The organism is Pseudomonas sp. RA_5y_Pfl1_P24 (assembly GCF_963970945.1).
Taxonomy (GTDB): domain Bacteria; phylum Pseudomonadota; class Gammaproteobacteria; order Pseudomonadales; family Pseudomonadaceae; genus Aquipseudomonas; species Aquipseudomonas tritici.
In genome coordinates, this window is sequence record NZ_CAXAOJ010000007.1 from 173,015 (window position 1) to 230,685 (window position 57,671).

The 57,671-nt window shown below is 60.3% G+C and carries 50 protein-coding genes, 2 tRNA genes and 1 pseudogene (2 of these 53 running past the window's edge); 42 read left to right on the forward strand and 11 right to left on the reverse strand.

All coding sequences use genetic code 11. From position 1 onward, the window contains the following. A protein-coding gene (locus AACY30_RS13755; protein ID WP_339469301.1) for an RsiV family protein crosses the window boundary here: on the reverse strand, window positions 1-345 show its 5' end (the start). It extends 393 nt beyond the left edge of the window; only the first 345 of its 738 coding nucleotides appear in the window; it begins with the start codon at window positions 343-345; its stop codon lies beyond the left edge, outside the window. Window positions 346-593: 248 nt separating this feature from the next. Between AACY30_RS13755 and AACY30_RS13760 the strand changes: the two genes are divergently transcribed. The 8 genes from AACY30_RS13760 (at window position 594) to AACY30_RS13795 (ending at window position 9,546) form a co-directional block, all read left to right on the forward strand. Then, the gene (locus tag AACY30_RS13760; RefSeq protein WP_339540490.1) at window positions 594-1,211 is read left to right on the forward strand and encodes an NUDIX domain-containing protein; all 618 of its coding nucleotides are present in this window, start codon (window positions 594-596) and stop codon (window positions 1,209-1,211) included. Then, on the forward strand, window positions 1,202-1,651 hold the full coding sequence (locus AACY30_RS13765) for a DUF1249 domain-containing protein (RefSeq protein ID WP_339415632.1): 450 nt from the start codon (window positions 1,202-1,204) through the stop codon (window positions 1,649-1,651). Before AACY30_RS13760 ends, AACY30_RS13765 begins: the two co-directional genes overlap by 10 nt. Window positions 1,652-1,748: 97 nt before the next feature. Then, window positions 1,749-2,564, forward strand: a complete 816-nt coding sequence (cpdA, locus tag AACY30_RS13770) for a 3',5'-cyclic-AMP phosphodiesterase (RefSeq protein ID WP_339540491.1) — start codon at window positions 1,749-1,751, stop codon at window positions 2,562-2,564. A 204-nt stretch (window positions 2,565-2,768) separates the two neighbouring features. Then, window positions 2,769-3,377 carry a YqiA/YcfP family alpha/beta fold hydrolase gene (locus AACY30_RS13775; RefSeq protein ID WP_339415634.1) on the forward strand — a complete coding sequence of 203 codons (609 nt, stop codon included), beginning with the start codon at window positions 2,769-2,771 and terminating at the stop codon, window positions 3,375-3,377. Window positions 3,378-3,421: 44 nt separating this feature from the next. Further along, complete coding sequence (gene parE, locus AACY30_RS13780; protein ID WP_339469304.1) at window positions 3,422-5,326, forward strand: DNA topoisomerase IV subunit B; 1,905 nt, start codon at window positions 3,422-3,424, stop codon at window positions 5,324-5,326. After that, window positions 5,326-6,321 carry an esterase-like activity of phytase family protein gene (locus AACY30_RS13785; protein ID WP_339469305.1) on the forward strand — a complete coding sequence of 332 codons (996 nt, stop codon included), beginning with the start codon at window positions 5,326-5,328 and terminating at the stop codon, window positions 6,319-6,321. Before parE ends, AACY30_RS13785 begins: the two co-directional genes overlap by 1 nt. 73 nt (window positions 6,322-6,394) lie before the next feature. Next, window positions 6,395-8,659: a DNA topoisomerase IV subunit A gene (gene parC, locus AACY30_RS13790; RefSeq protein ID WP_339415637.1), complete on the forward strand. Its 2,265-nt coding sequence runs from the start codon at window positions 6,395-6,397 to the stop codon at window positions 8,657-8,659. Between the two features lie 176 nt (window positions 8,660-8,835). Next, entirely contained in the window at window positions 8,836-9,546 is a 711-nt protein-coding gene (locus tag AACY30_RS13795; protein ID WP_339435810.1) for a PqiC family protein, read from the forward strand. Between the two features lie 73 nt (window positions 9,547-9,619). Here AACY30_RS13795 and AACY30_RS13800 read toward each other — a convergent pair whose 3' ends face one another. Further along, a complete protein-coding gene (locus AACY30_RS13800) occupies window positions 9,620-11,125 on the reverse strand; it encodes an AhpA/YtjB family protein (RefSeq protein WP_339469307.1) in 1,506 nt (501 codons plus the stop codon). Window positions 11,126-11,258: 133 nt separating this feature from the next. On the opposite strand from AACY30_RS13800, the gene serB reads away from it, so the two are divergent. Beyond that, on the forward strand, window positions 11,259-12,473 hold the full coding sequence (serB, locus tag AACY30_RS13805) for a phosphoserine phosphatase SerB (protein WP_027604912.1): 1,215 nt from the start codon (window positions 11,259-11,261) through the stop codon (window positions 12,471-12,473). 57 nt (window positions 12,474-12,530) lie between these two features. On the opposite strand, the gene asd is transcribed toward serB, so the two are convergent. From asd to AACY30_RS13820, 3 genes are read right to left on the reverse strand one after another with little or no spacing between them, the layout of a single operon-like run. Beyond that, on the reverse strand, window positions 12,531-13,391 hold the full coding sequence (gene asd / locus AACY30_RS13810) for an archaetidylserine decarboxylase (RefSeq protein WP_339540492.1): 861 nt from the start codon (window positions 13,389-13,391) through the stop codon (window positions 12,531-12,533). A gap of 15 nt (window positions 13,392-13,406) precedes the next feature. Then, a complete protein-coding gene (locus AACY30_RS13815; protein ID WP_339471466.1) occupies window positions 13,407-14,222 on the reverse strand; it encodes a rhodanese-like domain-containing protein in 816 nt (271 codons plus the stop codon). 58 nt (window positions 14,223-14,280) lie between these two features. Continuing rightward, window positions 14,281-15,816, reverse strand: coding sequence for an HDOD domain-containing protein (locus tag AACY30_RS13820; protein ID WP_339471467.1), 1,536 nt, complete (start codon window positions 15,814-15,816; stop codon window positions 14,281-14,283). A 167-nt stretch (window positions 15,817-15,983) separates the two neighbouring features. Between AACY30_RS13820 and motA the strand changes: the two genes are divergently transcribed. Next, window positions 15,984-16,835, forward strand: a complete 852-nt coding sequence (gene motA / locus AACY30_RS13825; protein WP_339471468.1) for a flagellar motor stator protein MotA — start codon at window positions 15,984-15,986, stop codon at window positions 16,833-16,835. A 3-nt stretch (window positions 16,836-16,838) separates the two neighbouring features. Next, on the forward strand, window positions 16,839-17,858 hold the full coding sequence (motB, locus tag AACY30_RS13830; RefSeq protein ID WP_339540493.1) for a flagellar motor protein MotB: 1,020 nt from the start codon (window positions 16,839-16,841) through the stop codon (window positions 17,856-17,858). 63 nt (window positions 17,859-17,921) lie between these two features. Here motB and rsgA read toward each other — a convergent pair whose 3' ends face one another. Then, window positions 17,922-18,953: a small ribosomal subunit biogenesis GTPase RsgA gene (gene rsgA / locus AACY30_RS13835; RefSeq protein ID WP_339415645.1), complete on the reverse strand. Its 1,032-nt coding sequence runs from the start codon at window positions 18,951-18,953 to the stop codon at window positions 17,922-17,924. A 109-nt stretch (window positions 18,954-19,062) separates the two neighbouring features. Between rsgA and orn the strand changes: the two genes are divergently transcribed. Together orn and AACY30_RS13845 are read left to right on the forward strand one after the other, a co-directional pair. After that, on the forward strand, window positions 19,063-19,605 hold the full coding sequence (orn, locus tag AACY30_RS13840; protein WP_339471470.1) for an oligoribonuclease: 543 nt from the start codon (window positions 19,063-19,065) through the stop codon (window positions 19,603-19,605). Window positions 19,606-19,717: 112 nt separating this feature from the next. Further along, the gene (locus tag AACY30_RS13845) at window positions 19,718-20,332 is read left to right on the forward strand and encodes a trimeric intracellular cation channel family protein (protein ID WP_339540494.1); all 615 of its coding nucleotides are present in this window, start codon (window positions 19,718-19,720) and stop codon (window positions 20,330-20,332) included. Here AACY30_RS13845 and queG read toward each other — a convergent pair. After that, a complete protein-coding gene (queG, locus tag AACY30_RS13850; RefSeq protein WP_049710305.1) occupies window positions 20,329-21,393 on the reverse strand; it encodes a tRNA epoxyqueuosine(34) reductase QueG in 1,065 nt (354 codons plus the stop codon). The genes AACY30_RS13845 and queG overlap by 4 nt on opposite strands. A 63-nt stretch (window positions 21,394-21,456) precedes the next feature. On the opposite strand from queG, the gene AACY30_RS13855 reads away from it, so the two are divergent. From AACY30_RS13855 to AACY30_RS13910, 12 genes are all read left to right on the forward strand, one after another. After that, the gene (locus tag AACY30_RS13855) at window positions 21,457-22,317 is read left to right on the forward strand and encodes an NAD(P)H-hydrate dehydratase (protein WP_339435814.1); all 861 of its coding nucleotides are present in this window, start codon (window positions 21,457-21,459) and stop codon (window positions 22,315-22,317) included. Then, window positions 22,305-22,775 (forward strand): tRNA (adenosine(37)-N6)-threonylcarbamoyltransferase complex ATPase subunit type 1 TsaE, encoded by a 471-nt coding sequence (tsaE, locus tag AACY30_RS13860; protein WP_049710303.1) that lies wholly within the window; start codon window positions 22,305-22,307, stop codon window positions 22,773-22,775. Before AACY30_RS13855 ends, tsaE begins: the two co-directional genes overlap by 13 nt. Window positions 22,776-22,790: 15 nt before the next feature. Beyond that, window positions 22,791-24,212: an N-acetylmuramoyl-L-alanine amidase gene (locus tag AACY30_RS13865; protein WP_339471472.1), complete on the forward strand. Its 1,422-nt coding sequence runs from the start codon at window positions 22,791-22,793 to the stop codon at window positions 24,210-24,212. Beyond that, window positions 24,212-26,128: a DNA mismatch repair endonuclease MutL gene (gene mutL / locus AACY30_RS13870; RefSeq protein WP_370468023.1), complete on the forward strand. Its 1,917-nt coding sequence runs from the start codon at window positions 24,212-24,214 to the stop codon at window positions 26,126-26,128. The genes AACY30_RS13865 and mutL overlap by 1 nt, the downstream gene beginning before the upstream one ends. Further along, window positions 26,128-27,099, forward strand: coding sequence for a tRNA (adenosine(37)-N6)-dimethylallyltransferase MiaA (miaA, locus tag AACY30_RS13875; protein ID WP_339540495.1), 972 nt, complete (start codon window positions 26,128-26,130; stop codon window positions 27,097-27,099). The genes mutL and miaA overlap by 1 nt, the downstream gene beginning before the upstream one ends. A gap of 94 nt (window positions 27,100-27,193) precedes the next feature. After that, complete coding sequence (hfq, locus tag AACY30_RS13880) at window positions 27,194-27,454, forward strand: RNA chaperone Hfq (RefSeq protein ID WP_049710299.1); 261 nt, start codon at window positions 27,194-27,196, stop codon at window positions 27,452-27,454. A gap of 12 nt (window positions 27,455-27,466) precedes the next feature. Continuing rightward, entirely contained in the window at window positions 27,467-28,768 is a 1,302-nt protein-coding gene (hflX, locus tag AACY30_RS13885) for a ribosome rescue GTPase HflX (protein WP_339471474.1), read from the forward strand. Window positions 28,769-28,864: 96 nt separating this feature from the next. Next, complete coding sequence (gene hflK, locus AACY30_RS13890; protein ID WP_339415654.1) at window positions 28,865-30,040, forward strand: FtsH protease activity modulator HflK; 1,176 nt, start codon at window positions 28,865-28,867, stop codon at window positions 30,038-30,040. Then, window positions 30,040-30,906 carry a protease modulator HflC gene (gene hflC, locus AACY30_RS13895; protein ID WP_017849753.1) on the forward strand — a complete coding sequence of 289 codons (867 nt, stop codon included), beginning with the start codon at window positions 30,040-30,042 and terminating at the stop codon, window positions 30,904-30,906. The genes hflK and hflC overlap by 1 nt, the downstream gene beginning before the upstream one ends. 294 nt (window positions 30,907-31,200) lie before the next feature. Then, on the forward strand, window positions 31,201-32,388 hold the full coding sequence (locus AACY30_RS13900; RefSeq protein ID WP_339540496.1) for an ATP phosphoribosyltransferase regulatory subunit: 1,188 nt from the start codon (window positions 31,201-31,203) through the stop codon (window positions 32,386-32,388). Window positions 32,389-32,442: 54 nt separating this feature from the next. Then, entirely contained in the window at window positions 32,443-33,732 is a 1,290-nt protein-coding gene (locus AACY30_RS13905; RefSeq protein ID WP_339415659.1) for an adenylosuccinate synthase, read from the forward strand. A gap of 139 nt (window positions 33,733-33,871) precedes the next feature. Continuing rightward, complete coding sequence (locus AACY30_RS13910; RefSeq protein ID WP_339471477.1) at window positions 33,872-35,806, forward strand: methyl-accepting chemotaxis protein; 1,935 nt, start codon at window positions 33,872-33,874, stop codon at window positions 35,804-35,806. A 93-nt stretch (window positions 35,807-35,899) separates the two neighbouring features. On the opposite strand, the gene AACY30_RS13915 is transcribed toward AACY30_RS13910, so the two are convergent. The 4 genes from AACY30_RS13915 to AACY30_RS13930 all read right to left on the reverse strand — a co-directional run bounded on the left by AACY30_RS13915 (window position 35,900) and on the right by AACY30_RS13930 (window position 38,974). After that, entirely contained in the window at window positions 35,900-37,465 is a 1,566-nt protein-coding gene (locus AACY30_RS13915; protein WP_339540497.1) for an ABC transporter permease, read from the reverse strand. Next, on the reverse strand, window positions 37,465-38,490 hold the full coding sequence (locus tag AACY30_RS13920) for an extracellular solute-binding protein (protein ID WP_339540498.1): 1,026 nt from the start codon (window positions 38,488-38,490) through the stop codon (window positions 37,465-37,467). The genes AACY30_RS13915 and AACY30_RS13920 overlap by 1 nt, the downstream gene beginning before the upstream one ends. A 158-nt stretch (window positions 38,491-38,648) precedes the next feature. Continuing rightward, window positions 38,649-38,735, reverse strand: a tRNA-Leu gene (locus tag AACY30_RS13925). Between the two features lie 152 nt (window positions 38,736-38,887). Next, window positions 38,888-38,974 (reverse strand) — tRNA-Leu (locus tag AACY30_RS13930). A 224-nt stretch (window positions 38,975-39,198) separates the two neighbouring features. Between AACY30_RS13930 and rnr the strand changes: the two genes are divergently transcribed. The 17 genes and pseudogenes from rnr to AACY30_RS14010 all read left to right on the forward strand — a co-directional run. Next, on the forward strand, window positions 39,199-41,835 hold the full coding sequence (gene rnr, locus AACY30_RS13935) for a ribonuclease R (RefSeq protein ID WP_339540499.1): 2,637 nt from the start codon (window positions 39,199-39,201) through the stop codon (window positions 41,833-41,835). Beyond that, the gene (gene rlmB, locus AACY30_RS13940) at window positions 41,832-42,593 is read left to right on the forward strand and encodes a 23S rRNA (guanosine(2251)-2'-O)-methyltransferase RlmB (protein ID WP_065889097.1); all 762 of its coding nucleotides are present in this window, start codon (window positions 41,832-41,834) and stop codon (window positions 42,591-42,593) included. The genes rnr and rlmB overlap by 4 nt, the downstream gene beginning before the upstream one ends. A 263-nt stretch (window positions 42,594-42,856) precedes the next feature. Continuing rightward, window positions 42,857-43,279, forward strand: coding sequence for a 30S ribosomal protein S6 (gene rpsF / locus AACY30_RS13945; protein ID WP_003236224.1), 423 nt, complete (start codon window positions 42,857-42,859; stop codon window positions 43,277-43,279). Window positions 43,280-43,307: 28 nt separating this feature from the next. Then, window positions 43,308-43,538: a 30S ribosomal protein S18 gene (rpsR, locus tag AACY30_RS13950; RefSeq protein ID WP_002551829.1), complete on the forward strand. Its 231-nt coding sequence runs from the start codon at window positions 43,308-43,310 to the stop codon at window positions 43,536-43,538. Window positions 43,539-43,574: 36 nt separating this feature from the next. Beyond that, complete coding sequence (locus tag AACY30_RS13955; RefSeq protein WP_339540500.1) at window positions 43,575-44,468, forward strand: hypothetical protein; 894 nt, start codon at window positions 43,575-43,577, stop codon at window positions 44,466-44,468. Between the two features lie 18 nt (window positions 44,469-44,486). Next, window positions 44,487-44,933, forward strand: a complete 447-nt coding sequence (rplI, locus tag AACY30_RS13960) for a 50S ribosomal protein L9 (RefSeq protein ID WP_003171376.1) — start codon at window positions 44,487-44,489, stop codon at window positions 44,931-44,933. A gap of 110 nt (window positions 44,934-45,043) precedes the next feature. Continuing rightward, the gene (gene dnaB / locus AACY30_RS13965; RefSeq protein WP_049710289.1) at window positions 45,044-46,438 is read left to right on the forward strand and encodes a replicative DNA helicase; all 1,395 of its coding nucleotides are present in this window, start codon (window positions 45,044-45,046) and stop codon (window positions 46,436-46,438) included. A gap of 97 nt (window positions 46,439-46,535) precedes the next feature. Further along, window positions 46,536-48,839 (forward strand): YgiQ family radical SAM protein, encoded by a 2,304-nt coding sequence (locus AACY30_RS13970; protein WP_339415667.1) that lies wholly within the window; start codon window positions 46,536-46,538, stop codon window positions 48,837-48,839. A gap of 219 nt (window positions 48,840-49,058) precedes the next feature. Continuing rightward, a complete protein-coding gene (locus AACY30_RS13975; RefSeq protein ID WP_339471483.1) occupies window positions 49,059-49,976 on the forward strand; it encodes an NAD synthetase in 918 nt (305 codons plus the stop codon). Beyond that, window positions 49,976-50,419 (forward strand): hypothetical protein, encoded by a 444-nt coding sequence (locus AACY30_RS13980; protein ID WP_339415669.1) that lies wholly within the window; start codon window positions 49,976-49,978, stop codon window positions 50,417-50,419. Before AACY30_RS13975 ends, AACY30_RS13980 begins: the two co-directional genes overlap by 1 nt. Window positions 50,420-50,500: 81 nt before the next feature. Beyond that, window positions 50,501-50,605 (forward strand): annotated as a pseudogene (locus AACY30_RS27470) (hypothetical protein); the annotation flags it as partial. 236 nt (window positions 50,606-50,841) lie between these two features. Then, window positions 50,842-51,762, forward strand: coding sequence for an NAD synthetase (locus AACY30_RS13985; protein ID WP_339471484.1), 921 nt, complete (start codon window positions 50,842-50,844; stop codon window positions 51,760-51,762). Further along, the gene (locus AACY30_RS13990) at window positions 51,759-52,205 is read left to right on the forward strand and encodes a hypothetical protein (RefSeq protein ID WP_339427248.1); all 447 of its coding nucleotides are present in this window, start codon (window positions 51,759-51,761) and stop codon (window positions 52,203-52,205) included. Before AACY30_RS13985 ends, AACY30_RS13990 begins: the two co-directional genes overlap by 4 nt. 168 nt (window positions 52,206-52,373) lie before the next feature. Continuing rightward, a complete protein-coding gene (locus AACY30_RS13995; RefSeq protein WP_339471550.1) occupies window positions 52,374-53,297 on the forward strand; it encodes an NAD synthetase in 924 nt (307 codons plus the stop codon). Next, window positions 53,290-53,739, forward strand: coding sequence for a hypothetical protein (locus tag AACY30_RS14000; RefSeq protein WP_339471485.1), 450 nt, complete (start codon window positions 53,290-53,292; stop codon window positions 53,737-53,739). Before AACY30_RS13995 ends, AACY30_RS14000 begins: the two co-directional genes overlap by 8 nt. A 187-nt stretch (window positions 53,740-53,926) precedes the next feature. Further along, on the forward strand, window positions 53,927-57,217 hold the full coding sequence (locus AACY30_RS14005; RefSeq protein WP_339540501.1) for a transglutaminase family protein: 3,291 nt from the start codon (window positions 53,927-53,929) through the stop codon (window positions 57,215-57,217). 162 nt (window positions 57,218-57,379) lie between these two features. Beyond that, window positions 57,380-57,671, forward strand: the start of a protein-coding gene (locus tag AACY30_RS14010; protein ID WP_339540502.1) for a circularly permuted type 2 ATP-grasp protein. It continues 2,195 nt past the right edge of the window; only the first 292 of its 2,487 coding nucleotides appear in the window; its start codon is at window positions 57,380-57,382; its stop codon lies off the right edge, out of view.

The following is a 57,671-nucleotide window of genomic DNA, read 5'->3' on the forward strand; positions in this document are numbered from 1 at the left end:
GTCATGCTGCTCCCGTACCTTGGCCTGCAAATACATGCTATTGCGCGGTGCAGCGGTACGCAGGAACTGCTCGCTGTACGTCGCAAGGCTCGTCGGCAGCGGGTCGGTTTGGGTCATTTCCAGCAGGCGCTGTTCAATCAAAGCGTCCAGCTTGGGTTCCTTGGCAAAGTGCACGGTGTCGATATTCACCAGCGGGCAATCGGTGCTGGCGCAGCCCGGCTTGCTCTGCTCGGTAGCGTCGCGGGTGGCTTCCAGCGGTGTGCTAAAGCTCGGTTGGAACAGGCTTTGGCAGGCACCCAGGGTCAATGCGATGCAGGCCACGGAGGCGATTTTTAAAAGCGACATGGGTGTCCTTCGTCTAACGATAAGAGCGAAATTTGTGGAGCTTCGACTACCGGCAAGGCAGTCAGTTCGCCACTAAGCTAATCAGGGGGGCGTTCTCAATTAGTTTCCCCGCCGCGACGGGGAAACTAATTGAGAACGCTCCCCTGAGTTTGACGCTCGCCGTCTATCCCGGCAACTGGAAAGGGGCTGCACCAACCGGCGTGAGCGCGTTAGGATGGCGCGAATTGCACAGGCTAACGAGGAAGGATATGACGGACATTGCGAAATCGACGCCGAGCAAGATTGAAATTGTTCAGCGCGACAATGCTTTCAAGGGCTTCTACCAGCTCGACCGCCTGCAGCTGCGTCACGAGAAATTTGATGGTGGCATGAGCCGAGTGATCAATCGCGAGGTCTTTGTGCGCCATGATGCCGTGTGCGTATTGCCCTACGACCCGCAGCGCGACGAAGTGGTGTTGAACGAACAGTTTCGCGTCGGCGCCATGGGCCGTACCGGCAACCCCTGGCTGATCGAAATGGTCGCCGGCCTGATCGACAAGGACGAGCAACCGGAGGAGGTTGCACACCGCGAAGCCGAAGAGGAAGCTGGGCTGACGTTCTCTGCGTTGTGGCCGATCACCAAATATTTCCCTTCGCCCGGCGGCAGTACTGAATATGTGCACTTGTACCTGGGCCGTTGCGACAGCACCGGTGTAGGTGGCGTCCATGGATTGGAAGAAGAAGCTGAAGATATCCGCGTCACCGTATGGGCTTTCGAAGATGCCCTGCAAGCGGTGCGTGACGGCAAAATTTCCAACGCAGCCAGCATCATCGCCCTGCAATGGCTTGCGCTTAATCGCGCGGAAGTGAGGGGGTTATGGCAGTAAAGGCACGGGAACGTTATCGAGTCGACCTGATCGGGCTGCAAGCCGCCTGCGAGGCCAACTATGCGCGGCTGATGCGCTTGCTCCCCGACATGCGCCACGCCCCTGCGGCTCGGCGCATCGGCGTGACCCATGGCGACCAGATGCTTGGCGTGCTGGCCCTGGACGTCATCGTCAACTGCCCGTACACCACCACCCTGCGCGTGCGCCAGGAACACAGCCTGCCATGGCTGCCGGTGCCGCAGCTGGAAGTGCAGGTCTACCATGATGCGCGCATGGCCGAAGTGATCAGCGCCGAACATGCGCGACGCTTTCGCAGCATCTATCCTTACCCCAACGTGTTCATGCACCAGCCCGATGAGAAAGCACAGCTCAATGTGTTCCTCGGTGAATGGTTGAGCCACTGCCTGGCCCTGGGCCATGAGTTCGAAGCTGTGCGGTAGATGTGAACTGCGTCCGCTTCATGGGTTTCCTCTTTGTGTCCTGCCCCAGCATAATCACGCCAAACGTCCATTCCTGTGATTGCCTTGGGAGAGCGCCTTGCCGAGCGTATCCACTGTGAGTCCTGATGCGCCAGCCTTGCTGGTGCAACTGTCCGACAGCCATTTGTTTGCCGAGGCCGATGGCACGCTGCTGGGCATGAATACCCGTGAAAGCCTGCAACGGGTGATCGAGCTGGTGCAAACGCAGCAGCCCCGGATTGATTTGGTGTTGGCCACGGGGGATTTATCCCAGGACGGCACATTGCAGTCGTACCAGCAATTTCGCGACATGACCGCGCCCATCGGTGCCCCGGCCCGCTGGATTCCCGGTAATCACGACGAACCGCAGATCATGGCCGACGCCGCCATGCACAGCGACTTGCTGGAGCCGGTGGTCGATATCGGTAACTGGCGCGTTACCTTGCTGGATTCGGCGGTACCCGGTTCGGTACCGGGCTATCTGCAAGACCAGCAACTGCAATTGCTCGCCCAGGCCCTGAGCGAAGCGCCGAATCGGCATCATCTGGTGTGCTTTCACCATCATCCGGTGCCTATCGGTTGCGCCTGGATGGAGCCCATTGGCCTGCGCAATCCCGATGCTTTATTTGCCGTGCTCGACCGTTTTCCACAGGTACGGGCGGTGCTCTGGGGCCATGTGCACCAGGAGATCGACCGCGATCGCAACGGCGTGCGGCTGTTGGCGTCGCCGTCCACTTGCATCCAGTTCGCGCCGGGCAGCGAGGATTTCAAGGTCAGCGAGCAGGCGCCGGGGTATCGCTGGTTGCGCTTGCATGCCGACGGACGGTTGGAAACGGGGGTGGAGCGGGTCGAGGATTTTGCATTTACCGTGGATTACGGCAGCAACGGCTATTAAAAGCGGTAAACGCTGATCAAAATGTGGGAGCTGGCTTGCTCGCGAATGCGGTGTAACAGTCGACATCTGTATTTGCTGACCCAGCGCCTTCGCGAGCAAGCCCGCTCCCACATTGGTTCTGCAGCGGCTGGACGATAGGGGACTCACACACCACCCCGATCCCTGTAAACTGCGCCTCTTTGGCCACGTCACGGAGAGCCCGGCATGTCCGCTTCGATCCTGTATATCCACGGCTTCAACAGCGCGCCGGCGTCCAACAAGGCCAGCCAGTTGATCACCGTGATGGAGGCCATCGGCCTTTCCGGCCAGTTGCGGGTTCCGGCGCTGCATCACCATCCCCGTCAGGCGATTCCCCAGTTGGAAACCGCTATCGCTGAACTGGGGCGGCCACTGCTGGTCGGCAGCTCACTCGGCGGCTACTATGCAACCCATCTTGCCGAACGCCATGGCCTCAAGGCGCTGCTGGTGAACCCTGCGGTCAGCCCCCATCGGATGTTCGACGGTTATTTGGGCACCCAAAAGAACCTCTACACCGACGAAACCTGGGAACTGACCCACGACCACGTGACGGCGCTGGCGGAGCTGGAAGTCCCGGCGCCCCAGGACGCCGCGCGTTATCAGGTGTGGTTGCAGACCGGGGACGAAACCCTGGACTATCGCCTCGCCCAACAGTATTACCGGGCCTGTGCCTTGCGCATCCAGGCCGGTGGCGACCATGGTTACCAGGGGTTCGCCCAGCAATTACCGGCGCTGCTGAGCTTTGCCGGGATTGGCGCAGATCAGTATCAATCCTTCGACTTTGCAGCACTGTAAAGTCGCAGGTCATTTTTTAATCGAACGACTCACGACGAGACCCCATGGCCACTCCCAGCGCTAGCTCTTATAACGCCGACGCCATCGAAGTCCTCTCGGGCCTCGACCCGGTGCGCAAACGCCCCGGCATGTACACCGACACCAGTCGGCCGAACCACCTTGCCCAGGAAGTTATCGACAACAGCGTCGACGAAGCCTTGGCGGGGCACGCCAAGTCGGTGCACGTCATTCTCCACGCTGACCACTCCCTGGAAGTGTCCGACGATGGTCGCGGCATGCCGGTGGACATTCACCCTGAAGAAGGCGTGTCGGGCGTCGAGCTGATCCTCACCAAGCTGCATGCTGGCGGCAAGTTCTCCAACAAGAACTACCAATTCTCCGGTGGCCTGCACGGTGTGGGTATTTCGGTGGTCAACGCCCTGTCGAACCACGTCCGGGTCAAGGTCAAGCGCGACGGCAACGAGTACGAGATGACCTTCGCCGATGGCTACAAAGCCACCGACCTGCAGGTGATCGGCACCGTTGGCAAGCGCAACACCGGCACCAGCGTGTACTTCGCGCCGGACCCGAAATACTTTGATTCGCCGAAGTTCTCCATCAGCCGCCTCAAGCACGTACTTAAAGCCAAGGCTGTTCTGTGCCCAGGCCTGCTGGTGACCTTTGAAGACAAAGGCACCGGCGAGAAGGTCGAGTGGCACTACGAAGACGGCCTGCGCTCCTACTTGGAAGATTCCGTCAGCGATTTCGAGCGCCTGCCTAACGAGCCGTTCTGCGGCAGCCTGGCCGGTAATAAAGAAGCCGTCGACTGGGCGCTGCTGTGGCTGCCGGAAGGTGGCGACAGCGTGCAGGAAAGCTACGTCAACCTGATCCCGACGGCCCAGGGCGGTACCCACGTCAACGGTTTGCGCCAAGGCCTGCTGGATGCCATGCGCGAATTCTGCGAGTACCGCAGCCTGCTGCCACGCGGCGTGAAGCTGGCGCCGGAAGACGTGTGGGAGCGCATTGCGTTCGTACTGTCGATGAAGATGCAGGAGCCGCAATTCTCCGGCCAGACCAAAGAGCGTCTGTCATCCCGTGAGGCGGCAGCGTTTGTCTCCGGTGTGGTCAAGGATGCATTCAGCCTGTGGCTCAACGAGCACCCTGAGCTGGGCCTGGCCCTGGCGGAACTGGCGATCAACAACGCCGGCCGTCGTCTCAAGGCCAGTAAAAAGGTCGAGCGCAAGCGCGTCACGGCAGGCCCGGCACTGCCGGGCAAGCTGGCCGATTGCGCGGGGCAGGACCCGATGCGCTCCGAGCTGTTCCTGGTGGAAGGTGACTCCGCCGGTGGTTCCGCCAAGCAAGCGCGGGACAAGGAGTTCCAGGCGATCCTGCCGTTGCGCGGCAAGATCCTTAATACCTGGGAAGTCGATGGCAGCGAAGTCCTGGCCAGCCAGGAAGTGCATAACATCGCCGTGGCCATCGGTGTCGACCCGGGCGCGGCCGATATCAGCCAGCTGCGCTACGGCAAGATCTGCATCCTCGCCGACGCCGACTCCGACGGCTTGCACATCGCCACGTTGCTGTGCGCGCTGTTCGTCCAGCACTTCCGCCCGTTGGTGGATGCCGGCCACGTCTACGTCGCCATGCCGCCGCTGTACCGTATCGACTTGGGCAAGGAGATTTACTACGCCCTGGACGAAGCCGAGCGCGATGGCATCCTCGACCGCCTGGTGGCCGAGAAGAAGCGCGGCAAGCCGCAGGTCACGCGATTCAAAGGCCTGGGTGAAATGAACCCACCGCAACTGCGCGAAACCACCATGGACCCGAACACTCGGCGCCTGGTGCAGTTGACCCTGGAAGACTATGCCGCCACGTCCGAAATGATGGACATGCTGCTGGCGAAGAAGCGCGCGCCGGACCGCAAGTCCTGGCTGGAATCCAAAGGCAACCTGGCCGAGGTGCTGGGCTGATGCGCACAGGTTTCGCCCTGGCGATCCTGATGTTGAGCGGGCTGGCGGCCACCAAGGTGGTCGCCGCGCCCGTTGCAGAGCTCAAGCTTCTCTCCGAACACCCAGTGGACGGCATGCGCGGCGGTAACCTGTCGGGCCTGGCCATCTGCGGTCACGAGCTGTGGGCAGTTTCCGACCGCGATGACGACCAGATCTACCGCCTGGACATCAGCGCACCGACCTGGCAAGCCGAGGTTGTGAAGATCGACGTGCCACCGGTGCCGGAATCCGGGTTGCCGTGGGGGTTGCGTTCGCGCACCAAGGCCGCCTCGTTCATTCGTGGCGGCGACCTGGATTTTGAAGGCATTGCCTGCGATGCCGTGGGTAATCGTTACATTGTCAGTGAAGCCCATGCGGCGGTGCTGCAAGTGCCAGTGACGGGCGCGCCTGAGTGGTTGAAGATCGCGCCGGGCATGGTGCGTGAAGCGCGAGCCAGCGGCATGTTGTTGCACTTTAATGCGTTATTCGAGGGGTTGGCGATCAATCCCGAGGGCAATCAGGTTTGGCTGGCAGCCGAGCGTGAAAGACGCGGCCTGATTTCGATCAAGCGTCCGCAAAGCTTGTGGGACTGTGACGGCCCCTGTGTATTGTTGAGCCAGGCCGGCCAGGAAGTACAACCGGCGCAGTTCCCTAACGCCAAGGCGGTGTCCAAGGATTTCGCCGACCTGGCGCTGTTCAACGGCAAGCTGTTCACGCTGGAGCGCAATGCGTTCCAGATTTGCCGGCGTGATGCGGTCACGGCCAAGGTCGAGCGGTGCTGGTCGTTTGCCGACGAAACCCTGACGCCCGAGCGGCGTTATCCCCAGCCTTACGGCCTGGCTGAAGCCCTGGTGGTGGACGCAGAAGGTGCCTGGCTGGGCATCGACAACAATTTCGGCCCGCGTGCCGATGGTGAAAAGCGCCCCGTGGTCTATCGTTTCGCCGCCCCTGCCGGTGGTTGGAGCGCCCAGCCATGAACCGCTGTTTTTTTGAATTGACCCGGCGCAGCGGCAGTTCCGCTGCGCCTTACCCGACAATGATGAGGCCCGCATGAGTGACATCCTCGCAGACAGCTTAGATGGCGTAGAACGCCGGTCGCTGGCTGACTTCACCGAAAATGCCTACCTCAACTACTCCATGTACGTGATCATGGACCGTGCCTTGCCGCATATCGGCGACGGCCTGAAGCCCGTCCAACGGCGCATCATCTACGCCATGAGTGAGTTGGGCCTGGATGCCGATTCCAAGCACAAGAAGTCGGCGCGTACCGTCGGTGACGTGCTCGGTAAGTTCCACCCCCACGGCGATTCGGCGTGCTACGAAGCCATGGTGCTGATGGCCCAGCCGTTCAGCTACCGCTACACCCTGGTGGACGGCCAGGGTAACTGGGGTGCGCCGGATGATCCCAAGTCCTTTGCCGCCATGCGTTACACCGAGGCGCGCCTGTCGCGTTATTCGCAAGTGTTGCTCAGCGAGCTGGGCCAGGGCACTGCAGACTGGGGTCCGAACTTTGACGGTACCCTCGACGAACCGCTGGTGTTGCCGGCACGTTTGCCGAATATCCTGCTCAACGGCACCACCGGTATTGCGGTCGGCATGGCGACCGATGTGCCGCCGCACAACCTGCGCGAAGTTGCCACGGCCTGCGTGCGTTTGCTCGATGAGCCGAAAGCCACGGTCGAACAGCTCTGCGAGCATATCCAGGGCCCGGACTACCCGACCGAAGCGGAAATCATCACGCCGCGTGCCGACCTGCTGAAGATGTACGAAACCGGCAAAGGCTCGGTGCGCATGCGCGCCGTGTACCACATTGAAGACGGCGACATTATTGTCACCGCGCTGCCGCACCAGGTGTCGGGCGCCAAGGTGCTGGAGCAGATCGCCGCGTTGATGCAGGCGAAACCGTCGAAACTGCCGCAGGTTGCCGACCTGCGTGACGAGTCTGACCACGAAAACCCATGCCGCATCGTGATCATCCCGACCAATAGCCGGGTCGACCACGAAGTGCTGATGCAGCACCTGTTCGCCAGCACGGACCTGGAGTCGAGCTATCGGGTCAACGTCAACATCATTGGCCTGGATGGCAAGCCGCAGCTGAAAAACCTGCGCAATCTGCTGGTGGAATGGCTGGAATTCCGCGTCAACACTGTGCGCCGCCGCCTGCAATTCCGCCTGGATAAGGTCGAGCGCCGCCTGCACTTGTTGGACGGCTTGCTGATCGCCTACCTCAACCTGGATGAAGTGATCCACATCATCCGCACCGCCGAGCACCCGAAAGCCGAGTTGATCGCGCGTTTCGAGCTGAGCGAGATCCAGGCTGACTACATCCTCGACACCCGCTTGCGCCAGTTGGCGCGACTGGAAGAAATGAAGCTGCGCGACGAACAAGACGCGCTGCTCAAGGAACAAGCCAAGCTGCAAGCGCTGCTTGGCAGTGAAGCCAAGCTGAAGAAACTGGTGCGCAGCGAGCTGATCAAAGACGCCGAAACCTATGGCGACGACCGCCGTTCGCCGATCGTGCAACGCGCCGAAGCGAAGGCTCTGACAGAGACCGAGCTGCTGCCGAACGAGAAAATCACCGTCGTTCTGTCGGAAAAGGGTTGGGTTCGCTCTGCCAAGGGGCATGATATCGACGCCACTGGTTTGTCGTACAAGGCTGGCGACGGGTTCAAGACCGCTGCGGCCGGGCGTTCCAACCAGTTTGCGGTGTTTATCGATTCCACCGGGCGCAGTTATTCGGTGCCGGCCCACACCTTGCCATCCGCACGGGGGCAGGGCGAGCCGTTGACTGGGCGCCTTACACCGCCGCCTGGGGCGAATTTCGAGTGCGTGCTGCTGCCGGACGACGATGCGCTATACGTGATTGCGTCTGACGCGGGTTACGGTTTTGTGGTCAAGGGTGAAGACCTGCAGGCCAAGAACAAGGCGGGCAAGGCCCTGCTGAACCTGCCGAACAACGCCAAGGTGATCCTCCCGCGGCCGGTGGACGACCGCGAGAGCAACTGGCTGGCGTCGGTCACTACCGAAGGGCGCTTGCTGGTGTTCAAGATCAGCGACCTGCCGCAACTGGGTAAAGGCAAGGGCAACAAGATTATTGGTATCCCCGGCGAGCGGGTTGCCAGCCGCGAAGAGTACGTGACCGACATTGCTGTCATACCAGAAGGCTCCACGCTGGTGCTGCAAGCCGGTAAACGCACCCTGTCGCTGCGCCCTGACGACCTTGAACATTACAAGGGCGAGCGCGGTCGTCGTGGTAACAAATTGCCACGTGGCTTCCAGCGAGTGGATGCTTTATTGGTGGAAACGCCTGTTTAAGGCGGTTTAGAGCCCTCGATCTACGATTTAAAGCGTAGATCGACGCTTTGGCGCTGGAGTCATGGCGCATATTCACGGATGATATGGCCTTTCCAGCGCCGGCGTGGCCGAGCGTGTTTAGGTTATTTTTAGTATTACATTGTGGTTCGCCTTGTGGCAGCCACCTGGATGGGATGATGACTGCTCCACGCCTTCCTTTTATTTTCGTGCTCGCTGGCCTTTTGGGGTTGGCGGGTTGCAGCACACATCAGCCTGTGTCGCTGTACCAACTGGACAGCGGAAGTCCGGCTCAGCCAGCACAGAGCGCTGGCCTGGCCGTTTTGTTGGGGCCGGTGGTCGTAGCCGACTACCTGCAACGCGAAACACTGCTGCAACGTCAAAACGACGGCAGCCTGCGAGGTTCCACCGATGGTCGCTGGGCGGGCAGTTTGTCCTCCGACATCAGCCAATTGATGCTGCGCCAGGTGGCGGGGCATTTGGATAGCCAGCGTGTTGTACTCGCGCCTGCGCCCACCGGTTTTAGCCCGGATGTGCAGGTGTTGCTGACTATTACCCGGCTTGACTCTGGTACATCGCAACCGGCGATCCTCGATGCGCAATGGCGCTTGATCGACCGTCGTGGCCAGGTGCGCGATAACCGCATCGTGCATCTGCAGGAAGAACACGCCGGCACCACTGCGTCCCAGGTCCAGGCCCAGGGTGTGCTGCTGCAGCATCTGGCGCAGCAATTGTCGGTGGCGCTCAAGCCGTTGGCCAACCAGCCGCCGATCGCCGAGGCACCCCGCAAGCAAAGTGCCCCGGCACAGGCCAAACCGGCAGAGCCGCAGAAGCCGAAGATGCCGATGGCGGTGCCGATTCGTACAGATATGGAAGTGTTCAGGTTCTGATCTGAATCGCGCACAAACAAAAGGCCCGCTGACTCAGCGGGCCTTTTGTTTGTACACGATTTGACTGAGCGCGTTAGTTCTTGGTGCGGGTCTCGTGCATCCGCGCCAACTGCCGCTCCAGCATCGACGGATACGGCTCCATCAACCGCTCCACGCAGCTGGCGCCCTCTGGGCTGGCAATCGGGCGGATGCGTGCGCGTTGGCGGATCAGCGTGTCTTCGCTGATCTTGCGCTCCACCAGCAGCAAATTGCGGCTATGTTGCGATAAGGCCAAGGCGTCCTGGGCGATCTCGGTCAGCAACAGGTCGATCTGGCTCATGCCGAACAGGTCGTCGCCTACGGTCAGGCCCAGTTGCAATTGCAGGGTAATGCCGCTGTCAGCCACTTCGATTTGCAGGGCGTGGCCCAGGGCGCGCAGCAGTTCACCGCAGCAGATAGCGTTGGTCAGGTAGTCCTCGCCGCTGTCTTCGCTGTGGAACAACATCAGCGTGCTGCCATCGTTCAGGGTGTGCAGTTCGCTCTGGTACAGCGAAGCGGCCTGGTCGAGACAGTCACGGTAGCGTTCCAGCAATTCGGTCAGGCGCGCACGGGGCAGGCGACGCAGTTGGTCCTGCGCACCCAGTTGCACAGCCAGTACGGCGCTGTACTGGGGTTCCTTGCTCTTGATCGGGGCCGGTTTTGGCGCCATGGCCGGGGCGCTTGCCGAGGTGTCGCGCAGGTCGGCGAACGGGTCTTCGTCGTCCAGATCGTCTTCTTCAGCTTTGAACGCGCGGCGGGTGGCAGGCTTCAAGCCCGCTACCGGAGCGTCTTGCACTTCAAATTCGGGCTCGTCGTCGTAGTCCGTATCGTCGAACTCAGGCTCAGGTTCAACCTCACGCACTATCGGTTCCGGGGCGAAGCTGGCGTGCAGTTGGCGGGCCAGGTCGCCGATTTCATCCTGGCGATCAGTGGCCGGGGTGTTTTCATCGATGTCCCGCAGCCAGATGCGCAGTTGCATCAGCGGCGTAGAGATGTGCCGGCCCAGGCGCAGGCTCAACGCCAGGGCCAATGCCAGCAGGATCGCGCTGAGGATGCCCATGCTTTGCAGGCTGATGGTCATCGGCTGCTGGAATTGCTGCATGTCCAGGCTGATGCGCAGTTGGCCGGCCTTTACATCCTGAAACGTGATATTGCTCTGGTAGAGCCCTTCGGCTTCACCCAGCAGGCCGTTTTTCGGGCGTTGCCCCGCTTCGGCCATGATCCGGTTGTCCACGCTATAGATGGCCGCATGGGCCACCAGCGGGTTTTTGGTCAGGTTGTTGAGCAGCACGTTGAGGCTGAGGATGTCGTTGGACACCAGCAGCTCAGTCGCCGAGGTCGCGGTCTGGGTGGTCAGGCTCTCGCCCAGGGCGTCGGCTTGCTCGTGCATGGCCTGTTTGAACTGCAAACCCATCACGCAGGCGTAGATCACCAGGGCCAGGGCGACCAGGATCACGTTATGGCTGGCGATGCGTAATGCGATCGGTACACGGCGGTGGCGCAGTGCCCGGAAGATCAGCAGGAAGAAGTTATCGGGTTTTACTGGCGTGGGCCGGTTCACTTGCGCTCGGCTCTTGGTCCGTGAAGTTGACGCGCAGTATAGCGACAGCCCTAGGACCGGCAAAGCGCTGGCTGTGCCCGATGGTCACTGAAAGTGGGTAGAATGCGGTTTTTTTCCAGCCTGGGGGTGCGCCTTGCGCGAAATTGTCCTGATTAACATCACGGGGGAAGACCGCCCAGGTCTGACCGCAGCCATTACCGGTGTGCTGGCCCAGGGTGGTGTGAACATTCTCGACATCGGCCAAGCGGTCATCCACGACACCTTGTCGTTCGGCATTCTGGTTGAGATCCCGAGCACTGAACAGGCGTCATCGGTACTCAAGGACATCCTGTTTACGGCGTACAAGCTGGATCAACAGGTGCGTTTCACCCCAGTGTCCGAAGCCGATTACCAGCAGTGGGTGGCCGGCCAGGGCAAAAAGCGCCACATCGTGACCCTGTTGACCCGCAAGGTCACCGCTGAGCAATTGCAGCGTGTCAGCTCGATCACTGCGCAGTATGGTTTGAATATCGACCATATCGACCGTTTGTCGGGTCGCATGCCGCTGGACACGCCCGCTGACAAGGGCAAGGGCTGCATCGAGTTCTCCGTACGCGGTGAGCCAGCCGACCCGCAAGCTCTGCGCGCCGAGTTTCTCAGCGTGGCGCAGGAACTGAACGTGGATATCGCTTTCCAGGAAGACTCATTGTTCCGCCGCAACCGTCGCCTGGCGGTGTTCGACATGGATTCCACGCTGATCGAAGCCGAAGTTATCGACGAGTTGGCCAAGGCTGCTGGCGTCGGCGAGCAGGTGTCGGAAATTACCGAGCGCGCCATGGCCGGTGAACTCGACTTCCGCGCCAGCTTCAAGGAGCGCTTGGCGCTGCTCAAAGGTCTGGACGTCAGCGTGCTGGACTCCATCGGTGCGTCCCTGCGCCTGACCGAAGGCGCAGAAACCCTGTTCGCCGAACTCAAGCGCCTGGGCTACAAGACCGCCATCCTGTCGGGTGGCTTCACTTACTTCGCTAAGCAATTGCAGGCCAAGCTGGGCATCGACTACGTGTTCGCCAACGAGTTGGAAGTGGTGGATGGCAAGGTGACTGGCGTGGCCGTGGAGCCGATTGTCGACGCACAGCGCAAGGCAGATCTGCTGAAGGAGCTGGCTCACAAGGAAGGTTTGCGTCTGGAGCAGACCATTGCGGTGGGCGATGGGGCGAATGACTTGCCGATGCTGGCGATTGCCGGGTTAGGTGTGGCGTTCCGCGCCAAGCCGTTGGTGAAGCAGTCGGCGAAGCAGGCGATTTCGACCCTGGGGTTGGATGGGGTGTTGTATCTGCTGGGCTTCCGCGATCGCGACGGTCAGCTGTAACTGAATAAATGCGGTAGAAAATGTGGGAGCGGGTTTGCTCCCACATTGGGTTTTTTGTCAGACTTTAGGTGCAGCGATGCCTTGGCCCATCTGCACCGGCGTACCTGCCACCAGCTCTTGCGCCCACTTCACCTGATCCGGCCCAAACAGCACAATCGCCGTCGACCCCAGTTTGAAGCGGCCCAGCTCCGCACCTTTTTCCAGGTGGATCGGCGCGCGCGCAGCTTCGTCATAACGGAAGGTTTTCAGCTCACGCTTCGGCGGCGTCACTAAGCCGGCCCACACGGTTTCAATGGACGCCACAATCATCGCGCCCACCAGAACCACGGCCATCGGGCCGCGTTCGGTGTCGAAAATGCAGGCAACACGTTCGTTACGTGCAAACAGCTCTGGTACGTTTTCGGCGGTGGTCTGGTTCACCGAGAAGATACGGCCCGGGATGTAGACCATCTCGCGCAGGGTACCGGCCAGTGGCATGTGCACCCGGTGATAGTCCTTTGGCGACAGGTAGATGGTGGCGAAATCGCCGCCCATGAACGGCGCCGCTACAGCGGCATCGCCGCCCAGCAACTCCAGCACGCTGAAGCTGTGGCCCTTGGCCTGGAACACGCGGCCATGTTCGATCGGGCCGAGCTGGCTGACCGCGCCATCGGCTGGGCTCAACACCGCGCCTGGGGTTTGATCCAGTGGGCGCGCGCCGTCTTTCAGTGCGCGGGTGAAGAAGGCGTTGAAGTGCTCGTAGGCGGTCACGTCTTCAACCAGCGCCTGGGACATGTCCACTTGATAGCGCTTGGCGAACCAGGTGGTGAAGGCATTCTTGAACCAGCGCACGCGGCACTCGGCGATGCAGCCGGCCAGGCGCGATAGCAAGTGGTGTGGCAGCAAGTACTGGCTGAGGATAAACAACTGCTTTTTCATAACTGTCCTTAAACCTTAAATCTCGACGGGGGTGTCGGGGTGGTTACCCCATTCGCCCCAGGAACCGGCATAACCTTTGACTCGCGTATAACCGAGTGCCTTGGCCACCAGGTAGGTGAAGCCAGAGCGGTGGTGAGTCTGGCAGTGGGTGATGATTTCTTTATCTTTGGTCAGTCCGAGGCCTTCGAGGATCTGCGGCATGTCGCGGCGGATACGCAGATTGCGTGTCGGGTCCATGCCAGCAGTCCATTCAAAGTTCACGGCACCGGGGATGTGCCCGCCTTTGGCGGCGAGGACTTTTTCACCGGAATATTCCAGCGGGCCGCGTGCGTCCCATATGCCCAGGTCGGCAGCACCCAGGCGACTTTGCAGGTATTCACGGGTGGCGGTGGGGCCTTCGTGCAGCGTCAGGCTGACCGGGCCGTCGACCGGGGCGGGTACATCGGTGGAGACCGGGCGTTCCTCTTCCAGCCAGGCCAGAAGGCCACCATCCAGGTAGTGGTATTTCTGATGGCCGATCACGTCGAGCATCCAGATGAACCGCCCGGCCCAGCCGCCGCCTTCATCGTCGTAGACCACGTAGGTCGCGTCCGGGGTGTGGCCCAGTTCGCCGAACAGCTTCTCCAGGTCCGCCTTGTTGGGCAGCAGGCCGGGTGCCGGCGCCTGGCCCAATTGGGTACGCTTGGGGTCAACGAAATGCGCGCCGGGGATATGCCCTTCGGCGTAGCGGGCGGCACTGGTGAGGTCCACCAGAATCAGGTGTTCGGCATCCAGTTGACCGAGCAGGTCGCTGGGTTCGATCACCAGCGGCAAGCCAGAGAAGTCAGGCATGTGAGGTCTCCTGGGCACAAATGTAGGCGATATAAAGAGGGCGATTGTAGCGCAAGCATCAGGCGCTGCGGTTGGTAAAGCAGAGCAGGGCTTTCTCGATGCATTGGGCGGTTTTGCCGAAGGCCTGCACGGTGGTTTCCGAGAACGGTCCGCCGCCCTGGTCGGCCACCATCAGCATCACCACCTTGCCATTGCAGCTCAAGGAGCGCAGTAGCAGGTGTTCACCGGTAAACAGGCGGCGCAGGATCGGTGGCAGCAAGGCTGAGAACTGGGCGTGGTTTTCAGGGTTGAGACGCACCTGCGCGGACTTTTCCAGCAGGCGCTGCAGCAGTGTGCTGTTGACCACGTCCAGGCTCAGGTTAGCGGCGTCCTTTGGCAGGCCGTCGACCTGATGCACGCGCAAAGTACTCTGGGCGCGATCAGTCATCAGCAGCATGACCCGTTGCATGCCACTGGCCACCAGGGCCTCCTTGGCGCAGGTGGTCAGGTGCATCGCGTTGGCAAAACGGCTCGGCTCTACCAGCAGTTCTGTACAACGTTTACGCCAGACGGCCAGCGACTCGGCGGTAGGCGGCGGTGCCGGCAGCAGGCCGCGATGAATCTTCTGCACATGCCAGGGCCAGATCAGTGACAGCGCCGGGTGCCACAGGTCGGGCATCAGCGTGCTGCGGGCGCTGGTCACGGCTTGTTGATGGACGTGTTGCTGTAACTCGCCCAGGGGTTGCTGCAGGTATAGCGCAGTGAGGAGCTGCCAGCGCTCGGTGTGCGGGCAGGTCCAGGACTCTTGCGCCGACATCGCCAAGCCGTTGGCCAGCAACACGGTATTGGCCGGCTGGTTCAGCCAGCGGCGCAGGTTGGGTTCGGCGTCGAGCAATTGCTGATGGTGCAGCGGGTCATCTTCGCGGGCGATATGCAACGCCTTGACCAGCAAGCGCTGTTCGCTCAATAGCAGCTTGTAGCCTTGGGAGACCCAAATCGGCAGGTGCCAGGCTTCGGTCAGGCCGACGCACAGGTCCAGCAGGCGCACGCCGAACAATTCCTGCTCGACCTGACGGGCTGGCTGGCCTTTGTGGATAACCCGCAGCTCCCATTCTTCCAGGAGCTTGGGGTAGGCGACCGCCATCGGCCACAGCGGCGATAGAAACAGCAGGCTGCCCCAGTGAATGTCCTGCCACAGTCGTGCCAGGCGGCTGCCAAACAAGCCGTTGGCTTGCTGCGAAGCGTGCTGGCTTATCAACAACAGTTGGCGCAGCGCCACGGGAATCTCGTTGGCGGGCACCGAAGGCAGGCGCGCCAACAGTTCCTCGGCGCGCTTGAGGCCCAGGCGGTTGAGTGCCACTTCGAGGTTTTCCGCCGGTTCCGCCAGGCTGCCATGGGTGTGGCTGTTGGCTTCGCGCATCACGCTGAGCACGAGGGCCGGGCTGTCTTGCATCAGCTCGGCAATATCTCGTAATGAGCTGCGGCTGTCGCGGATGCCTTTGCACACGCGGTCGTGGCTGGCCTGGGGAACAGGCAGCAGCACATCGTCCAGGCGCTTGATCCAAGCGGCGAGAGAAGTAGGTTTTGCAGTTGGGACTGTCGTTTCATTAGCCATGATTGGGGCGCGATCATCACTTGCGGTCAACACGCCCGGAGCGGGCCGAACTGGCTTTTCGCCTTAACGGGCTATAGTCTGGCGCAGTTTTGCCGATAAGAGGAACAAGAGTTTTCAGTTCCCCCCCAATATGTCCATGAACCCGACGGCGCAAGTACTCATCTCCTATGGCTAAAATTATCGGCATCATCGTCGTCATCGCAAGTGTGCTAGGTGGCTACGTCCTGTCCCACGGTAAAATTGCTGCGCTGATCCAGCCCTTCGAAGTGCTGATCATCGGTGGTGCGGCGTTCGGCGCATTCTTGCAGGCGAACCCTGGCTACATGACCATGCACGTGGTCAAGAAATCCCTGAGCATGTTCGGTTCGCGCTTCACCCACACCTTCTACCTGGAGGTATTGGGGCTGGTCTACGAGATCCTCAACAAAAGCCGCCGCGAAGGCATGATGGCCATCGAGGCCGACATCGAAGACGCCTCGGCCAGTCCGATTTTCGCCAAGTACCCGGCCGTGCTCAAAGATGAGCGCATGACCGCCTACATCTGTGACTACCTGCGCATCATGTCCTCCGGCAACATGGCCCCCCATGAGTTGGAAGGCCTGTTCGACATGGAATTGTTCAGCCTTAAAGAAGAGCTGGAGCATCCCTCTCACGCGGTGACAGGCATCGCCGACGGCATGCCGGGTTTTGGTATTGTTGCGGCGGTACTCGGTATTGTTGTGACCATGGCCTCCCTGGGCGAAGGCGACCAGGCAGCCATCGGTATGCACGTGGGTGCGGCGCTGGTAGGTACCTTCTTCGGTATTCTCGCGGCCTACGGCTTCTTCGGCCCGCTGGCCACCTCGCTGGCCCATGACGCCAAGGAAGAAATCAACCTGTACGAATCGATCAAAGCCAGCCTGGTAGCCTCCGCTTCCGGCGTGCCGCCCTCGCTGGCGGTGGAGTTCGGTCGCAAGGTGCTGTACCCGAAACATCGCCCAAGCTTCGCCGAGCTGGAACAAGCGGTTCGCGGTCGCTAAGCCATGGAAAACAGCCAGCCGATAATCATCAAGCGCGTCAAGCGCTTCGCTGCGGGGCACCATGGCGGTGCCTGGAAAATCGCTTTCGCCGACTTTGCGACGGCGATGATGGCGTTCTTTCTGGTGCTGTGGCTGATGTCCACCGCCACCCCCGAACAAAAAATCGCCATCGCCGGCTACTTCAAAGACCCGATTGGTTTCTCGGAAAGCGGCACGCCTTTCGTGATCGACCTGGGCGGTTCCCCGCAGTTGGCGCCTGAGCGCACCATTAACCCAGAGGTCAAGACCGAAGCGCCGCAGGAAAAAATCCCGATCGAGCGCGACACTGTCGAATCCATGGCTGAGCAGGTCGAGCAGGAACGCCTTGGGCTGTTGCTTCAAGAGTTGCAGACCAAGGTTGAGGAAAACCCGCAACTGCTGAAATTCAAGGATCAGATTTCGTTCGAAATCACGCCTGAAGGCCTGCGCATCCAGATCATCGACGCGGCCAACCGGCCGATGTTCGACTCCGGCAGCGCGCGCCTGAAGCCGTACTTTGAAGACATCCTGCTGGCCATGGCCGACACCATCAAAACGGTGCCGAACAAGATCAGCATCAGCGGCCACACCGACGCCCAGCCGTATGCGGTCCAGGGCGACTTCGGCAACTGGGAACTCTCGGCCAATCGCGCCAACGCTGCACGCCGCGTGTTGGTGGCCGGCAGCTACCCGGACCCGCAAGTGGCACGCGTGGTGGGTTTTGCCTCCTCGCAGCTGTTTGATCATCAAGACCCGTTAAACCCGTCCAACCGCCGTATCGATATCGTGGTGCTGACCAAAAAGGCCCAGCGTGCGATTGAAGGTGATCAGCCGCCGGCGCCGCAACCCACCCCAGGCGCAGGTGCGCCGGGTGAAGTACCGGCCGACCCGAACGCCATACCGCCAGGGCAGGAGCCGTTGCCGGCGCATGAGCTGCGTCAGAAGCTGAATTTGTTTGATGATGGTGGCGTGAAGGATCCTACGGTGCCTGGTACGGGTTCGTAGATGTCCACATACAACAAGGCCGCGATGATCGCGGCCTTGTTGTATCTACCTTCGGGGAGCAGTTTAGTGAGTGCTCTGCGGCAGACTCGCAATAATCGACCGATAGCTGTTCATCCGCTGCTGCTGCACACGGCCATCTTCCAGCGCCTTGAGCAGCGCACAGCCTGGCTCGCGGTCGTGTTTGCAGTCGCGGAAGCGGCAGGTGCCGATCAGGTCATTGAATTCGATGAAGCCCGCTTCCACGTCGCTGCGGCTGACGTGGCCGAGGCCGAATTCACGGATGCCTGGGGAGTCGATCAGCTCACCGCCGCCGGGGAAGTGAAACAACCGCGCGGTGGTGGTGGTGTGGGTGCCCTGGCCGGACAGTTCCGACAGCGGGCCCACGCGGGTGTCGACTTCCGGCAACAGGCTGTTGACCAGCGAGGATTTACCCACGCCCGACTGGCCAACGAACACGCTGATGTGCCCGTCCAACTGCTGTTGCAGTTGTTCCATGCCGTTACCGTGATGCGCCGAGACTTCCAGCACCGGGTAACCCAGCGTGCGGTAGACCGCCAGCAGCGCATTTAGCGCCGGGGCATTCTGCTCGTCGATCAGGTCGAATTTGTTCAGCAGCAACAGCGGGCGAATGCCGGCATGTTCGGCTGCTACCAGATAGCGGTCGATCAGGTTGGCATGCGGCTCAGGTAACGGCGCGAACACGATCACGATCATATCGACGTTGGCCGCTACCGGCTTGAGTTGACCACGGCTGTCGGGGCGGCGCAGTTCGGTGTTGCGCGGCAACTGGGCGACGATCACGCCGATGCCCTGGTTGCCGGCACGCCAGACCACTTTGTCGCCGGTGACCAGCGCAGGCAGGTTGGCGCGCAGGTGGCAGCGGGAGACCGAGCCTGCGAGTTCGCCTTCCAGCGCCTCGACTTCGACCTGCACACCAAAGTGCGCGATCACCAGGCCCGTCTGTTCGGGCCCCAGGTCGCCGCCCTCGAGCGCTTCTACGGCGGAGGATTCACGTTTGGCGGCGCGTGCGGCGCGCTCACCTTGAATCTTTTCGATGCGCCAGTTTTGGCGTCGATTGAGCTGGCGTTTGGCCATTGGTGTTCCGTGTCGATAATGCAAAGGTTTAGGTGAAACGGTCGCGAGTCTAGCACGGCCCTGCCTGCTAAACTGCGCAGCTACGCCAAGGTGCCAAGAGAATCAAGCCATGCAAAACCCACAGAACCTGATTTGGATCGATCTGGAAATGACCGGTCTGAACCCCGACACTGACGTCATCATCGAGATGGCGACCATTGTCACCGACAGCAACCTCAACACCTTGGCCGAAGGTCCGGTGATCGCCATCCACCACAGCGATGCCGTATTGGCCACCATGGATGAGTGGAACACCCGCACTCACGGCAACTCTGGCCTGACCCAGCGCGTGCGCGACAGCCGCATCAGCATGGCCGAAGCCGAAGCTGAAACCATCGCCTTCCTGGAAAAATGGGTGCCGAAGGGCAAGTCGCCGATCTGCGGCAATAGCATCTGCCAGGATCGTCGCTTCCTCTACACGCACATGAAGGCGCTGGAGAGTTACTTCCACTACCGCAACCTGGATGTGTCGACGCTTAAAGAGCTGGCTGCGCGCTGGGCGCCGGAAGTCAAAGACAGCTTCCATAAAGGCAGCACCCACTTGGCGCTGGATGATATTCGCGAGTCGATTGCCGAGTTGCAGCATTACCGTCAGCATTTCATCAAGGCTTGAGTCTGTGGCGCCTGGTCCTGCGATAGGGTCGACTCGGTCTTTCGACTAGTGCCCCCTTTTGGTGCCACCACCAAATGATTAGACTGCCGGCCTAATCGCAAGGATCGCCACCATGCTGCTGATGCTCTACCTCATCGCCATCACCGCCGAAGCCATGACCGGTGCCCTGTCCGCCGGCCGGCGTGGCATGGATTGGTTTGGCGTGGTGCTGATCGCCTGTGTAACGGCGTTGGGCGGTGGCTCGGTGCGCGACGTGTTGCTAGGCCATTATCCGCTGACCTGGGTCAAGCACCCGGAATACCTGGTGCTGACCTCCATCGCGGCGTTAGTGACGATCTTTATTGCGCCGCTGATGCGCCACCTACGCTCGTTGTTCCTGGCGCTGGACGCCGTCGGCCTGGTGGCGTTCACGTTGATCGGTTGTATGACCGCCCTGGAAATGGGCCACGGCATGCTGGTCGCGTCGGTCAGCGGCGTGATTACAGGCGTGTTCGGTGGCATCCTGCGGGACATCTTCTGCAACGACATTCCGTTGATTTTCCGCCGCGAGTTGTACGCCAGCGTGTCGTTCCTCGCCGCCTGGTTTTACCTGCTGTGCCTTTATCTGGATCTGCCCAGCGAACAGGCAATACTCCTGACCCTGTTCAGCGGCTTTCTATTGCGCCTGCTGGCGATCCGTTTTCACTGGGAAATGCCCAAGTTCGTCTACAACGACGACGTGCACTAGCGGGTGGCGTGCTGGTTCAGCGCCCATTCCACATGCTCGCGCACCAGCTCCGACGGGTAGTCCCGCCGCGCCTTAAGGGCTTCCAGTACCGGAATGCTCGACGGCGCGTTGCCCAGGCCCACCGCGAGGTTGCGCAGCCAGCGCTCATAACCGGCGCGACGTAGCGGCGAGCCTTCGGTGCTGCTGAGGAATTTATCCTCGTCCCACATAAACAGCTCGGCCAGTTCTGCGTTATCCAGGTTGTGGCGTGGCTTGAAATCGCTTTCTGCGGTGGCGCGGGCGAAACGATTCCATGGGCAAACGATCTGACAGTCATCGCAGCCGAACACTCGGTTGCCGATCAATGGGCGCAAGTCTTCAGGAATGGCGCTTTTGAGCTCGATGGTCAGGTAGGAAATACAACGCCGCGCGTCCAGCACATAGGGGCCGACAAAGGCGTTGGTGGGGCAGATGTCCAGGCACGCGGTGCAGCGCCCGCAGTGTTCGGTGCTGTGAGGGGCGTCAACCGGTAGCGGCAGGTCGACAAACAGCTCACTCAGGAAGAAGTAGCTGCCGGCCTTGCGATTGAGCACCAGGGTGTTTTTGCCGATCCAGCCCAGGCCAGCTTGCTCGGCGATGGCTTTTTCCAGCACCGGCGCGCTGTCGACAAAGGCACGGAAACCGAAGGGGCCGATCTGCGCCTGGATGCGGTCAGCCAATTGCTGCACGCGCTTGCGAATCAGTTTGTGGTAGTCGCGGCCCAGGGCGTAGCGCGAGATGTAGGCTTTTTCTGGCTGGGCCAGCAGTTGAGCCATCTGCGTATCGCCTGGCAGGTAATCCATGCGCAGCGAGACGACGCGCAACGTGCCCGGCACCAACTCCTCGGGGTGGGAGCGTTTGCTGCCGTGGGCGCCCATGTATTCCATCTCGCCGTGGTAGCCCGCGTCGAGCCAGCGTTGCAGGTGCTGCTCATGCTCGGCCAGGTCCAGGCCGCTGATGCCGACTTGTTGAAAGCCCAGCTCGCGGCCCCAGTCTTTGATTGATTGGGCGAGGGCGGGCAGATCGGAGGTAATGGCGGGCATGAGACACGGGAAACCACAGGTTAGATAGGTATAATTCTGCCAGACATCGGAGCTTGAAGACGCATGCCGCAGACAAAACACGCAATAACCGACGTACAGACCCTGTTGCCCGGCCATTTGCCGCAACTGGCTGCGCGCTCCCCGGACGCCCATAAAGGTCAGTTCGGCCACCTGCTGGTCATTGGCGGTGACCGCGGCTTTGGCGGCGCTGCGCTGTTGAGCGCCGAAAGTGCCTTGCGCAGTGGCGCCGGCATGGTGTCCCTGGCAACGCGCCTGGAGCATGTGCCTGCTGCGTTGGCGCGTTTGCCGGAAGTCATGACCGTGGGGGTCAGCTCGGCTAATCAATTAATGGGCTTGCTGGAAAAGATCTCGGTCATCGTGATCGGGCCAGGGCTCGGAGACGCCTCCTGGGGCAAAAGCCTGCTTTCTGCTGCCGCAAACGCTAAGCAGCCGCAGGTCTGGGACGCCGACGCCTTGAATCAACTCGCCACCGGCACGGTGGCTCTGCCGGCCAACTGCGTGATCACCCCGCATCCAGGGGAGGCCGCGCGCTTGTTGGGCATTTCGACAGCCGAGGTCCAGGCCGATCGCCTTAAGGTGGCGCGCGCGTTGAGCCAGACATTCAACGCAGTGACTATCCTCAAGGGTGCTGGCAGTTTGATTGCCAGCCCAGACGGACGTGTTTCGCGATGTGATCAAGGCCACCCGGCGATGGCAACGGCAGGGCTCGGCGATGTGTTGGCCGGCCTGGTGGGCGCACTGCTGGCCCAGGGCATTCATGCCTATGAAGCAAGCTGCCTGGCCGTCTGGTTGCACGCCACGGCGGGGGACCGTCAGGGTACTTTTGGACGAGGGCTGGCTGCGAGCGATCTGATACCCGCCATTCGTCAATTGTTGGAGGAACAGTCGCCGTGCCTGAAGTAATTCTTTTCCTGGCCGATGAAGACGCCATGGTTGCCTTCGGTCAGCGCATCGCCCAGGTCACGGCCGGTGCCGGGCTGATCTTCCTTGAAGGTGACTTGGGGGCGGGCAAGACCACGTTGTCGCGGGGGATTATTCGCGGTTTGGGTCATGCGGGGGCGGTGAAGAGTCCGACGTTCACCCTGGTCGAGCCCTATGAGATCGGTGCAGTACGCGCCTTCCACTTCGACCTCTATCGCCTGGTAGACCCCGAAGAGCTGGAGTACATGGGCATCCGTGATTACTTCGATGAAGATGCGTTGTGCCTCATTGAGTGGCCAGATAAAGGCACAGGCTTTTTGCCAAAGCCGGACCTGACCATTACCATTACGCCGCATGAGCACGGACGTCAGTTGAAGTTGTTGCCCCAGAGCGCGCGCGGCCAGTCGTGGTGCGCCGCTTTGGCATTGGAATTCAAATAATTGGTGGGGTTAGGTATGCGCTTTCGCGCGTTGGTTGCTGTCGTGGGGGTGTTGCTTGCGGCAATGACTGTCAATGCTCTGGCTGCTTCACAGGTGAAAAGTGTTCGCCTGTGGCGAGCGCCGGATAACACGCGACTGGTGTTCGACCTGTCTGGCCCGGTCCAGCACAGCGTCTTTACTCTCACGTCTCCTGATCGCCTGGTGATCGACATCAACGGCGCGACCCTGGCCGCGCCGTTGAAGGTATCCACTGCCAACACCCCGATTACCTCTATACGCTCGGCCCAGCGCACGCCCACTGACCTGCGCGTGGTGATCGACCTGAAAAAGGTTGTAACGCCGAAAAGCTTCTCGCTGACGCCAAACGCCCAATATGGCAACCGGCTGGTGGTCGACCTGTTCGATAACGCCGCCGATGCCGCGCCGCCGCCGGCCCCAACGCCAAGCGTGGCAACGGTGCCGGCAGTCCCGGTGAGTCCGTCGCAACCCCAGGTCAAACTGCCACCGCCGCCACCGGCCCCGGCAGGCAAGCGCGACATTATTGTAGTGATCGACGCCGGCCACGGCGGTGAAGACCCAGGTGCTTCCGGTTCGCGCGGCCAGCACGAGAAAGACGTGGTATTGGCCATCGCCCGTGAGCTGCAGCGCCAGGTCAATGGCATGAAAGGCTACCGCGCCGAGCTGACCCGTACCGGCGACTACTTCATTCCGTTACGCGGCCGAACTGAAATCGCCCGTAAGAAAGGCGCCGACCTGTTTGTGTCGATTCACGCCGACGCCGCGCCCTCGAGCGCTGCATTCGGTGCTTCGGTGTTTGCCCTGTCGGATCGCGGCGCTACGTCCGAGACCGCGCGTTGGTTGGCCGACAGTGAAAACCGTTCCGACTTGATCGGCGGCGCCGGCAACGTGTCCCTCGATGACAAGGACAAAATGCTCGCGGGGGTGCTGCTCGACCTGTCGATGACGGCTTCGCTGACCTCCAGCTTGAACGTCGGCCAGAAGGTCTTGAGCAATATCGGTCGAGTCACTTCGCTGCACAAGCATCGTGTGGAGCAAGCAGGATTTATGGTGTTGAAGTCGCCGGACATCCCGTCGATCCTGGTAGAAACCGGGTTCATCTCCAATGCCAAGGAAGCCTCGAAGCTGGCCAGCGCCAGCCACCAGCAGGCCCTGTCGCGCTCCATCAGCGCCGGTATTCGCCAGTTCTTCCAGCAGAACCCACCGCCGGGCACTTACATCGCCTGGCTGCGTGACTCGGGGAAAATCGCCCAAGGCCCGCGTGACCATCGCGTGCAGCCGGGCGATACTCTGGCCATGCTGGCGGTGCGTTTTCAAGTGTCGGCCGCTACCTTGCGCAGTGCTAACAAACTGAAGACGGATGAGTTGAAAGTCGGCCAGGTGTTGACCATCCCTGGCACTGAATTGGCGGCGCAGTAATGAGTGAGTCCACCCTGAACAGCGGCTCGCGCATTGAGCTGCTGAGCCCGCGCCTTGCTAACCAGATCGCTGCGGGCGAGGTTGTTGAGCGCCCGGCGTCGGTGATCAAGGAGCTGCTGGAAAACAGTATCGACTCAGGTGCCAAGCGCATTGATGTCGATGTGGAGCAGGGCGGCGTCAAGCTGCTGCGCGTACGTGACGATGGCAGCGGCATCTCCTCCGATGACCTGCCGCTGGCCCTGGCCCGTCATGCCACCAGCAAGATTCGCGACCTGGAAGACCTTGAGCGCGTGATGAGCCTAGGCTTTCGCGGTGAGGCCCTGGCCTCGATCAGCTCCGTAGCGCGCCTGACCCTGACTTCGCGCACCCGTGACGCCGACCAAGCCTGGCAGGTGGAAACCGAAGGCCGCGACATGGCGCCTCGGGTTCAGCCGGCAGCCCATCCGGTCGGTACATCGGTAGAGGTGCGCGACCTGTTCTTCAATACCCCGGCGCGGCGCAAATTCCTCAAGGCCGAAAAAACCGAATTCGATCACCTGCAAGAAGTCATCAAGCGTCTGGCCCTGGCCCGTTTCGACGTGGCTTTCCACCTGCGCCACAACGGTAAGACCATCCTCAGCCTGCATGAAGCCCATGATGACGCCGCGCGCGCGCGCCGGGTGTCGGCGATTTGTGGCGCGGGTTTCCTGGAGCAGGCGCTGCCGATTGAAATCGAGCGTAATGGCCTGCGGCTTTGGGGCTGGGTCGGTTTGCCGACCTTCTCCCGCAGTCAGGCGGACTTGCAGTACTTCTTTGTGAACGGCCGCGCTGTGCGCGACAAGCTGGTGGCCCACGCGGTGCGTCAGGCTTACCGCGACGTGTTGTTCAATGGGCGGCACCCGACGTTCGTGCTGTTCTTCGAAGTCGACCCATCGGTGGTGGACGTCAATGTGCACCCGACCAAACACGAAGTGCGCTTCCGTGATGGGCGCATGGTGCATGACTTCCTCTACGGCACCTTGCACCGCACCTTGGGTGACGTGCGTCCGGATGATCAACTGTCGGCACCGATTGTGACGGCGATGGTCCGCCCGAGCGGCCCGGAAGCGGGTGAGTTCGGCCCTCAGGGCGAAATGAGCCTGGCGGCAAACCTGCTGCAATCGCCACAGCCGCAGCCGTCGTACACCACGCCGGGTTCTGGCTCGGGTGCGGGTTACCAGTACCAATACACGCCACGCCCGCAGTCGGCAGTGCCAGTGGCCGAGGCCCAGGCGGCATATCGCGAGTTTTTCGCGCCGCTGCCCGGGGCCGAGCCTGGCGCTGCTGTGGCCTTGCCGGAGGGTGGCGGTGATATTCCGCCGCTGGGTTATGCATTGGCGCAGCTCAAGGGCATCTACATTCTTTCGGAAAACGCCCACGGCCTGGTGCTGGTGGACATGCATGCCGCCCACGAGCGGATCATGTACGAGCGCCTGAAGATTGCCATGGCCAGCGAAGGCCTCAGCGGCCAGCCGTTGCTGGTGCCGGAATCCCTTGCGGTCAGCCAGCGTGAGGCAGATTGTGCCGAAGAGCACCATGCTGTGTTCCAGAAGCTTGGCTTTGAATTGCAACGACTGGGGCCGGAAACCCTGGCCATCCGCCAGATTCCCGCGTTACTCAAGCAGGCCGAGGCTAACCGTTTGGTCGCCGACGTACTGGCAGACCTGATGGAATACGGCACCAGCGACCGCATCCAGGCGCACATCAACGAACTGCTCGGCACCATGGCCTGCCACGGCGCCATCCGCGCCAACCGCCGCCTGGCCCTGCCGGAAATGAACGGCCTGCTGCGCGATATGGAGAACACCGAGCGCAGCGGTCAATGCAACCATGGCCGACCGACCTGGACCCAGATGGGACTGGACGATCTGGACAAACTGTTCTTGCGCGGCCGTTGATGAGTGCCTTGCCCCCCGCGATCTTCCTGATGGGCCCAACGGCCGCCGGCAAGACCGACCTGGCCATCGAGCTGACCAAGGTGCTGCCGTGCGAGCTGATCAGTGTCGACTCTGCCCTGGTTTACCGGGACATGGATATTGGCACCGCGAAGCCTTCCAAAGCGCTATTGGCTGAGTATCCGCATGGTTTGATCGATATCATTGATCCCTCCGAGAGCTACTCGGCGGCGGATTTCCGTACCGACGCCCTGGCGGCCATGGCCGAAATCACCGCACGCGGCAATATTCCGCTGCTGGTAGGTGGCACGATGCTCTATTACAAGGCTTTGCAGGAAGGCCTGGCGGACATGCCGCCCGCCGACGTCTTGGTGCGCGCCGAGCTTGAGGAAGAGGCTGTACGCCTTGGCTGGCAAGCCCTGCACGACCAGTTGGCGGTCGTGGACCCGGTATCTGCTGCACGCATCCACCCCAATGACCCCCAGCGCCTCACGCGTGCCTTGGAAGTCTGGCGTGTCAGCGGCCAGACCATGACTGAACATCGGCTGAAACAAAGTGCGCAAAGTGCTGACGCAGGCGCATCTGGACAGCCACAATTACCCTATACTGTGGCGAATCTGGCCATCGCTCCGGCAAATCGCCAGGTGCTGCATGATCGAATTGCACAAAGATTCACAATTATGTTGGAACAGGGGTTTGTCGACGAGGTCGTAGCACTGCGTTCCAGAGGTGACCTGCATCCAGGGTTGCCTTCGATACGTGCTGTGGGCTATCGCCAAGTCTGGGATCATCTGGATGGCAAGCTGACGTCAGCCGAAATGCAGGAGCGCGGCATCATTGCCACGCGCCAATTGGCGAAACGCCAGTTCACCTGGTTGCGCAGCTGGAGCGACTTGCACTGGCTGGACAGCCTGGACAGCGACAATCTGTCACGCGCCTTGAAATACTTGGGAACGGTCTCCATATTGAGCTGAGTCCTTGCAATAGCCGTCTATCCTTGGGGGTGTGACGGCCATAAGTTATCTATTTTCCGATTTTTTATTATTGATCCTTAAAGGAGTGCGGCACATGTCAAAAGGGCATTCGCTACAAGACCCTTACTTGAATACTTTACGTAAAGAGAAAGTGGGTGTTTCCATCTATCTGGTCAACGGTATCAAGCTTCAAGGCACGATCGAGTCGTTTGACCAGTTCGTGATCCTGCTGAAAAACACCGTCAGCCAGATGGTCTACAAGCACGCTATCTCGACAGTCGTCCCTGTTCGTCCAATCCGTCTGCCTAGCGCAGCAGGTGAAGATGCAGTTGACGCTGAGCCAGGTAACGCCTGATAGGAGTCTCCTTTGTTCTTTGAGCGCCACGGTGGTGGTGAGCGAGTAATCCTCGTTCACTTGGATGGACAGGACCCTGAGGCGCGCGAAGATCCGCAGGAGTTTCAGGAGTTGGCAAATTCGGCCGGCGCCGAGACCGTTGCGTTTTTTAACGTGCCGCGTCATCGGCCAACCGCCAAATACCTGATCGGCAGCGGCAAGGTCGAGGAGCTTCGCGACTTGGTCCACGCTGAAGAAGCTGATCTGGTGATCTTCAATCACGTCCTCACGCCCAGTCAGGAACGTAACCTCGAACGTGTTTTCGAGTGTCGCGTGATCGACCGTACCGGTCTGATTCTGGATATTTTCGCTCAGCGCGCCCGTACCCATGAAGGCAAGCTCCAGGTTGAACTGGCCCAGCTTGACCACATGAGTACCCGGCTGGTTCGCGGCTGGACTCACCTTGAGCGTCAAGGTGGCGGTATCGGCATGCGTGGCCCGGGTGAGACCCAGCTCGAAACCGACCGACGTCTGCTGCGGGTTCGCCTGCGCCAGATCAAGGGTCGCCTCGAGAAGGTGCGCAGCCAGCGCGAGCAATCGCGACGTGGCCGTTCCCGTGCGGATATCCCTACCGTGTCCCTGGTGGGCTATACCAACGCCGGCAAATCCACACTCTTCAATAACGTGACGAAATCGGACGTGTACGCGGCCGACCAACTGTTCGCGACCCTCGACCCGACCTTGCGCCGTCTGGATCTGGACGACCTGGGGCCGATTGTCCTGGCCGATACCGTGGGTTTCATTCGTCACCTGCCGCACAAGCTGGTCGAGGCATTTCGGTCTACGCTCGAAGAGTCGAGCAATTCCGACCTGCTGTTGCATGTGATTGATGCGGCTGAACCGGATCGCATGTTGCAGATTGAACAGGTGATGCTGGTGCTGGGCGAGATTGGTGCCCAGGACTTGCCGATCCTCGAGGTCTATAACAAACTCGATTTGCTTGAAGGGGTTGAGCCACAAATCCAGCGCGACGAGAACGGCAAGCCCCAGAGGGTCTGGCTATCGGCGCGTGATGGCAGTGGTCTTGAGTTGCTTGAACAAGCCATTGCCGAATTGCTCGGCGGCGATTTGTTCGTTGGCACCTTGCGCTTGCCGCAGCGTTTTGCTCGACTGCGTGCACAGTTTTTCGAATTGGGCGCGGTACAGAAAGAAGAACACGACGAAGAGGGGGTCAGCTTGCTGGCCGTTCGATTGCCGCGCTCGGAGCTGAATCGGCTGGTCAGCCGTGAAGGCGCTATACCGGCAGAGTTCATCGAACAACACACTTTGCAATAAAAGCCTCCCAAAGCGGTTGTGCCGCGGTGGCAGGCATTCTGTAGCATTGGTCGGCGCGCCGTGGGTGCGTCTTTGCTTTATCAGATGGAGAGCGCTATGGCTTGGAATGAGCCGGGTGGCAACTCGAATAATCAGGATCCTTGGGGTGGTAAACGCCGCAATAATGGCGACCGCAAAGGGCCACCAGATCTCGACGAGGCCTTCCGAAAGCTGCAGGAAAGCCTGAATGGGTTGTTCGGTGGTGGGAAAAAACGTGGTGGTGACGACGGCGGTCGCACAAGCAAGGGCGGTGGCTATGGCCTGCTTGGCCTGGGTCTTGTCGTGCTGGCGGCCGTATGGCTGTACAGCGCCGTTTACGTGGTGGACGAGCAGGAGCAAGCCGTGGTGCTGCGCTTCGGCAAGTACTACGAAACCGTCGGTCCGGGCCTGAACATCTACTTCCCGCCGATCGATAAGAAGTACATGGAGAATGTCACGCGTGAGCGTGCCTACACCAAGCAGGGCCAGATGCTGACCGAAGACGAGAACATCGTCGAAGTGCCGCTGACCGTGCAGTACAAGATCAGCAACCTGCAGGACTACGTGCTGAACGTTGACCAGCCGGAAATCAGCCTGCAACACGCAACTGAAAGCGCCCTGCGCCACGTGGTGGGTTCTACCGCCATGGACCAGGTGCTTACCGAAGGTCGTGAGTTGATGGCCAGCGAAATCAAGGAGCGCCTGCAACGGTTCCTCGATACCTATCGCACCGGTATTACCGTCACCCAGGTCAACGTACAGAACGCAGCCGCGCCGCGCGAAGTGCAGGAAGCCTTTGATGATGTGATCCGTGCCCGTGAAGACGAGCAGCGTTCGCGCAACCAGGCTGAAACCTACGCCAACGGCGTCGTGCCGGAAGCCCGTGGTCAGGCCCAGCGTATCCTTGAGGATGCCAATGGTTACCGCGACGAAGTGGTCTCCCGTGCCAAGGGTGAGGCGGATCGCTTTACCAAACTGGTCGCCGAGTACCGCAAGGCGCCGGAAGTTACGCGTGAGCGTCTGTACCTGGACACCATGCAGGAAGTCTTCAGCAACACCAGCAAGGTTCTCGTGACTGGCAGCAAAGGCGGGCAGAACAACCTGCTCTACCTGCCGCTGGACAAGATGATCGAAGGTGGTCGTAGCAGCACCGGCGCACCGTCCACCGGTTCCAATGCCGCTGCCAACGAAGCGAGCGCCCGTGCGGCCGCTGACTTGTCTCAACAGCAAACACGTACCAGGGAGAGTCGTTGATGAGCAATAAATCGCTGACCGCCCTGATTGTGGGCGTCGTCGTGGTCATCGCTGCCTGGAACTGCTTCTACATCGTGGCTCAGACCGAGCGTGCGGTGCTGCTGCAATTCGGTCGCGTGGTCCAGGCGGATGTCCAGCCGGGCTTGCATGTGAAAGTTCCCTACGTCAACCAGGTGCGTAAGTTTGACGCCCGCCTGATGACCCTGGATGCTCCGACACAGCGCTTCCTGACCCTGGAAAAGAAAGCCGTGATGGTTGACGCCTACGCCAAGTGGCGCGTCAAGGATGCCGAGCGCTTCTACACTGCGACCTCCGGCCTCAAGCAGATTGCTGACGAGCGTTTGTCGCGCCGTCTGGAGTCGGGCCTGCGTGACCAGTTTGGTAAGCGCACCCTGCACGAGGTGGTATCCGGTGAGCGTGATGCGCTGATGGCTGACATCACGCGTTCGCTGAACACGATGGCGGAAAAAGAGCTGGGCATCGAAGTGGTTGATGTTCGGGTCAAGGCTATCGACCTGCCGAAGGAAGTGAATCGCAGCGTGTTCGAGCGTATGAGCACCGAGCGTGAGCGTGAAGCCCGTGAGCACCGCGCCAAGGGTAACGAGTTGGCGGAAGGTATCCGTGCGGATGCCGATCGTCAGCGCCGTGTACTGTTGGCCGAAGCCTATCGCGAGTCTGAAGAGGCCCGTGGTGATGGTGATGCCCAAGCTGCTTCGATCTACGCCAAGGCCTACGGCCAGGACCAGGAGTTCTACGCGTTCTACCGTAGCCTGCGTGCCTACCGTGAAAGCTTCGCGAACAAAACCGACGTCATGGTGCTGGACCCAAGCAGCGACTTCTTCCGCTACCTGGAAAAGTCCAAGTAACCAGCCTGTGATTCTGTAGGTGTCACTCCCGTCGGGCGGCTAAAACGCCTGGCGGGGTGATCCTTTCAGAAAACGGGTGTATGATGCGGCAGCCGGGAAATTCCCGGCTTTTTTGCGTCTGCATGTTTGATTCGGCAGGCGTTACAGGTTTTTCGAGGAAAGTGCCCGACGAGGCCGGTGATAGGTCGTTCGTCACGTCGTTCTTGCGCGTGGTTTATGCAAGGGGCGGGTATTTTCTGCTCTACTCAAGGCTCGGCCGAGGGCTGGCCGCCCGGATCATAGGGGAATGGCGTAATGGCAACGGTAGACCGCTGGCTGCTGCCAGATGGCATCGAAGAAGTACTGCCACCGGAGGCTGCGCGCATTGAAGTAGCGCGTCGCCAGGTGTTGGATCTGTTCCAGAGCTGGGGTTACGAGTTTGTCGTGACCCCCCATATCGAGTACCTGGAATCCCTGCTGACCGGCGCGGGCCAGGACCTGGATCTGCGCACCTTCAAAGTCATCGACCCGCAATCGGGCCGGCAAATGGGCTTTCGTGCCGACATCACGCCGCAAGTGGCGCGCATTGATGCACACACCCTGCGTCGCGAAGGCCCTAGCCGCCTGTGCTATGCCGGCAGCGTGCTGCATGCGCAACCGCGTGCACTGTCGTCTTCGCGCAGCCCGATCCAATTGGGTGCCGAGTTGTACGGCGATGCCAGCCCGAGCAGCGACGTTGAGGTGATCAGCTTGATGCTGGCCATGCTGCAATTGGCTGAAGTACCTGATGTCCACATGGACTTGGGCCACGTGGGTATCTACCGTGGCCTGGCCCGCGCAGCCGGTTTGTCCGGTGAAGTGGAACAACAGTTGTTCGATGCCCTGCAACGCAAGGCCATCGATGAAGTGATTGCCCTGACCGCTGGCGTGCCTGCCGATCTGGCCGACATGCTGCGTGCGCTGGTGAACCTGTGCGGCGGCCGTGAAGTGCTGGTGGCTGCGCGTGAGCGCCTGGCCAATGCGCCGGCACCAGTACTGGCTGCGCTGGACGATGTGCTGGCGATTGCCGAGCAGTTGTCGGCACGGTTCCCGCAGCTGCCGCTGTATTTTGACCTGGGTGAGTTGCGCGGCTATCACTACCACACCGGTGTGGTGTTCGCGGTGTTTGTACCAGGCGTCGGCCAAGCCATCGCCCAAGGCGGTCGTTATGACGATATCGGCGCCGATTTTGGCCGTGCGCGTCCGGCCACCGGCTTTTCCACCGATTTGAAAACCCTGGTGACGCTGGGGCGTGCTGAGGTCGAGATGCCGTCTGGTGGCATCTGGATGCCCGACAGTACGGACGCAGCACTCTGGCAGCAGGTTTGCCAGTTGCGCAGTGAAGGTCAGCGCGTTGTCCAGGCCTTGCCTGGTCAGCCATTGGCCGCCGCCCGTGAAGCGGACTGCGACCGGCAATTGATTCTGCAGAACGGGCTTTGGCAAGTATCGCCACTGGCTTCTTGAGTTTTCCTGCCGGCCATCGCCGGCACCAAGTTTGCGCGAATGAGGACAAGTGTTATGGGTAAGAATGTCGTAGTCCTGGGCACCCAATGGGGTGATGAGGGCAAAGGCAAGATCGTTGATCTGCTGACCGAACATGCTGCCGCCGTAGTGCGCTACCAAGGTGGCCACAACGCTGGCCACACCCTGGTCATCGATGGCGAAAAAACCGTTTTGCACCTGATCCCGTCGGGAGTGCTGCGCGAAGGCGTGCAGTGCCTGATCGGCAACGGCGTGGTGGTTGCACCTGACGCCCTGTTGCGCGAGATCACCAAGCTGGAAGAGAAAGGCGTACCGGTGCGCGAGCGCCTGCGTATCAGCCCGTCCTGCCCGCTGATCCTGTCCTTCCACGTAGCGCTGGACCAGGCCCGTGAAAAGGCGCGTGGCGAGCTGAAGATCGGTACTACTGGTCGCGGCATCGGCCCTGCGTATGAAGACAAGGTGGCTCGTCGTGGCCTGCGTGTTGGCGACCTGCTGAACATGCCGCGCTTCGAAGACAAGCTGCGTGAACTGGTGGATTACCACAACTTCATGCTGGTGGGTTACTACAAAGAGGCGGCCATCGAGTTTGAAAAGACCTTGGCCGAGTGCAAGGAATACGCTGAGCTGCTCAAGCCGCTGATGCTGGACGTGACGGCTGAGTTGCACGACCTGCGTCGCGCTGGCAAGGACATCATGTTCGAAGGTGCCCAGGGTTCGTTGCTGGACATCGACCACGGTACCTACCCGTACGTGACCAGCTCCAACACCACCGCGGGCGGCGTTGCGACTGGCTCGGGCGTTGGTCCTATGTTCCTGGACTACATCCTGGGCATCACCAAGGCTTACACCACCCGTGTAGGCTCAGGTCCATTCCCGACTGAGTTGTTCGACGAAGTCGGTGCGCACCTGGCCAAACAAGGCCACGAGTTCGGCGCAACCACCGGCCGTGCTCGTCGGTGTGGCTGGTTCGACGCCGTTATCCTGCGTCGCGCTATCGATGTGAACAGCATCTCGGGGATCTGCCTGACCAAGCTGGACGTACTCGACGGCTTGGAAACCATCAATATCTGCATCGGCTATAAAGATGCAGAAGGCAAGGACGTTGCCCCGACTGACGCTGACAGCTACGTGGGCCTGCAGCCTGTGTACGAAGAAGTGCCGGGCTGGACCGAATCGACCGTGGGTGCCAAAACCCTGGAAGAGCTGCCAGCTAACGCTCGTGCCTACATCAAGCGTGTTGAAGAGCTGATCGGCGCACCCATCGACATTATTTCGACAGGTCCGGACCGCAACGAAACCATCGTTCTGCGTCACCCGTTCGCTTAATAAGCTGTTGATGTAAAAAGCAAAGGGCTCCTAATGGAGCCCTTTGTCGTTTCCGTCGCCTTAGCGGCACGACCTTTGCTTTGGTTCTCTCTTTCGCGGTGCTATCAAATTAATGGCACCCGTGGTCGAGGGATTCCCGATGTCTGCCGTTCTCTCATTGTTACAAAGCCGTCTGTTGCGGCCGGTGTTCGTTACCCTAGGTATCGCTCTTTTGGTGCAAGTGCTGGTAGCGGTTGCTCTCACACGCAGCACGGTCACGGCGCTGGAGGCTGATCTGGGCAATCGCCTGGGCATCGATAGCCAGAAACTGTCTGGCGAACTGGCGCAGGCTGGTAAAGAAGTCACGTCCAGTCTGGATAGCTTGTCTAGCAGCACCCGTCAGCGCCTGACAGCAGGGCTTTCGACCCGCCTGCAAGAAGAGCAGAAGCAGCTGCGTGCGACCCTGGAAAAAGACCTGCAAGACTCCGCCAATGACATGGCGCAACTACTGGCCTCTGTAGCGCCTCGCGCCATGTGGGACAGCGACGTGCCGACGTTGTCGGAGTTTGCGCGCCGTGCGCAGCGCAATCCCAACGTACTATTTGTAGTTTATGACGACGCCGCGGGTGAGCATTTGACCCGCTACCTGAATCGCGAGAATCCGATCAACCAGGCGCTGCTGGCCAAGGGAGTGGGTGATCGCGCATTGGATAAGGTGCTCGACGCGGCCAAGAACGACCCTTCCGTGTACTACGTCGAGGCGTCTATCAGCCCCAATGGGGTAGAAATTGGCAAAGTCCGTATGGGTGTTTCGACCGTGTCGGTTGAAGCCGACCTGCAGGCACTGGACAAGCGTTTCGCGGCGCTGATTGCCAGCGGCGATCAACTGGTCGGCGACAGCCTCAAAGGCGCGTCGGCTGATAGCGCGGCCGCCATGGGCGCCCGCCTGCAATCCGCGCAAGCCACGGCCACCCAGATGACCGCCAATACCACCAGCGCCGTTCAGGAGGCTGCTGGCACCTTACGCTGGCGCATCGGCATGGGGCTCGCGCTGGTCGGTTTTGGTGTATTGCTGCTGATCGCCATCGTGTTGGGGCGCCGTGTCGTCAACCGCTTGAAGCTGCTGATCGCAGCCATGGATGACCTGGCGGCGGGTGAGGGCGACCTCACCAAGCGTGTGCAGATCAGCAGCAAGGATGAAATCGGCGACATGGCCTCGGCGGTCAATCGCTTTGTGGATAAGTTGCAGCCTATCGTCCGCGAGGCGGGGGATGTGGCCCAGCGTACTGGCGTGGAAATCGGCGCCATGACCTTGCGCAATGCCGGTGCTGATGCGGCGGCGGGCTTGCAGCGTGATGAAGTGGCCGAGAGCTTGCGCGCGCTGTCGCAAATGGCAGACGAAGCGCAAGCCGAAAGCCATGCGATGCAGGCGGCGTTGCAGCAGGTGGTGGATATTCGCCAGGCCACGGATGAGAACTCGCGGACTTCGGCGCAGGTCGGCAGTTTGATCGAGGCGCTGGCGGGCCAGGTGCAGGCAGGCTCCCAAGTGATTGAGCGTCTGGCCCAGCAAAGCGAGCAGATCGAGGTGGTGCTGACCGTGATTCACGGCATCGCCGAGCAAACCAACCTGCTGGCGCTCAATGCGGCGATCGAAGCAGCCCGCGCGGGTGAGACCGGTCGCGGCTTTGCCGTGGTGGCAGACGAGGTGCGCGCGCTGGCGAGTAAAACCCAAAGCTCCACCGGTGATATCCAGGCGCATATCGTGGCGTTGCAGCAAGGCGCCCGTGAGGCGGTGGAAACCATCGGCAAGGCCGGACGCCAGGCCAATGAAGGTTTGCTGGTGCTGCGCGATAGCGTGCGCTTGCAGCAGACGATGCAGGCCTCGGTGGAGCAGGTGCATGCGGCGATTGGCTTGGCGACGCGCGCGGCTGAGCATCAGGCGCAGGGCGCGCATGCGGTGCGTGGTCGCGTTGAAGTGATCCATGCCCAGGCTGAGCGTGCTGCGCAGGCGGTGGTGGAGACGACGGCCAGTGGCAAGGTGCTGGATGGGTTGGCGGCGCAATTGAAGGCAAGCCTGGGACAGTTCCGGGCCTAGCGTCGCCTGTTCCGGCGTCATCGCGAGCAAGCCTGGCTCCCGCCTTGGAATGCATTCCAAATGTGGGTGTCGGGCTTGCCCGCGATAGCGGTCTCAGCGGCTCAGATACATCCGGGTCGTCAGCAGGTACACCGGCAACCCCGACACCAGAATCAACAACGCCGCATACGGCGCCGCCGCCGCAAACTCGACATTCGAAGTATGCGCCCACACCGCCGTCGCCAATGTATTCAACCCGGTCGGGCTCAGCAGCAACGTCGCCGTCAATTCCTTCATCGCATCCAGAAACACCAGCGCAAACGCTGCACCCAATGCCGGGAAAATAATGGGCAGCGTCACTCGGAAAAACGCACTGAACGACGACGCCCCCAGCGTACGTGCGGCCTCTTCCAGCTGCGGCGCGGCCTTGTTCAGTGCTGTACGAATCGGCGCCTGGGCCAGTGGCAAAAACAACAACGCATAAGCGATCAACAACAGTGCCGATGTCTGATACAGCGCCGGCACGTAATGCAGGGCGAAATACACCAGCGTCAGCGCAATCACCAGGCCGGGCAGGGCGTGCAGCAGATACGGCAGGCGCTCGGCCCAGATTGCCAGTTGGCCTTTGTAACGCACTACTAGCAGGCCCACTGGCACCGCCAATACTAAGCACAGCGCCGCACCGCCGAGAGAAAGTGCCAACGAAGACAACAACGCTTCACTGATCTTATCCACCGGGAATGCGGCGGAAGAGCCCACTGCCAACCAGTAACCTAGCATCCCCAGTGGTATGCCGCTGCCGATGATCGCCAGTACCAGGCAATACGCCTGGCCCAGCGGTGCCCACTTACCTAGTCGAACCTGCTCGGCGTGCCGCGCTGCGCCTTGGCCTATGCGCACATGTCGGCCCTTGCCGCGCACGCGCAACTCCAACCACAACAGCGTCAGGCACATCACCAGGAGCACTGCCGAGAGCATCGCGGCGTTGGCATTGCTGAATTCCAGTTCGAATTGCTGGTAGATCGCGGTGGTAAAGGTCTGCAGTCCGATAATCGACAGCGCGCCGAATTCCACCAGCATGTGCAGCGCGATCAACAGTGCCCCGGCCAGCAGCGATGGCCATAGCAAAGGCAATGTGACGCGCAAGAACACGCTCCAGCGATTCAGCCCCAGGGTGCGGGCCGACTCTTCCAGTGAGGGATCAAGGTTGCGCAGCGTCGCCGCCACTGGCAAAAACACCAGCGGGTATTTCGACAAGCTCATCACCAGGATCGCGCCGCCGAGCCCTTCGAAGTTGGCGCTCAGCGAGACCCAGGTAAAGCTGCTGACAAATGCCGGCACCGCAAACGGCAGGCATAAAATCACGCCCCATATGCGTCGCCCCGGCAGGTTGCTGCGCTCCAGCAGCCAGGCCAGCGACAGGCCGATCACGCCGCATGCCAGCGTCACGCCGACCATCAGCGCCAGGGTGTTGCGCAGCAGCCCGAACACGTACGGGCGCCACAGCAGGTGCACCGCTTCCGCCCAGCCGGCCTGCCAGGCCTTCAGCCCGACATACGCCAGCGGCAGCAGGCTCAGGCCAACCAGCAACAGCACGGGCAGTAACAGCCAGATAGAAGGGCGCTTGCGCTTTGGGCTGAACCCCCTGCGCGTGGCAGGGGCGGATAGCGATGGGTTCATCAGTTCAAGCCAACGTCACGTTCCAGTTCCAGGGCTTCTTCGGCGTTGCCCAAGTCGGCAGGGGTGACTTTCGGAGGTTGCAGCTCACTGAAAGGCTTGAGGCCGCGCTTGGATTCCATGCCTTTGCGCAGCGGGTACTCAGCCGAGGTGTTGGTGATCACGCGTTGGCCTTCTTCGCTGGCCATGAACGCCAACAGTTGCTGCGCTTCCTTGGGGTGCTTGCTGGATTTCAGCGCTGCAGCCGAAGACACGGTGATCAGGCCGCCGGCATCGCCATTGGTGAAGTAGTGCAACTGGGAGTCCAGGTTGGTTTTTTCTTTCTTCAGCGCGAACCAGTAGTAGTTGTTCACCAGCACAGTGGCCACTTCGCCGTTCTCCACGGCTTTGAGGGCGACCATATTATTGCTGTACACCTTGCCGAAGGCACGCAGGCCGGTCAGCCATTCTTCGGCGGCTTCGCGACCGTGCAACTTGATGATCGCCACGGCCTGCTCCTGGAATGCGCCACTGGTGGGCACGAAGCCAACCTTGCCTTGCCACTCGGGGCCGGCGAAATCCAACACCGATTTCGGCAGGTCTTTTTCAGCAATCAGTTTTGGGTTAAAGGCCACGACGCGGGTGCGTGCGGTCACGCCCATCCAGTCGCCATTGGCGCCGACATAATCCTTGGGCAATACGTCGAGGGTGCTCGCGTCGATTTTGGCCAGCAGGCCTTGTTCGCCGAGTTTGTTCAGTGGTGGCGATTCTTCGGTGTAGATCACGTCGGCAGGGGAGCGGTCACCCTCTTCGGCGACCTGGCTGGCCAGTTGGTTGCTGCTGCCTTTGCGTACGTTGACGTGAATGCCGGTCTTGGCTTCGAAGGCCTTGGCGAGTTCATCACCGACTTCTTTGTGCTGGCCGTTGTACAGGGTCAGGGAGACCTTGTCGGCGGAATAGGCAGTGGGCGCGAGCAGGGTCAGGCCGAGCAGAGTGATGGTCAGGCCACGCAGAAGGGATGTCTTGAGATGGGTATCGCGGATCATCATCCGGGTTGTTCCTCACTTGTATTCAACAAATACTTACAAGGATAAACGATAAAACTTCTCAAGTGCGGACGAGGGCGAAATCGCGGGGGAAGTTTCCACGCTAATGTTTTCAATCCCCGGAAACGAAAAAACCCGCTTTCGCGGGTTTGATCTGAATTTGGTGCCCAGGAGAAGACTCGAACTTCCACGACCTTGCGATCACCAGCACCTGAAGCTGGCGTGTCTACCAATTTCACCACCTGGGCATTATCAAGCAACGTTGCCGCTGTCGATGGGCGAACTATACGGCGGGGTTTTTGATCTGTAAACCCCTGATTCGAAAAAATAAATCGGGTTTTGCTTTAAAAATCAAAGACTTGAAACGAAAAAACCCGCTTTCGCGGGTTTGATCTGAATTTGGTGCCCAGGAGAAGACTCGAACTTCCACGACCTTGCGATCACCAGCACCTGAAGCTGGCGTGTCTACCAATTTCACCACCTGGGCAGCATCAACAACGTTGCCGTCGTCGATGGCGCGCACTATACGGAGTGGTATTTGTACTGTAAACCCCCGCTATCAAAAAAAACTGGAAAATATCACCGCCGGGCGTGCAAGCTGTATTTCGGAAGCTGTAAAGTGCTTTTAACGGCTTGTTCGTGCCTGAAATTTCCCGTTTCAATACGCGTATGCCAAACTAACCCGTATATAGACAAGGTGAAAACTCTCTAATGGCCGATTGGCAGTCCCTCGATCCCGAGGCCGCTCGTGAAGCGGAAAAATATGAAAACCCTATTCCTAGCCGTGAACTGATCCTGGCGCATCTCGCTGATCGGGGTTCGCCTGCTAGCCGTGAGCAACTGGTTGAAGAATTCGGTCTGACCACCGAAGACCAGCTCGAAGCCCTGCGCCGCCGTTTGCGTGCCATGGAGCGCGACGCTCAACTGATCTACACCCGCCGTGGCACCTACGCGCCTGTGGATAAGCTCGACCTGATCCTGGGTCGCATTGCCGGCCATCGTGACGGCTTCGGCTTCCTGATCCCGGACGACGGCAGTGACGACCTGTTCATGAGCCCGGCGCAAATGCGCCTGGTATTCGACGGCGACCGTGCCTTGGCCCGCGTTTCCGGCCTGGACCGTCGTGGTCGTCGTGAAGGTGTGATCGTTGAAGTGGTGTCCCGCGCCCACGAGTCCATTGTCGGTCGTTACTTCGAAGAAGGCGGTATCGGCTTTGTTGTGCCGGATAACCCGAAGGTCCAGCAAGAAGTGCTGATTACCCCGGGCCGCAATGGCGCTGCCAAGGTCGGTCAGTTCGTCGAGGTGAAAATCACCCACTGGCCAACTCCGCGCTTCCAGCCACAGGGCGATATCGTTGAAGTGGTCGGCAACTACATGGCGCCGGGCATGGAAATCGACGTTGCGCTGCGCACCTACGATATTCCTCACGTCTGGCCTGACGCTGTGCTGAAAGAAGCCGCCAAGCTCAAGCCGGTAGTTGAAGAAAAAGACAAAGAAAAACGCATCGACTTGCGTCATCTGCCGTTCGTCACCATCGACGGCGAAGATGCCCGCGACTTCGACGATGCGGTTTACTGCGAAGCCAAGCCTGGCAAGCTGCGCCTGTTCTCGGGTGGCTGGAAGCTGTTTGTCGCCATTGCCGACGTGTCCAGCTACGTGAAAATCGGTTCGGCCCTGGACAGCGAAGCCCAGGTGCGCGGCAACTCGGTGTACTTCCCTGAGCGCGTGATCCCGATGCTGCCTGAGCAGCTGTCCAACGGTCTGTGCTCCCTGAACCCGAAAGTCGACCGTTTGGCCATGGTGTGCGAGATGACCATCTCGAAAACCGGCGAAATGACCGACTACCAGTTCTATGAAGCGGTGATCCACTCCCAGGCGCGCCTGACCTACAACAAGGTCAGCACCATCCTGGAAACGCCGAAAACCAGCGAAGCCAAGGCCCTGCGTACCGAGTACGCCGGCGTGGTTCCGCACCTCAAGCAGCTCTATGCGCTGTACAAGGTGTTGCTGGGTGCCCGTCACGTACGTGGCGCGATCGATTTTGAAACGCAGGAAACCCGAATTGTCTTCGGTTCCGAGCGCAAGATCGCCGCGATCACCCCGACCACGCGTAACGATGCTCACAAACTGATCGAGGAATGCATGCTGGCGGCCAACGTGGCCACTGCTGAATTCCTGAAAAAGCACGAAATTCCTGCGCTCTACCGGGTGCACGACGGTCCGCCGCCGGAGCGTCTGGAGAAGTTGCGTGCATTCCTCGGTGAGTTGGGCCTGTCCCTGCACAAAGGCAAAGATGGCCCATCGCCGAAGGATTACCAGGCGCTGCTCGCGAGCATCAAGGACCGTCCGGATTACCACGTGATCCAGACCGTGATGCTGCGTTCCCTGAGTCAAGCGGTGTACAGCGCTGATAACCAAGGCCACTTCGGCCTGAATTACGAAGCCTATACCCACTTCACCTCGCCAATTCGCCGTTACCCGGACCTGCTCACTCACCGTGCGATCCGTAGCGTGATCCATTCCAAGCAAAACACCCCGCACGTCAAGCGTGCCGGTGCGATGACCATTCCGAAGGCGCGGATCTATCCGTACGACGAAGCGGCGCTGGAACAGTTGGGCGAGCAATGCTCCATGAGCGAGCGCCGTGCAGACGAAGCCACTCGCGACGTAGTGAACTGGCTCAAGTGCGAGTTCATGAAGGATCGCGTGGGTGAGTCGTTCCCGGGTGTGATCACAGCGGTGACTGGCTTTGGTCTGTTCGTTGAACTGACCGATATCTACGTCGAGGGTCTGGTGCATGTCACCGCCTTGCCGGGTGACTACTACCACTTTGACCCTGTGCATCACCGCCTCGCGGGCGAGCGCACCGGTCGTAGCTTCCGTTTGGGTGACACGGTTGAAGTGCAGGTCATGCGCGTCGACCTTGACGAGCGCAAGATCGACTTCGGTATGCCTGAGAAGCCTGCCGAGGCGCCGGGCAGCCGTAAAAAACGTGGCAGCGAACCTACTGCGCCAGCCGGCAAAGGCAGGGGCACTTCCGCGAAAGCGGCAGCCGCCGAGCCTGCGCCAGCCAAGGCGGGTCGTCGCTCGTCTACCAAGGAAAAGGCTCCTGAGGCCTACCGCCCAAGCGACGCAGCGGCGAAAAACGCCGAATTGCGCAAAAGCCGCGAGTTGAAGCAGCAGTTGCTCAACGAAGCCAAAAGCGGTGGTAAAGCGGTGTCTGGGGGAAAGTCTCGCGGGGACGAAAACCCGTCGAGCAAGCCAAGTAAGCACCGTAAAGGCCCGCCCAAAGCGGGTTCGACCCCCGCGAAAAGCGGTGGGTCGCGCAAACCTAAGGCCAAGTCATGAGTCTGGAAAAAATCTACGGCGTGCATGCCGTAGAAGCACTGCTGCGTCACCACCCTAAGCGCGTCAAGCAAGTGTGGCTGGCAGAAGGTCGCAGCGAGCCACGCGTGCAAGCGCTGGTCGAACTGGCCACCCAAAACAAGGTGGCTATCGGTCAGGCTGAGCGTCGGGAAATGGACGTGTGGGTTGAGGGCGTTCACCAAGGCGTGGTTGCAGACGTCAGTCCGAGTCAGGTCTGGGGTGAAGCCATGCTCGACGAGCTGCTTGACCGTACCGAAGGTGCCCCGCTGTTGCTGGTGCTGGACGGCGTGACCGACCCGCATAACCTCGGCGCTTGCCTGCGTTCGGCGGATGCTGCCGGCGCGCTGGCAGTGATTGTGCCTAAAGACAAGTCGGCCACCCTGACGCCAGTCGTGCGTAAAGTGGCCTGCGGCGCGGCGGAAGTGATTCCGCTGGTGGCTGTGACCAACCTGGCGCGCACCCTGGAGAAACTCCAGCAGCGTGGCCTGTGGATCGTGGGTACGGCAGGCGAGGCTGAGGTCAGCATTTATGACCAAGACCTCACCGGCCCGACCATTTTGATCATGGGTGCCGAGGGTAAGGGCATGCGTCGCCTGACCCGTGAGCACTGCGATTACCTGGTGCATTTGCCGATGGCGGGTAGTGTCAGCAGTCTGAACGTGTCGGTTGCTACCGGCGTGTGCCTGTTTGAAGCCCAGCGCCAGCGTGGCGCCAAGGCCAAAACCAAGCCTAAGAAATAACCAAGCCTAAGAAATAACCAAGTCTGGCGCAGGTCGAAAATATGGGAGCAAGCAAGCCCGCTCCCATATCTGTTTTAGGGTGTTTGGAGGATTGTTCAAATAATCACCAATCACCTTGCGCCGTTCCTCCCCCTTCTCTACAATTGCGCCCCTTGCCTTCCTGGCGGGCACCGATGTGCCTCCCTTTGGCAAGATCCATAAGTGTCATTCACTCCTTGTCTGACCGTTTTTGAGCGGCAGGCTACAACCCGTAAGGAGCATTCATGCGTCATTACGAAATCATCTTTTTGGTCCACCCGGATCAAAGCGAGCAAGTCGGCGGCATGGTAGAGCGTTACACCAAGCTGATCGAAGAAGACGGCGGCAAAATCCACCGTCTGGAAGATTGGGGCCGTCGTCAACTGGCCTATGCAATCAACAATGTTCACAAGGCTCACTACGTGATGCTGAACGTTGAATGCACTGGCAAGGCCCTGGCCGAGCTGGAAGACAACTTCCGCTACAACGATGCAGTGATCCGTAACCTGGTCATCCGTCGCGAAGAAGCCGTTACCGGCCAATCCGAGATGCTCAAGGCTGAAGAAAACCGCAGTGAGCGCCGTGAGCGTCGCGACCGTCCTGAGCACGAAGGCGCTGATAGCGCTGATAGTGATGACAGCGACAACAGCGATAACGCTGACGAGTAATCCACGGACCTTTTAAGGAGCCTATCAAATGGCACGTTTCTTCCGTCGTCGTAAATTCTGCCGCTTCACCGCTGAAGACGTGAAAGAGATCGATTACAAAGATCTCAACACTCTGAAAGCCTACGTATCCGAGACCGGCAAAATCGTTCCAAGCCGTATCACCGGTACCAAAGCACGTTATCAGCGTCAGCTGGCCACCGCTATCAAGCGCGCCCGCTTCCTGGCCCTGCTGGCCTACACCGACAGCCACGGCCGCTGAGACCGGGCAGTCGACAAGTAGTAAGGGATTGAATGCATGCGCGCCTTAGCTGAGTTCATCATGCGCGGTCGTGTGCAGGCCACTCTGGTAGTGGCTGGATGTGCAGCATTGCCGTTGTTGTATTGGTTGGGTGCTGCCGCTGGATGCCTTGTGCTCCTGCGGCGCGGTTTGCAGGGCGCCGTTGGCGTCCTGGCCCTGGGAGTGTTGGCCGCCTTGATCTGGTGGCTGCAACTGGGCGAACCCAAGGTACTTCTGGTACTGCTGGGGTCGTCGAGCCTTGCGTTGGTGTTGCGCGCAAGTGAGTCCTGGGTCCGCACGCTGCTGGTCAGCGTGGCATTGGGGTTGGTGTTTTCGGTGTTGATTGACGCGGCTTTCCGCCCGCAAATCGAGGCGCTGTCGCAAGAGATCGTCAAGATCCTGCCGATGGCCCTCGGGGAACTCTACCAGCAGTTGTCGGTAGATGAGCGAGCGCGACTGGCAACACTGATTACACCGGCCCTGATCGGCCTGATGGCGGTAATGATGCAGATCGTCAGCTTGTTGAGCCTGATGCTTGGGCGATATTGGCAGGCGTTGTTGTACAACCCGGGTGGTTTTGGTCGCGAGTTTCGCAGTATCAGAATTCCCGTGGGCTCAGCGATGTTGCTGCTTGCACTCATGGTTATCGGACCGAACCTCGGTTCGCAGATGGCCTTGATGGTGCTGTTTTGCAGCGTACCGCTGATGTTCGCCGGACTGGCCCTGATTCACGGGCTGGTCGCGCAGAAGCGCCTGGCCAAGTTTTGGCTGGTGGGGTTGTACGTAACGATGTTGCTGTTCATGCAGCTGATCTATCCGTTACTCGTGGTTCTGGCCATTGTCGACGGCCTGATTGATTTTCGCGGTCGTCTGGCGCCGAAAGACGCCGATGACGCGAACGGTGAAGGTTAAAAGTTAGAGGATTTTCACATGCAACTGATCCTTCTGGAAAAAGTCGCCAACCTGGGCAACCTGGGCGACAAAGTGAACGTTAAGGCCGGCTACGGTCGTAACTACCTGCTGCCATACGGCAAAGCCACCGCTGCAACCGCTGCCAACCTGGCTGCGTTTGAAGAGCGTCGTGCTGAGCTGGAAAAAGCAGCAGCAGACAAAAAAGCTTCGGCCGAAACTCGCGCTGCCCAACTGGCTGAGCTGGAAGTGACTATCACTGCCACCGCCGGTGACGAAGGCAAGCTGTTCGGTTCGATCGGCACCCACGACATCGCTGATGCACTGACCGCCTCCGGCGTTGAAGTGCAGAAGAGCGAAGTTCGTCTGCCGAACGGCACCATCCGCAACGTAGGCGAATTCGACGTAGCCGTGCACCTGCACGCCGAAGTTGAAGCCACCGTACGCGTTGTCGTGGTAGCTGCTTAAGCAAGACCCAACTGGCTGGCACCTTGCGTGACAGCCGGTTAACATCGGGCACGATCCTGTTTACAGGTCGTGCCTTTTGTTTTTTTACACACCCCTAATTCCAAGTGGCCATGAACGATATTTCAGCTCCCGAGCAATACGATCTGCAAACCGCTGCCCTGAAGGTGCCGCCGCACTCCATCGAGGCCGAACAGGCCGTGCTCGGTGGTTTGATGCTGGACAACAACGCCTGGGAGCGCGTGCTGGATCAAGTCTCGGACGGTGACTTCTATCGCCATGACCACCGCTTGATCTTCCGCGCCATCGCCAAGCTGGCCGATCAGAACTCCCCCATCGACGTCGTGACCCTTGCCGAGCAGTTGGACAAGGAAGGTCAGACCTCACAGGTGGGCGGTCTCGGCTACCTGGGTGAGCTCGCAAAAAACACCCCGTCGGTCGCCAACATCAAGGCCTATGCGCAGATCGTCCGCGCGCGGGCAACGTTGCGTCAATTGATCGGCATTGCCACTGAAATCGCCGACAGTGCCTTCAACCCGGAAGGGCGTACAGCCGAGGAAATCCTCGACGAAGCCGAGCGGCAGATCTTCCAGATCGCCGAAGCGCGGCCGAAGACGGGCGGCCCGGTCAGCGTCAACGACCTGTTGACCAAAGCCATCGACCGTATCGATACCCTGTTTAACACCGACAACGCGATCACCGGCCTGTCCACCGGCTACACCGACCTCGATGGCATGACCAGCGGCCTGCAACCGTCTGACTTGATCATCGTTGCGGGGCGTCCGTCGATGGGTAAAACCACGTTCGCGATGAATCTGGTGGAAAACGCCGTTCTGCGCAGTGACAAGGCGGTGCTGGTTTACTCCCTGGAGATGCCAGGTGAATCGCTGATCATGCGGATGCTTTCATCCCTGGGCCGCATCGACCAGACCAAAGTACGTGCTGGTCGCCTGGAAGACGATGACTGGCCGCGCCTGACCTCGGCGGTCAATCTGCTCAACGACCGCAAGCTGTTCATTGATGACACGGCCGGTATCAGCCCTTCGGAAATGCGCGCGCGCACCCGACGCCTGGTGCGTGAGCATGGCGACATTGCCCTGATCATGATCGACTACCTGCAGTTGATGCAGATCCCCGGCTCCAGCGGTGACAGCCGAACCAACGAGATTTCCGAGATTTCTCGCTCGTTGAAAGCCCTGGCCAAAGAATTCAACTGCCCAGTGGTGGCGCTGTCCCAGCTCAACCGTTCCCTGGAACAACGGCCCAACAAGCGCCCGATCAACTCCGACTTGCGGGAATCCGGAGCGATCGAGCAGGATGCTGACGTGATCATGTTCGTGTACCGCGACGAGGTGTATCACCCGGAAACCGAGCACAAGGGCATCGCCGAGATCATCATCGGCAAGCAGCGTAACGGCCCGATCGGCACCACGCGCCTGGCGTTTATCGGTAAATACACCCGGTTCGAAAACCTTGCGCCAGGCAGTTACAACTTCGAAGACGAGTAAATGAACGCCTCCAATTCCGACTGCAAAGGTCGGAATTGGTCAAATTTTGTGCTATATTCCGCGCCCGCGATTTTTCATCTCAACACCGGTCACCGTCATGCAAACAGCCAAGCCGTTATTTGACTATCCCAAGTACTGGGCCGAATGTTTCGGTCCTGCGCCATTCCTGCCAATGAGCAGGGAGGAGATGGATCAGCTTGGCTGGGATTCCTGCGACATCATCATCGTCACCGGTGATGCCTACGTTGATCATCCGTCGTTCGGCATGGCGATCATTGGCCGGCTGCTGGAGTCTCAGGGCTTCCGCGTCGGGATCATTGCGCAGCCGAACTGGCAGTCCAAAGACGACTTCATGAAGCTTGGCGAGCCGAATCTGTTCTTTGGCGTCGCGGCCGGCAACATGGACTCGATGATCAACCGTTACACCGCCGACAAGAAGATCCGCTCCGACGACGCCTACACCCCCGGCGGCATGGCCGGCAAACGCCCGGACCGCGCCAGCCTGGTGTACAGCCAGCGTTGCAAGGAAGCCTACAAGAACGTGCCGATCGTGCTCGGTGGCATCGAAGCCTCCCTGCGCCGCATCGCTCACTACGACTACTGGCAGGATCGCGTTCGTAACTCGATCCTGATCGACGCCGCCGCAGACATCCTGTTGTACGGCAACGCCGAGCGGGCCATCGTCGAAGTTGCCCAGCGCCTGTCGTGGGGCCACAAGATCGAAGACATCACCGACGTGCGTGGCACTGCGTTCATTCGCCGTGACACCCCGGCTGGCTGGTACGAAGTGGACTCCACGCGTATCGACCGTCCGGGCAAGATCGACAAAATCATCAACCCGTACGTGAACACCCAGGACACCCAGGCTTGCGCCATTGAGCAGGAAAAAGGTCCGGTTGATGATCCGGACGAAGCCAAGGTTGTGCAGATCCTGGCCAGCCCGCGCATGACCCGCGACAAAACCGTGATCCGCCTGCCGTCGGTGGAAAAAGTCCGTGGCGACGCAGTGCTCTACGCTCACGCCAACCGCGTGTTGCACCTGGAAACCAACCCAGGCAACGCCCGCGCGCTGGTGCAAAAACATGGTGAAGTGGATGTGTGGTTCAACCCGCCGCCCATTCCCATGACCACCGAAGAAATGGACTACGTGTTCGGCATGCCTTACGCACGTGTCCCGCACCCGGTGTACGGCAAGGAAAAGATTCCGGCCTACGACATGATCCGCTTCTCGGTGAACATCATGCGTGGCTGCTTTGGCGGCTGTACCTTCTGCTCGATCACCGAGCACGAAGGCCGCATCATCCAGAACCGTTCCGAGGAGTCGATCATTCGCGAGATCGAAGAGATCCGCGACAAGGTCCCGGGCTTTACCGGGGTGATCTCCGACCTCGGCGGCCCGACCGCGAACATGTACCGCATCGCCTGCAAGAGCCCGGAAATCGAATCCGCGTGCCGCAAGCCGTCGTGCGTATTCCCTGGTATTTGCCCGAACCTGAACACCGACCACTCGTCGTTGATCCAGCTGTACCGCAGCGCCCGTGCGTTGCCGGGTGTGAAGAAGATTCTGATCGCCTCCGGCCTGCGCTACGACCTCGCCGTCGAGTCGCCGGAGTACGTCAAGGAGCTGGTCACCCACCACGTCGGTGGCTACCTCAAGATCGCCCCGGAACACACCGAGGAAGGTCCGCTCAACCAGATGATGAAACCGGGCATTGGCAGCTATGACAAGTTCAAGCGCATGTTCGAGAAGTACACCAAGGAAGCCGGTAAAGAGCAGTACCTGATCCCGTACTTCATCGCTGCCCACCCCGGCACCACCGATGAAGACATGATGAACCTGGCCCTATGGCTCAAGGGCAACGGCTTCCGCGCCGATCAGGTGCAGGCGTTTTACCCGTCGCCGATGGCCACCGCCACCGCGATGTACCACTCGGGCAAGAACCCGCTGCGCAAGGTCACCTACAAGAGCGACGCGGTGACCATCGTCAAGAGCGAAGATCAGCGCCGTCTGCACAAGGCGTTCCTGCGCTACCACGACCCGAAAGGCTGGCCGATGCTACGTGAAGCGCTGACCCGCATGGGCCGCGCCGACCTGATCGGGCCGGGCAAGGAGCAACTGATCCCGCTGCATCAGCCGAGCACCGACAGCTACCAGAGCGCGCGTCGCAAGAACTCGACGCCGGCCGGCAGCCACAAGGTTGCGAAGGAAACCACCACCAAAATCCTCACCCAGCACACCGGGTTGCCACCGCGCGGCAGCGACGGCAGCAACCCGTGGGATAAACGTGAGCAAGCCAAGGCTGCGGCCATGGCGCGTAATAAGCAGGCGGCCAAAGAACGCACCGATGCGGCGAAGGGCAAAGGCAAGAAGCCTGCGCGCAAGCCGGTCGTGCCGCGTTGATCGCAGCCTGAATATGCAAAACGCCAGCCTCGTGCTGGCGTTTTGCTTTCTAGCGGGTGGGTAGGCTGTTTGTTAAGGTGGCGCGCATTAGATTGCTATCGCAGGCAAGTCACCTCCCACAGTGGACCGCCTTCCAATGTTGAAACCCGGTCAACTGTGTGCGGGCTTGCTCGCGAAGGCGTCAGTTCAGACACCACCTATTTCAAGGAAGATCACCCCATGGGGAACCCCCTGCTCGACATCGGCATGGACTTCAACCGCTCGCAATTCATGGCCCGCCAGCGCATTGAAAGCCAGATCAACCTGCCACGGCTGTTTGCGGCCATCGACGCTGACCCCGGCATCGTCGGCGCAGGTGTCGTGTATATCGACGCCGACTTCAATGTCGTGACCCTGCGCGAATTCAAGCCCATCTGCAGCATCAAGCCCAAGCGCATCATTCTTCGTGAAGCGCAGAAGTACATAGCCCCCGCACAGTTTGCCGATCAGGTGACCAATAATCCGCGTGAGTCTCGACTCGTGGGGGAGGCCGTCAATACGACCTTGTCTTGTGCCGGTGCGATTCTGGGCTGGATTGTGGTGTTCAGCGGCACTGTCGCCGTACCGTTCACGGGTGGCGCGAGCCTGGTAGTGGCGGGCCTCGGCGCCACCGCTGCGGCGGCCAGTACCGCGCAGTGCGTGGTTGGAGGCATGAGAACGTTCAACGAACTCAACGACCCGACCGCCAACGACGATATGGACAACGAGGAATGGTATCGCTATGCAATGCCGGTATTGGACGCGGCTTCGCTGTTGGGCGTCGGCGCCTCTTCCCTGACAACTGTTCGACTGTTGCAGGCTCGAAAAGCAACGACGGGTAGAAGCTGGTACGAGTTGTCCAAGGGCTTGACCCGGCAGCAACGTAAGGCGCTCACCAACGAGTTGCTAAGCCTGAAAGACCCACGCCTGAGCAATAAGCTGTTGAAGTTGCGCCAGCGCTCCGGTGAGTTGGTGAAGCGCTATTCGGCGACGCAGATCAATCACGCTACCGTTACGCAGATCAGGGATTCCCTCGGTGCCGCCATTGGTTTCACCGGGAGTGCCTTGTCCGGCAACATTCGAACCATTGCAGTAGGGTTATACGAGGAGCTTGAGTGATGGTGCGCCAAGTCTCGTTAAAAGCTTTTTTGGCTGAGTACTTCCCTGCGTTTATTTGCGCATTTTTCCTTGCCTGTTTTTCCCTATCCGCTGCCATTTCATTGGCATCGAGCACCTTTTTTCGCGGTGAACCAGAGCGAGCGCGTTATTCCTTTGTGGCGGCGGTTGTCTTGGGGCTGCTCTTGGCGTTCAGCCACTTCGTCATGATCAGGGGGAGAACCTGGGGCGTTTGGGCCATCGTCGCCTTCTACGTGGTGTGCTTTTTGATCGTATTACCGACCTATGGCTATCGGCCGCATATGGCTGCCTATGTCATAGGGTTACTGTTCCCAATGCTTGGACTGTTGTTGCTGAACAGTAAACGCCATCGGGAAATGCGCCGTCAGCTGCTGGAAATCCGCCACCTGCGCGAAGCCATGATCGCCAAGCACAAAGCCCGCTGACGGGGTAGATTCACCACCTAGACTCATACGCACGCCACACATCAGCGCATGCACCTTTGCACTGACGACGGCGCCGTTTAGAACTCGACGCCAGCCGGCAGCCACAAGGTCGCCAAGGAAACCACCACCCAGATCCTCACTCAGCACACCGGCCTGCCGCCACGTGGCAGCGACGGCCGCAACCCGGTCATGCCGCGTTGATCGCGGCCTGAACAAGCAAAACGCCAGCCTCGTGCTGGCGTTTTGCTTTCTAGCGGGTGGGTAGGCTGTTTGTTAAGGTGGCTCGCATTAGATTGCTATCGCAGGCAAGCCCGCTCCCACAATGGACCGCATTCCAATGTTGAAACCCGGTCAACTGTGTGAGCGGGCTTGCTCGCGAAGGCGTCAGTTCAGACACCACCTATTTCAAGGAAGATCACCCCTTGGGCAACCCCCTGCTCAGCATCGGCATGGACTCCAACCGCTCGCAATTCATGGCGCGCCAGCGCATCGAGAGCCAGATCAACCTGCCGCGCCTGTTTGCGGCCATCGACGCCGACCCAGGTATCGTTGGCGCCGGCGTCGTATACATCGACGCCGACTTCAACGTCATTACCCTGCGCGAATTCAGGCCCATCTGCAGCATCAAGCCCAAGCGCATCATTTTGCGTGAAGCGCAGAAGTACATTGCGCCAACGCAGTTTGCTCAACATGTCGTGAGCAATCCTCGAGAATCGAGACTGATTGGCGAAGCCGTGAATACCGGACTTTCCTGCTTGGGGGCGGTCATCAGTTGGGCTGCGATCGCCAGTGGAACCATTCTGGTGCCTTTCAGCGCTGGCGCCAGTTCCGTCATCGTTGTAGTGGGGTATGCGGCTGCCGGCGCGAGTACGCTTCAGTGCTTTAACGGCATTGCCCGAACAGCGCTGGAAGTCGCCAAACCTGAGGTCAAGGATTCGCTCGACAGTGAAGGCTGGTACCAGAATTCGTCCATCGTGCTGGACGCCGTATCACTGGCAGGCGTGGGCGCTTCGGCCCTGACGACGGTCAAGCTGGTCAGGGCCGCCAAAGCATCGACGGGCAAGAGCCTGCGTGATGTGCTTCGCGGTTTGAATCGCCAGGAAAGAGCCAAGCTGACGAAAGAGCTGCTGAGCATCAACCATCCCAGCTTGACCGCGAAGATGATCAAATTGAGGCAGGCGTCGGGCGAACTCACCAAGCGTTTCACCCCTACGCAGCTCAAGCACAGCACCACTACCCAGATCAAAGACGTCCTGGGCGCAAGCGTTGGGTTTGGCGGGAGTGCCTACTCCGGAAACGTCAACACCATCGCGATTGGACTCTACGAGGAGGTAAGCGAATGAGCGAATTGATGACGCTACGCGACTTTTTCAGGCAATACTTTCTGACGTTTATGGGCGGCGTATTTGCTGCGTGTTTTTCTTTGGCGTTGGCTGTGGCGCTGGCGTTCATCACCTATTTTCGTGATGCGCCCATTGCTCAAGTGGGGCTCAAGATCATGTCTGCCGGGGCGCTGCTCATTCTGTTGACGGTCCATAGCAACTTTATGATTTTGCGGGGCCGACCCTCCTGGGTGTGGGTAATGGTCGGTATCTACATCGCCTGTCTACTGTTTGTAGTTCCGATGGTTCAATTCCAGCCTCACAAAGTCCTTTATGGGTTGGCGCTGTTATTCCCATTGCTCGGATTATTGACACTTAACAGCAAGGTTCAACGAGAGATGCGCACGAAACTCGTGGGAATCCGTCGCATTCGGCAGGCGGTCCGATCAAGTAGTCGCATGTGAAGGAGTCGCCTTCGACAAATGGTTTCCTCGCCCGCTGTTTTCCCGTTCATAGGGACGATCAGATGGCGATCTTTTCCGATTCTCGCTTGGACTATGATGTGGTCGCCATCGCTGGCTTGCCTGCGATGAGGCCCGTTTGACCACCCTAACTTTCAAGGAAGAACACACATTCGCAACCCCCTGGCCGGCATCGGCATGGACTCCAATCGCTCCCAATTCATGGAGCGCCAGCGCATTGAAAGCCAGATCAACCTGCCGCGCCTGTTTGCGGCCATCGACGCCGACCCAGGTATCGTTGGCGCAGGCGTCGTGTATATTGACGCCGATTTCAACGTGATCACCCTGCGCGAGTTTCAGCCGATCTGCAGCATTGCCCCCAAGCGCATTATTTTGCGTGAGGCAAAGAAATACATCGCCCCGGCACAGTTTGCGCAACAGGTCCAGGACAACCCCCGCGAATCGCGCCTGGTGAGGGAGGCGATCAACACCTCTTTATCCTGTGCGGGCGCGATCATCGGTTGGATCGTCGTGCTCAGCGGCACCGTCGCTGTGCCTTTCACGGCGGGCGCCAGCAGTGTGATTACGGCCATCGGTTATACCGCTGCTACGGCTAGCACGCTCCAGTGTTTTGCCAGTGGCTATCGCGTCAGCAATGAGATCAGTGACCCCTCCAAAAATGACAAACTTGATAGCTCGCAGTGGTACCAGTACACAATGATCGCGCTGGATGCGGCGTCGTTGATCGGGGTCGGTGCATCGACGTTGACCACAATAAAACTGGTGCGGTTGAACCAGGCGACCACCGGCAAAAGTGTGCGGGACGTGTTGCGAGGATTAACCCGGCAAGAGCGCGCCAAGCTTACGAAAGAGCTGCTCAGCATCCAGGACCCGCGCATGAGCGCCAAACTACTCAAGTTGAAGCAACTGTCCCGCGAGGCGACCAAGCGTTTCACGCCCGCCCAGGTCAAGCATGCGACGGTGACCCAGATACAGGATGCATTGGGCGCTGCCATCGGTTTTACCGGCAGCGCAATTTCGGGCAATGTGCGCACCATTGCCGTTGGTCTGTATGAGGAAATGAGCGATGAATGAGCTACCGGGCATTCGTAGTTTTCTGACGCAGTATTTTCCGGTCTTCATGGGCGCGATTTTCGCGGCGGTGTTCAGCCTTGTGTTTGCGGTACCGCTGATTTTCGATAGTTATTTCCCACGCTTGCCGATGGACGACAACCTCAAGTATTCCTTCCTGGGCGGCCTCGCGCTGACGTGGTGCATCGTGCACTGCAATTTCATGATCGCACGCGGGCGACCGCAGTGGGTATGGCCGCTGGTGTCGCTGCTCGCACTTTGTGTGGTGGCGGTACTGCCCACTATCGCCTTTGGTCCGCATCCGCTGTCCTATGGATTAAGCCTGCTCTTCCCTCTGCTGGGGCTACTGCTACTCAACAGCAAACGCCACCGCGAAATGCGCCAGAAGCTGGTCGAAGTCCGCCGCCTTCGCCAGGCCATAATTGCCCAACACAAACACCGATGACTGGGTATATTCACCACCCATCCTCATGCACGCGCCACAAATATGTGCGTCACTTGCACCACGGTACCCCCACTGGCGCCGTTTTGGTGCTGTACTGCACCGGGTCCCACGATAAAGCGCAATGACGGCCGCTCTGGCATAAGTCTTGCGCGCTTTGTTTCCATGCCCTGGCTCGCAGGAGGCCGCCGTGTCGATTCATGTCGCGTTGCACCACGTTACGCATTACCGCTACGACCGCGCGGTCGAACTCGGCCCGCAGATTGTGCGTTTGCGCCCGGCGGCCCATAGCCGCACGCGGATTTTGTCCTACGCGCTGAAAGTGCTGCCCGAGCAGCATTTCATCAACTGGCAGCAAGACCCCCAGGGCAATTACCTGGCGCGGTTGGTGTTTCCGGAAAAGACCGATGAACTGCGCATCGAAGTCGACCTGGTCGCCGAGATGGCGGTGTTCAACCCGTTCGACTTTTTCCTTGAGCCTTACGCCGAAAAAATCCCTTTCAGCTACGCCGCCGATGAGCAGCGCGAGCTGGCGCCGTACCTGGAAACGCTGCCGCTGACGCCGAAGTTTGCCGCCTACCTGGCCGGCATCGACCGCACACCGTTGCCTGCCGTGGATTTTCTGGTCGGCCTCAACCAGCGTCTGGCGGCCGATATCGGCTACCTGATCCGCATGGAACCAGGCGTGCAAACGCCGGAATTCACCCTGGAAAACGCCTCCGGCTCCTGTCGCGATTCAGCGTGGCTGCTGGTGCAGTTGCTGCGCAACCTCGGCTTGGCAGCGCGGTTTGTGTCCGGCTATTTGATCCAGCTGACCGCCGACGTCAAAGCCCTCGATGGCCCGTCCGGTACTGAGGTGGACTTCACCGACCTGCATGCCTGGTGCGAAGTGTATTTGCCCGGCGCCGGTTGGATCGGCCTGGATGCCACCTCCGGGTTGTTTGCTGGTGAAGGTCACATACCGTTGGCCTGTAGTCCCGATCCCTCTTCAGCGGCACCGATCAGTGGTCTGGTGGAACCATGCGAGTGCGAATTCACCCACGAAATGTCCGTAGAGCGGATTTGGGAAGCCCCGCGCGTTACCAAGCCCTACACCGAAGAACAATGGCTGGCGATCCAGGCGCTTGGCCGGCAGATCGACGGCGACCTGCTCAAAGACGATGTACGCCTGACCATGGGCGGCGAGCCGACCTTCGTCTCGATCGACGACCCCGACGGCGCTGAGTGGAACACCGCCGCGCTCGGGCCGGACAAGCGTCGCCTGTCCGCCGAGCTGTTTCAGCGTATGCGCAAACACTACGCGCCCAAGGGGCTGGTGCACTTCGGGCAGGGTAAGTGGTACCCCGGCGAACAACTGCCGCGCTGGTCACTCAACTGCTACTGGCGCCGCGACGGCGTGCCGATCTGGCACAACAGCGCGTTGATTGCCGATGAACAAGAAGATTACGGCGCGGACGGCGTCATGGCCGGGCGCTTCCTGGCCAGTGTCGCCGAGCGCCTGAAGCTGCCGGCGCGCTTTGTGTTCTCGGCCTTCGAAGACAATTTCTATTACCTGTGGCGCGAAGGCGCGCTGCCGCAAAACGTCACCGCCCAAGACCCACGCCTGAGCGACGACCTGGAGCGCGAACGCCTGCGCAAAGTGTTCAGTCAGGGCCTGGATAAAGTCATCGGCCAAGTGCTGCCGCTGGCGCGTACGGCAGCGAATGATCGCTGGCAGAGTGGTCGTTGGTACCTGCGCGATAACCATTGCCGCCTGGTGCCGGGGGATTCGCCGCTGGGCTATCGCCTGCCGTTGGCCTCGCAGCCTTGGGTCACGGCGGCGGAATATCCGTTTGTGCATCCAACCGACCCCAACCAGGATCAGCCGACGCTGCCGACCACCACCCAGCTGCAAAGCCACGGCGAACCCGCCCCCAGCGATGAGCGCGTGCCAAAGGTCGACGAGTCTGCCGATTGGCTGACCCGAACCGCCCTGTGCGCTGAGGCTAGGGACGGGCGCCTTTATCTGTTCATGCCGCCGTTGGAGCGCGCCGAGGACTACCTGGAACTGGTGGCCGCCATCGAGGCGACCGCCGAAGAGCTGCATTGCCCGGTATTGCTGGAAGGCTACGAGCCGCCGGCTGATACACGCTTGAGCAACTTCCGCGTCACGCCGGACCCAGGTGTGATTGAGGTTAATGTGCAGCCGTCCGCCACGTGGGATGAGCTGGTAGAGCGCACCGAATTTCTCTACGAGGAAGCGCGGCAAACCCGCCTCACCACCGAGAAATTCATGATCGACGGGCGCCACACCGGCACCGGCGGCGGTAACCACTTTGTGCTCGGTGGCGCGACGCCCAAGGACTCACCCTTCCTGCGCCGGCCCGACCTGCTGCGCAGTCTGATCAGCTACTGGCATAACCATCCCTCCTTGTCCTACCTGTTTTCCGGGCTGTTTATCGGCCCGACCTCCCAGGCGCCACGGGTGGACGAGGCGCGCAACGACGCACTGTACGAACTGGAAATCGCCTTCGCGCAAATGCCGGAGCCCGGCGAAGAGTGCCCACCATGGTTGGTGGACCGCCTGCTGCGCAACCTGCTGATCGATGTGACGGGCAACACCCACCGCGCCGAATTCTGCATCGATAAACTCTACTCGCCGGATGGCGCCACCGGCCGCCTGGGCCTGCTGGAATTGCGTGCATTTGAGATGCCGCCCCATGCGCGCATGAGCCTGACCCAACAACTGCTGCTGCGCGCTTTGGTCGCGCGTTTCTGGCGTGAACCCTATGCCCCGCCGAAACTGGCGCGCTGGGGCACCGAGCTGCACGACCGTTTCCTGTTACCGCACTTCATCGAGCAAGACTTTGCCGACGTGATCGTCGAACTTAACGCCGCCGGTTACCCGCTGCGCGCCGAATGGTTTGCGGCGCATCTGGGGTTCCGTTTCCCCAAAGTCGGCGACTATGCCGTCAGCGGTATCGAACTGGAGCTGCGCCAGGCCCTGGAACCCTGGCATGTGCTGGGCGAGGAGGGCGCCGTGGGCGGCACGGTGCGTTATGTCGATTCGTCCCTTGAGCGCCTTCAGGTGAAATTGACCGGGCTGCCGCCGCAGCGCTACCTGCTCACTTGCAACGGCATTCCGGTGCCCTTGCAACCCACCGGGCGAGTCGGCGAGTTTGTGGCGGGCGTGCGTTACCGTGCCTGGCAACCGGCCAACTGCCTGCAACCGACCATCGCGGTGCATGCGCCGTTGGTGTTCGATTTGCTGGATACCTGGATGCAACGCTCGCTGGGTGGCTGCCAGTACCATGTCGCCCATCCGGGCGGGCGCAATTACGACAGCTTGCCGGTGAATGCCAATGAAGCGGAGAGCCGGCGCATGGCGAGGTTTTTCCGGTTGGGGCATAGCCCTGGGAAGCTTCCGGTGCCGGCAGTCGTCATTAACGATGAGTTGCCGATGACCTTGGACTTACGGCGTTTCCCCAATAAAAATGACTAAACGCCGGTCCTAATGTGGGAGCGGGCTTGCTCGCGAATGCGGTAGATCAGCCGATACAGGTATTGACTGACCCACCGCATTCGTGAGCAAACCCGCTCCCGCGAGGGGATTTGCAGTGTTTGTTGAGTTAATCTGAGCCCCCTTGCCTCTGCCGAGCGTTCCATGTCCGATTTGCTCGACCGTTACCCGCTGACCGCGGGCACCTATCATGAACTGCTGGACGACAGCGGCGCGGTGCGTGCCCATTGGCAGCGCCTGCTCGACCACCTGAAACGCAGCACACCCGCGCAACTGGCCCAACGCCAGGCGCTGCTGACCCGGCAGATCCAGGAAAACGGCGTGACCTACAACGTCTACGCCGACCCCAAGGGCGCCGACCGCCCATGGGAACTTGACCTGTTGCCCCACGTGCTCGCAGCCGATGAGTGGCAGCACCTGTCGGCCGGTATTGCCC

Excerpts from the sequence above, each read along its gene's own strand:
- AACY30_RS13760 (WP_339540490.1), top strand. The coding sequence starts at position 594 with ATGACGGACATTGCGAAATCGACGCCGAGCAAGATTGAAATTGTTCAG.
- AACY30_RS13765 (WP_339415632.1), top strand. The coding sequence starts at position 1,202 with ATGGCAGTAAAGGCACGGGAACGTTATCGAGTCGACCTGATCGGGCTG.
- AACY30_RS13775 (WP_339415634.1), top strand. The coding sequence starts at position 2,769 with ATGTCCGCTTCGATCCTGTATATCCACGGCTTCAACAGCGCGCCGGCG.
- parE (WP_339469304.1), top strand. The coding sequence starts at position 3,422 with ATGGCCACTCCCAGCGCTAGCTCTTATAACGCCGACGCCATCGAAGTC.
- AACY30_RS13785 (WP_339469305.1), top strand. The coding sequence starts at position 5,326 with ATGCGCACAGGTTTCGCCCTGGCGATCCTGATGTTGAGCGGGCTGGCG.
- parC (WP_339415637.1), top strand. The coding sequence starts at position 6,395 with ATGAGTGACATCCTCGCAGACAGCTTAGATGGCGTAGAACGCCGGTCG.
- AACY30_RS13795 (WP_339435810.1), top strand. The coding sequence starts at position 8,836 with ATGACTGCTCCACGCCTTCCTTTTATTTTCGTGCTCGCTGGCCTTTTG.
- asd (WP_339540492.1), bottom strand. The coding sequence starts at position 13,391 with ATGAAAAAGCAGTTGTTTATCCTCAGCCAGTACTTGCTGCCACACCAC.
- AACY30_RS13815 (WP_339471466.1), bottom strand. The coding sequence starts at position 14,222 with ATGCCTGACTTCTCTGGCTTGCCGCTGGTGATCGAACCCAGCGACCTG.
- AACY30_RS13820 (WP_339471467.1), bottom strand. The coding sequence starts at position 15,816 with ATGGCTAATGAAACGACAGTCCCAACTGCAAAACCTACTTCTCTCGCC.
- motA (WP_339471468.1), top strand. The coding sequence starts at position 15,984 with ATGGCTAAAATTATCGGCATCATCGTCGTCATCGCAAGTGTGCTAGGT.
- motB (WP_339540493.1), top strand. The coding sequence starts at position 16,839 with ATGGAAAACAGCCAGCCGATAATCATCAAGCGCGTCAAGCGCTTCGCT.
- rsgA (WP_339415645.1), bottom strand. The coding sequence starts at position 18,953 with ATGGCCAAACGCCAGCTCAATCGACGCCAAAACTGGCGCATCGAAAAG.
- orn (WP_339471470.1), top strand. The coding sequence starts at position 19,063 with ATGCAAAACCCACAGAACCTGATTTGGATCGATCTGGAAATGACCGGT.
- AACY30_RS13845 (WP_339540494.1), top strand. The coding sequence starts at position 19,718 with ATGCTGCTGATGCTCTACCTCATCGCCATCACCGCCGAAGCCATGACC.
- queG (WP_049710305.1), bottom strand. The coding sequence starts at position 21,393 with ATGCCCGCCATTACCTCCGATCTGCCCGCCCTCGCCCAATCAATCAAA.
- AACY30_RS13855 (WP_339435814.1), top strand. The coding sequence starts at position 21,457 with ATGCCGCAGACAAAACACGCAATAACCGACGTACAGACCCTGTTGCCC.
- AACY30_RS13865 (WP_339471472.1), top strand. The coding sequence starts at position 22,791 with ATGCGCTTTCGCGCGTTGGTTGCTGTCGTGGGGGTGTTGCTTGCGGCA.
- mutL (WP_370468023.1), top strand. The coding sequence starts at position 24,212 with ATGAGTGAGTCCACCCTGAACAGCGGCTCGCGCATTGAGCTGCTGAGC.
- miaA (WP_339540495.1), top strand. The coding sequence starts at position 26,128 with ATGAGTGCCTTGCCCCCCGCGATCTTCCTGATGGGCCCAACGGCCGCC.
- hfq (WP_049710299.1), top strand. The coding sequence starts at position 27,194 with ATGTCAAAAGGGCATTCGCTACAAGACCCTTACTTGAATACTTTACGT.
- hflK (WP_339415654.1), top strand. The coding sequence starts at position 28,865 with ATGGCTTGGAATGAGCCGGGTGGCAACTCGAATAATCAGGATCCTTGG.
- hflC (WP_017849753.1), top strand. The coding sequence starts at position 30,040 with ATGAGCAATAAATCGCTGACCGCCCTGATTGTGGGCGTCGTCGTGGTC.
- AACY30_RS13900 (WP_339540496.1), top strand. The coding sequence starts at position 31,201 with ATGGCAACGGTAGACCGCTGGCTGCTGCCAGATGGCATCGAAGAAGTA.
- AACY30_RS13905 (WP_339415659.1), top strand. The coding sequence starts at position 32,443 with ATGGGTAAGAATGTCGTAGTCCTGGGCACCCAATGGGGTGATGAGGGC.
- AACY30_RS13910 (WP_339471477.1), top strand. The coding sequence starts at position 33,872 with ATGTCTGCCGTTCTCTCATTGTTACAAAGCCGTCTGTTGCGGCCGGTG.
- AACY30_RS13915 (WP_339540497.1), bottom strand. The coding sequence starts at position 37,465 with ATGAACCCATCGCTATCCGCCCCTGCCACGCGCAGGGGGTTCAGCCCA.
- AACY30_RS13920 (WP_339540498.1), bottom strand. The coding sequence starts at position 38,490 with ATGATGATCCGCGATACCCATCTCAAGACATCCCTTCTGCGTGGCCTG.
- rnr (WP_339540499.1), top strand. The coding sequence starts at position 39,199 with ATGGCCGATTGGCAGTCCCTCGATCCCGAGGCCGCTCGTGAAGCGGAA.
- rlmB (WP_065889097.1), top strand. The coding sequence starts at position 41,832 with ATGAGTCTGGAAAAAATCTACGGCGTGCATGCCGTAGAAGCACTGCTG.
- rpsF (WP_003236224.1), top strand. The coding sequence starts at position 42,857 with ATGCGTCATTACGAAATCATCTTTTTGGTCCACCCGGATCAAAGCGAG.
- rpsR (WP_002551829.1), top strand. The coding sequence starts at position 43,308 with ATGGCACGTTTCTTCCGTCGTCGTAAATTCTGCCGCTTCACCGCTGAA.
- AACY30_RS13955 (WP_339540500.1), top strand. The coding sequence starts at position 43,575 with ATGCGCGCCTTAGCTGAGTTCATCATGCGCGGTCGTGTGCAGGCCACT.
- rplI (WP_003171376.1), top strand. The coding sequence starts at position 44,487 with ATGCAACTGATCCTTCTGGAAAAAGTCGCCAACCTGGGCAACCTGGGC.
- dnaB (WP_049710289.1), top strand. The coding sequence starts at position 45,044 with ATGAACGATATTTCAGCTCCCGAGCAATACGATCTGCAAACCGCTGCC.
- AACY30_RS13970 (WP_339415667.1), top strand. The coding sequence starts at position 46,536 with ATGCAAACAGCCAAGCCGTTATTTGACTATCCCAAGTACTGGGCCGAA.
- AACY30_RS13975 (WP_339471483.1), top strand. The coding sequence starts at position 49,059 with ATGGGGAACCCCCTGCTCGACATCGGCATGGACTTCAACCGCTCGCAA.
- AACY30_RS13980 (WP_339415669.1), top strand. The coding sequence starts at position 49,976 with ATGGTGCGCCAAGTCTCGTTAAAAGCTTTTTTGGCTGAGTACTTCCCT.
- AACY30_RS13990 (WP_339427248.1), top strand. The coding sequence starts at position 51,759 with ATGAGCGAATTGATGACGCTACGCGACTTTTTCAGGCAATACTTTCTG.
- AACY30_RS14000 (WP_339471485.1), top strand. The coding sequence starts at position 53,290 with ATGAATGAGCTACCGGGCATTCGTAGTTTTCTGACGCAGTATTTTCCG.